We start from the raw sequence: 56,965 nt of genomic DNA on the forward strand, positions 1-56,965 counted from the left end.
GCAAGGACGGCCGCCTGACCAAGGAGGACGTGCTGCGCCACCTGGAAAGCCGTCCGACCGAGATGCCGGCGGCGCCGGCCCCGGCACCGGCCGCGAAGCCCGCTCCGGCGGCCAAGCCCAGCGTTCCGGCCGGCCCGCGCGCCCGTTCGGCGCAGGAGGAGCGCGTCCGCATGACGCGGCTGCGCCAGCGGATCGCCGAGCGCCTGAAGGAGGCCCAGGACACGGCGGCCATGCTGACCACCTTCAACGAGGTGGACATGACGAACCTGCTGGCCGTCCGCAACTCGTACAAGGACGTGTTCGAGAAGAAGCACGGCGTCAAGCTGGGCTTCATGTCCTTCTTCGTGAAGGCGGCCATCGCGGCGCTCAAGGAGATCCCGGCGGTCAACGCCGAGATCGAGGGCACCGACCTGATCTACAAGAACTACTATGACATCGGCGTCGCCGTCGGCACGCCCACGGGTCTGGTGGTTCCGGTGGTGCGCGACGCCGACAAGCTGGGCTTCGCCGGGGTCGAGAAGGCGATCGGCGCGCTGGGCAAGAAGGCCCGCGACGGCAAGCTCTCCATGGAGGACCTGTCCGGCGGCACCTTCACGATCTCCAACGGCGGCGTCTACGGCTCGCTGCTGTCCACCCCGATCCTGAACCCGCCGCAGTCGGCCATCCTGGGCATGCACAAGACCCAGGAGCGTCCGGTCGTGGTCAACGGCAAGATCGAGGCCCGCCCGATGATGTATCTGGCGCTCAGCTACGATCACCGCATCATCGACGGCAAGGAGGCGGTCACCTTCCTCGTCCGTCTCAAGGAAGGGATCGAGGACCCGCAGCGTCTCCTGCTGGATCTCTGATCCACCTCGTCACGTCGATCAAGACAGCGCCCCGGTCACTCCAGTGGCCGGGGCGCTGTCTTGATCGACATTTGGTTCATCGATATCCAGCGGGGCGGGAGGCGGCATGAACGCTCTGGAGCACGGCATCACCGAGGAGGCGGTCACCGCCTTCATCGACGAGGCGCTGGCGTCGTTCCCCGAACCGCCGTCACCGGTGCTGAGCCGCACGGATACCAGGGTGGTCGTGGCGCGGATCGGTTTGTCGGGAGCCTGGAACGGCATGCTGGTCTTTCGGGTGCCGGCACCGCTGGCGGCCTGCCTGGCATCGACCCTGTTCGGGGTTCCCGCCGCCGAGACGACATCGGCCGAGCGGACCGACGTGGTGGCCGAGCTGTGCAACACGGTCGGCGGCAACATCAAGGGGTTGATCCGGGGCGCCGCCGCACTGTCCTTGCCGATCGTCACCGAGCGCCACGCCGAGGTGGTGGGTCAACAAACCGCGACCCCAAGCGGCACCGTCGCGGTCAATCTGGTCCACTCATTCCTGGGACGGTTCATCTTGGTGCAAGTCATCGAAAACGCCGACGGTGCGCCATGAAGCTGCCCGCCAAGGTCTCCGTCCTGCTGGCCGATGATTCCAGGGCCATGCGGGCGCTCATCAAGAACAACATCGTCTGGCCGGGCACCAGCTTCCAGTTCACCGAGGTCGACAACGGCACCGACGCGGTCGCGGCCTATCGCGCCAAGCGCTTCGATCTGGTGCTGCTCGACATCCACATGCCGGGTCTGGACGGGTTGCGGGTGTTGCGGTCGATCCGTGCCTACGATCCGACGGCGCTGGCCTTCATGATCTCGTCGGATACCAGCGGGGACGCCGCCGCCTCCGCCCGCGAAAATGGCGCGATGGGCTTCGTGACCAAGCCGCTCAGCGCCGGGGCCTTGTGCCAGATCATGACCGACCTGGAGGCCGTGCGCCGTGCCTTCTCGGTGCTGACCGTCGACGACAGCCGCACCGGCCAAGCGCTGTTGAAGCGCGGGCTCGACCTGCTCGGCATCGACAGCGTGGTGACAGGGGCGGAGAATGGCCGGATGGCCGTCGAAGCCTGCGGGCGCGAGTATTTCGATATCGTCTTCCTGGACGTCCACATGCCGGACATGACCGGAATCGAGGCTTTGAAGGTGATCAAGGCGCAGCGCCGCGACACCTATGCGGTGATGGTGACGTCGGACGCCTCCATGGAGACGGTGCGGGACGCGCGGTCGCACGGGGCGGAAGATTACCTGCTCAAGCCGGTCCAGCAGCCGAACCTGAAGAAGGTGTGGTCGCGTTTCCGGGTGATGGCGCCGCAGTCCCTGGGGCATGCGGCGACCATCTTCTGATTGGAAACGCTTGGGGGCCCGTCCCTCAGGCGACCGCGCTGAGCAGGGGAAGCGTCAGGTTCTCCTCGTCCGCCTCCAACAATTCGATGCGGAAGGGCGCGCGGACGCCGCCGTTCAGCAGTTCGGCGCACTCCAACGCGCGGCGCACCCGCTGTTCGGCCGGCTGGCCGGATGTGCAGGCGAGCGAACCCAGGGCATAGTCGGCGCCGCAGCCGATCGCGTGGAAGCCCCGCGTCGTCTCGCAGACCTGATAGTCGCTCTGGATCGAGAACAGCCGGCCGTGATACGCCACCAGGAAGCTGCCCCCCTGCTCGGCGTCGTTGTTGCGCTGGGCGTAGCCGCCTTCCTTCAGGCAGTCGCGGACCGCGTCGACGAAGTCGGTGACCATGAAGCGGAACACGTCCATACCCTCGGGCCGCTTCGGCGGGGTCAGCCGGAACGCCAGCAACTGGCCCATCCGGAACGAACTGGTGAAGCCGATCAGGAAATCGCCGTTGCGGAAGACCTTGGGGTCGGCGCGCACGGTGATGTCCAAGCCGGAAACCCCAGCGCTGTCGCCACCCATCCACACGCGGCGGCCGTCGATCAATCCAACGATGCAGGTCATGTTTTCCCCGAACTGACAAATTAACCAGTTCAAGAATGACCGGGGCGTGGTTAATAAAAACTTACTGAAAATCGCCGGAAGTTTACGGGCATTAACCAGCGCCGGGATCACCGTCGACGGTTCGACTGCATTCCCTTGGTGCGCCCCTGGCGGGCGATCATGTCCTTCTTGAACTGCTCGAAGGCGAAGAAGATGCTGGAGATGCCGTCCGCCGTACCGTCACCGTAGTAGACGTCCATCTTGATCCGCCCCTCCGGCGTCTGGATCAGCTGTTCGTAGCGGGTGAAGATCGCGTCGAACACCGTGCAGAAATCCTCGTCGGTGAACTTGTAGGCGTTCGCCTCGATGCTGCCGACGATCGCGGCGGTGAAGCTCTGGCGCTGATGGTTGAACTGCCTGAAGCGCAGCAGCATGCGGATGAAGATCTTGTCCGCCAGCATGCTCATGGTCTCGTCCGCCCGGATCAGCGGCCACATCTGGGTGTCGTCGTCGGTCCCGATGGTCGCGAAGATCGCCTGCGCCTGGCTGTTCAGCATCTCGTACTCGGCGTTGCTGAACAGGGTGGTGACATTGCGCTGGATGCCGCGGACGATGACCTGGGGGAAGTGCTTGCCGCTGACCGGGTCCATCCGGGACGGTATCGTCGTGATCAGCAGCGAGAAGACGAAGCGGGTCAGGAAGTCCTTGCGCCGGGCGTCCGGATTGTACGCCCGGGCGCCGTTCTTATCCAGGCACAGGCGGCAGTTCGCCTTGAAGGCGGGGAGGGTCTTCGGCCAAAACCCCTCGATCAGGTGGAAGGCGCGGTCCAACTCGTCCCGCGTGATGTGATCCTTGCGCTCGAACTGGACGGACAGGGCCTCGTAGAAGGTGCGGATCAGCGTCCGCGCCAAGTCGTGCTGGGTTTGGTGAAACGTCTCGTCGGCCATGTTCTTGCTTCTGTCGATGCCGGAAAGCGACGCGTGAACCGCTCCGTCAAACTGCCGCCCATGATTCGCGTCGTCTCGGTTAAGGAAGAATTACACCGATGCCAGACCCCCGACGCGAAGTCTGCGACCCTTCGCCGCGCGCCCGTGCCGCGTGCCGCGCAACCCTGCCAACACGGGGGTTTTCCGGGCATTCCAGGGGTTTGGCATGGTCACGGCGATTGCCACGGGCGGCCCAAAGGGCCATAAATCGCATCCGCAAAGCACGGCCACGATCGCGAGCCGCTCACGGAGGCGAAGAAGAAAAATGCCTGAGAAAACTTACGACGTTGTCGTCATCGGCGGCGGTCCCGGTGGATATGTCGCCGCCATCCGCGCGGCTCAGCTGGGGCTGAAAACGGCGTGCGTCGAGATGCGCAAGACGCTTGGCGGCACCTGCCTCAATGTCGGCTGCATCCCGTCGAAGGCGCTGCTGACCAGTTCCGAGAAGTTCGAGGAGGCCAAGCACAGCTTCGCCGGCCACGGCATCAAGCTCGGCTCGATCGAACTGGACCTCCCGGCCATGATGGCCAACAAGAACAAGGTCGTCGACGACAACACCAAGGGCATCGAGTTCCTGTTCAAGAAGAACAAGGTCGACTGGCTCAAGGGACGTGGCCGCATCTCCGGCAAGAACGAGGTGACGATCGAGGGCGACGGCGGTTCCGAGACCGTTGGCGCCAAGAGCATCATCATCGCCACCGGTTCGGAGTCGATGCCGGTGGCCGGCGTCGAGGTCGACGAGCGGCGGATCGTGTCCTCGACCGGCGCGCTGGAACTGACGGAGGTGCCCAAGCGCTTCGCGGTGATCGGCGGCGGCGTGATCGGTCTGGAGATGGCCTCCGTCTGGGGCCGTTTGGGCGCCGAGGTCACCGTGATCGAGTTCCTCGACCGCATCCTGCCCGGCATGGATGGCGAGGTCTCCAAGCAGATGCAACGCATCCTGACCAAGCAGGGCATGACCTTCAAGCTCAACACCAAGGTGACGGCGGCTGCCATCGGCAATTCCGGCGTCACGCTGACGGTCGAGCCGTCCAAGGGTGGCGAGGCCCAGACGGTCGAGGCGGACGTCGTGCTGGTCGCGATCGGCCGACGGCCCTACACGGCCGGCCTCGGCCTGGAGGAGGCGGGCGTCGAGGTCAACCAGAGGGGCCGGATCGCCACCAGCGCCCATTGGGAGACCAACATTCCCGGCATCTACGCCATCGGCGATGTGATCGAGGGCCAGATGCTGGCCCACAAGGCGGAGGACGAGGGCGTCGCGGTGGCGGAGTTCATCGCCGGCCAGTCGGCCCACATCAACTACGACGCCATCCCCGGGGTGGTCTACACCTGGCCGGAAGCCTCGACCGTCGGCAAGACGGAGGAGCAGCTGAAGGAGGCCGGCGTCAAGTACAAGGTCGGCAAGTTCCCGTTCACCGCCAACGGCCGCGCCCGCGCGCTGGGCATGACCGACGGCTTCGTCAAGATGCTGGCGGACGCCACCACCGACCGCGTGCTGGGCGTCCACATCGTCGGCGCCAGCGCCGGCGACCTGATCGCCGAGGTGGCCCTGGCGATGGAGTTCGGCGCGTCGGCCGAGGACATCGCCCGGACCTGCCACGCCCACCCGACCCTGAACGAGGCCGTCAAGGAAGCGGCGCTGGCGGTGGATGGCCGAGCCCTCCACATCTGACCCCCCGGCCGGCGGAGCCGGCGACCTGAAAGTCACCACTGGAACCAGCGCCGGCCGGCTGGCGCTGGTGCTCTGCCTCGCCGAGGTTCTCGGCATGGCGGGCACCATGACCTTCCCGGCCCTCCTGCCCACCTTCTTCGCGGAGTGGGGGCTGGGAAACGTCGAGGCCGGCTGGATCAATGGCGTGTTCCACGGCGGCTACGTCGCCGCCGTGCCCGTCCTGGTGACCCTGACCGACCGGGTCGATCCCCGGCGCATCTACCTGTTCTCGACGGCGCTGACCGTTCTGGCGCTGCTCGGGTTCGCCTTCCTCGCGACCGGGTTCTGGAGCGCCACGCTGTTCCGGGCGTTGGGCGGCGTCGGGCTGGCCGGCACCTACATGCCCGGCCTGCGCATCCTGTCGGACAACACCGCCGGGCCGGGGCAGGGCCGCTACCTCTCGTTCTACACCGCCTGCTACGCGCTCGGCTCCAGCGCCTCGGTGCTGCTTTCCGGACTGGTCGGCGCCGAACTGGGCTGGCGGGCCGCGTTCGTCGCGACCGCCGCCGCGACCGCCGCGGCGTTGGCGCTTTCCTGGTGGGGCATTCCGGGAAACCCGCCCAAGACCACGGCCGACCGCGCCAAGACGGCCGAGACTGCCTTGCTGGATTTCCGGCCCGTCCTGCGCCATCGGGCGGCCATGGGCTACATCCTGGCCTATTCGGCGCATTGCTACGAGTTGTTCGGCATGAGGTCGTGGCTGGTGGCCTTCCTCGCCTTCGCCCTGGCGACCAGCGCCGGCACCACTCCGGAAGGCGCCGCTCCCGCGATGGTCACGACGATCGGCACCCTCATCCTGCTGCTGGGACTGCCGGCGAGCATCCTGGGCAACGAGGCCGCCACCCGCTACGGCCGCCGCCGGGTGCTGATGGTGATCATGACGGGGTCGGCGGCGCTGGCCTGCGGGGTCGGCTTCTCGGCCAGCCTGCCGTTCTGGCTGACCGTCTGCGTCGTGGCGCTCTATGGCGTCACGGTGACCGCCGACAGCGCGTCACTCACCGTCGGCGCCGTGACCAACGCCGCGGCGGGCCGGCGGGGCGCCACCATGGCCGTCCACTCCTTCCTGGGCTTCGGAGCGGCCTTCGTCGGGTCGGTGATGTTCGGCGTCGTCCTGGACCTCGCGGGCGGCGGCGCCAGTCCGCTCGCCTGGGGCCTGGCCTTCGCCTCGCAAGGGCTGGTGGTGGCGCTCGGACCCGTGGCGCTCGTCCTGTTGGGCGACATGGGCGACGGGAAGCCCGGCTAGTCCACCGGCTTCTTGACGCGCGCGCGGGGATGGGCGTTCTCGTACACGCCCATCATCTGCTCGGTGTCGACCTCGGTATAGCGCTGGGTGCTCGACAGCGAGGCGTGACCCAGCAGGTCCTGGATCGCGCGCAGGTCGCTGCCGTCGGCCAGCAGATGGGTGGCGAAGCTGTGGCGCAGCGCGTGGGGCGTCGCGGTGTCCGGCAGCCCCATCACCGCCCGCACCTCGCGCATCCGCTTCTGCGCGATCGCGGCTTGGAGCCGCCCGCCACGCACGCCGACGAACAGCGGCCCGTCCTGGGGCAGGCCGAACGGGCAGGCCGCGACATAGGTCTCCAGCGCCTCGCGGACCACGGGAAGCACCGGGATCATGCGTTCCTTGCGGCCCTTGCCGGTCACCACCAGCGTGTCCTCCGCCGGCATGTCGCGCCGGTTCAGGCTCAACGCCTCGTCGATTCGCAGGCCGCAGCCATAGAGCAGGGTGAACAGGGCGCGGTCGCGCTTGCCGACCCAGGGTTCGTCGGCCCAGGCCTCCGATGTCGGCAGCAGCGCTTTGGCGTCGGCGATCGTCAGGGGCTTGGGCAGGCGGAGCGGCAGCTTGGGCGCCTGGATCAAAGCGACCGAGGCGTTGTGCATGCGCCCACTCCGGTCGAGCCAGCGGAAGAAATTGCGGATGCCGGAGAGTTTCCGCGCCCGGCTGGCGCGTCCCAGGCCATCCGCCGCCTGCCGCGCCAGCCAAGCCCGGAAATCGACCAGCCGCGCGGCGCTCAGGTCGTTCAATCCAGGGGGCTTGCCATGATAGGCGGTCATGAATTCCAGGAAGCCGGCCAGATCGGCGGTATAGGCCGACAGCGTGTGGCGCGACACGTTCCTTTCGATCTCCAGCCAGCGGCGCCACACGGCTATGGCCGCCGTGACGTCGTCGGCGCAGGAGAACCCGATCACGCCGGCAGTTCGAGCCATGCCCTGATGCTTCGCTCGATCACCCGCGCCAGGAAGCAGACCAGCTCCGTCCCTTGACCCGAGTGGAACATGTCGGGGTCGCGGCTGCCGAACGCCAGCAGGCCGGCGGGCGTGTCCTCGCTGACCTGGATGCGGATCAGGGCCTGGGAGCGGACCAAGCCGGCGGCCGATCCGAAGATCGCCGGATCGCCCCTCGTGTCGGAATACAGCATCACGTCGCGTTTGCCGAGCCAGCCATCGACGGTACCCGGCTCGACCACGCGTACACCGGAGGCATGTACGTGCGGCCGGTCCTCGGCGTTGGCCTCGACCACCAGTCCGGCGGTGTCCAGATCCAGCAGGACCGCCAGATCGGTGGTGATGGTCTGGATCAGCTGCTCGAACGTACGGGCGTCCAGCAGGAACAGGACGGCCGCGTGGATGCGGTTCTGGTTGTTGATGTTGGCGCGGGTGGTGGTGATCAGTTCCCGCTGCTGGTCCTTCAGCCGCCCGACCTCGCCGCGCAGCCGCTCGACCATGAAGTACTGGAAATCCACCACCCCATTGCCGCGCTCCAATGCCGGAGGCGTCAGGTGCCGAACGACATCGGCGTTCTGCGTCAGGAAATCGGGATGCTCGCGCAGATAAGCCGCGACATCCTCCGCGGTCAGCGCGTCCATCGTCCTTTGGCTATGTCCGGTCTCCCGAGCCATCAGCGTCGACCCTCTCCCGTTGTCGAAATCGGTTACCGGCGAGCCCGCGCCGTTCCGGTCGCGAACCCACCGGCAACCATAACCCACGCCACCCTAGTCCACATGGGTTAACGTTGTGATCCTACTCCGCCGCCTTGTCCAGGGCCGCCTTTTCCAGAATCGTCTGTCCAGTGCCCGCCCAGTCGGCGACGAACTGGTCCAGGCCCTTTTCGGTCAAGGGGTGCTTGAACAGCTGGCGCAGCACCGACGGTGGCATGGTCGCGACATGGGCGCCCATCTTGGCGCTCTCGGTGATGTGGATCGGGTGACGGATCGAGGCGACCAGGACCTCGGTCGTGATGCCGGGATACTGGTCGTAGATCTGCACGATGTCCGAGATCAGCGACAGCCCGTCCTGTCCGATGTCGTCCAGCCGGCCGACGAAGGGCGAGACGAAGGTGGCGCCGGCCTTGGCCGCCAGCAGCGCCTGCGCCGCCGAGAAGCACAGCGTGACATTGACCATCGTGCCGCCGGACGACAGGATGTTGCAAACCTTGAGGCCGGCGGGGGTCAGCGGGACCTTGACCGCGATGTTCGGCGCCAGGGTCGCCAGGTACTTGCCTTCGGCCAGCATGGTGTCGAAGTCGATGGCGGCCACTTCGGCGCTGACCGGTCCGGGAACGATCTGGCAGATCTCCTTGACCAGCTCGATGAAGTTGCGGCCGGACTTGGCGACGAGACTCGGATTGGTGGTCACACCATCCAGGAGGCCGGTTTCGGCGAGGTCCCGGATTTCGGCGAGATCGGCGGTATCGATGAAGAACTTCATCAGGAAAATGTCCTTGTTAGATCTGAGAGGGTTCGATTTGAGCGGCGTCAGCGCCCAGCGCCCGTCGGGCGGGCGGCCCGGAATTCCGGGGATACTCTAACCCATGGCAGGTCAGGGTTCCAGTTCCACCCCCGGATTCGATTTCGGCCCCGATTCCGATTTTGACGACGCGCCATCGAGTCGGGACTTGGACCTACGCGCGCCGCCGCGCCGAGTCGCCGTACTGCTGCCACTGCCCTTGCCGGAGGCCTATGACTACAAGGTTCCGGCCAGCCTCGACATCGGCCCCGGCGACTATGTGGAGGTTCCGCTCGGCCCGCGCCATCTCCTGGGCGTCGTCTGGGGACCGGGGGCCGGTGGGGTCGCCGACGGCAAGCTGAGGCCGATCGGCCAGCGGTTCGACGTTCCGCCCATGCCGGAGATCCACCGGCGCTTCATCGACTGGGTCGCGGCCTACACCATGGCACCACCCGGCGCCGTGCTGCGCATGGCGCTGAGCGCGATCGGGGGCATGGAGCCGCCCAAGCCGACGACGGCCTATCAACTGGGTGACCCCGCACGGCTGGCCGAACTGCGTCTGACCCCGGCGCGCCGTCGTGTGCTAGACCTGCTGGCCGATGGCCCGCCACGTCCGCCGGCCGAACTGGCGCTGGACGCCGGCTGCGGTGTCGGCGTGGTGCGCGGCCTGGCCGACGCGGGCGTGCTGGAGCCGGTCCTGCTCTATCCTTCCCGTGACCTCCCCAAGCCGGACTGGACGCTTCCCGGCCCCAACCTGTCGGGTGAGCAGGCCAGCGGAGCCGCCACGTTGCGGGCGCGCGTCGCGGACGCCGTCTTCAGCGCCACCTTGCTGGACGGCGTCACCGGATCGGGCAAGACCGAGGTCTATTTCGAGGGCATCGCCGCGGCGCTGGAGGCGGGCGGGCAGGTGCTCGTGCTGCTGCCCGAGATCGCCCTGTCGGCGCAGTGGCTGGAACGGTTCGCCGCCCGCTTCGGATCGGCGCCGCACCAGTGGCATAGCGATCTGTCGGGCGCCCAGCGCCGGGCCACGTGGCGCGATGTCGCGACGGGGGCCGCCCGCGTGGTCGTCGGCGCCCGCTCCGCCCTGTTCCTGCCCTATCCCGACCTGAGACTGATCCTGATCGACGAGGAGCACGACCCCTCCTTCAAGCAGGAGGACGGCGTGATCTACAACGCGCGCGACATGGCGGTCGCGCGCGCCCATCTGGGAGGCATTCCGATCGTGCTGGTCTCGGCGACGCCCTCGCTCGAATCGGCGATCAACGCCGAGGCCCACCGCTATGGCAAGATCGACCTGCCGGCCCGGCATGGCGGCGCCACCATGCCGGAGATGAAACTGATCGACCTCAGGGTCGACCGGCCGCCGCGAAACCGCTGGCTGGCGCCGACGCTGGTCACGGCGCTGACCGAGACCTTCGCGGAGGGGGAGCAGGCGATGCTCTTCCTCAACCGGCGGGGTTACGCGCCGCTGACCCTGTGCCGCAACTGCGGCCACCGGCTGCAATGTCCCAACTGCACCGCTTGGCTGGTCGAGCATCGGCTGGCAGGCAAGCTGCAATGCCACCACTGCGATTTCACGGTCAGATTGCTGGACGTCTGCCCATCCTGCGGCGCCGAGGGCTCGCTGACCGCCTGCGGTCCCGGCGTGGAGAGGATCGCGGAGGAGGTCGCGCACCTTTTCCCCGACCAGCGCACGGCGCTGATGACCAGCGACAGCCTGATCGGTCCCCACGCCATCCGCGAGATGGTCCGCCGGGTGCAGGACCACGAGATCGACCTGCTGATCGGCACCCAGGTGATGGCCAAGGGCCACCATTTCCCGATGCTGACGCTGGTCGGCGTGGTCGATTCCGATCTTGGGCTGGGCGGCGGCGACCTGCGCGCGGCCGAGCGCACCTATCAGCTTCTCCAGCAGGTCGCGGGCCGGGCGGGTCGGGCCGAGCGGGCGGGGCGCGTCTTCCTCCAGACCTACATGCCGGAGCATCCGGTCCTGCAAGCCCTGGTTTCCGGCGACCGCGACAGTTTCTACGAACGGGAGGCGGAGGAGCGCCACCACCACGCCATGCCGCCGTTCGGTCGGCTGGCGGCCTTGATCGTCTCTGGCGAGGAGGAGGGAACCGTCGATGCCGTGGCCCGCGCGCTCGGTCGATCGGCACCGCGTTCCGAAACCGTCCAGATCCTGGGTCCGGCGCCAGCGCCCTACGCGCTGCTGCGCGGTCGCCACCGCCGCCGGCTGCTGCTCAAGGCCCCGCGCGCCGTGTCGGTGCAGCCGCTGATCGCCGACTGGTTGTCGCGGGTGGAAGTGCCGGGTTCCGTCAGGGTGCAGGTCGACATCGATCCCTACAGCTTTCTATAGGGGTATATCATACTTGTATTCATTACATTGAAAAAGCAATCTATGAGGCTTGCATGATTGAACGTTTGTAGCTACGATGTAGTTACATTAAGGGGCTTATGGAATTCGAGTGGTCGGAAGAAATGCGACTCAGCACGCTTGAAGTGCGTGGGATCGACTTCGTGGATATGCAGGATCTCTTCGACGGTCGTCTGGTCCTCACCTACGACTCCCCACGAGGTGCCGAGCAGCGTTGGATCACCATCGGCAAGATCGACGGCAAGTTCTACGCCGTGGTGTGGACCGTTCGCATCGACCGTATCAGGATTATCTCAGCGAGGAGGGCGAGGCATGGGGAAGAAGGACGATACCGTATGCTATACGACTGAGGAAATCGAGGCCATGCAAGCGGCAGGTTTAGGCCGCACGAATTGGTCGCGTGACGATACCTATGAGGAAATCGAGGCGCAGATCGCGGCGGATCCGGATTTGGCCGTCCCAGCCAACTGGGAAGAGACGGTGCGGCCCGGTTTCCCCTTTCCCCTGCCGTCGCGGGAGAACAAGCGTCAGGTAACCGTGCGCTATGACGCCGAGGTGGTCGACTTCTTCAAGAACCAGGGCCGGGGCTGGCAGAGCCGCATGAACGCGGTGTTGCGGGCATTCGTGGAGAGCCAGCGGGGCAACGGCGGACCACGGTAGACTTAAGGCTCCGTTGGCGTATCGGGTGGCGGCCATTTGATGATCGGGCCAGCCACCTTCACGATCATACCGTCATCGACAGCGCCCCCCGTGGCGCTTCCCCGGTCGTCCAGTCCCCGATCTCAAGCCTCTCGCAGCGCCGGGGCCGGGACGCGGGCCGGGCGGGTGCGCCAGATCGACAGGCATTCGGTCGAACTGGAACCTGTGCCGATGCCATGCCAGCCTTGGCGGTCGTGGAACCACAGGGTATAGGTGCCGCGACGGTCGCGCTCGAACCGGAAGACGGGACGGTCGAGGTGCGGGAAGGTCACCAGCAGGCGGTCGCCTTCGGCGCTGGTCTGCCGTGACACGCCGGCCCACAGTCCGCGCTCCATGCGCGGCCGCGCGATCTCGTAGAATTCGGTAAGGTCGGCCGGGGTGAAGCGGGCCAGGCTGAAGGCGACGACGGTCATGTTCTGGTGATCCGGAGGCGTGATCAGAAGGGAATTCCGAGTGAGGCACCACCGGCGATGCCAGTTGCCTCGCCGCCACCCGGCGGCACCACCAATGATGCGCATCTAAAGTTAATTTGGGCTTAAACGCGATCCTCGCGTACGCCTCGCGGCTCAATCGCCGCTGCCTTAGTGTCGCAGGTACGAGCATGGTCCCCGCCGAACCTGGAAATACGGCGGTGCTCGGCCGCCAAGTGCCCGGTTTCGCTGGCTTTGAGTCGGTTGCGCGCCGGTGCTCGCTGTGTTATGTGACCGCTCGCCGTCAGGGGAGGGGGCCTGCCCGACGCATGTCTTCTCCTCCAAGGCCCTAAAAATCAACAAGGTCTCATGGACCGAACCGAGGTACCGCGTGGCATCCGAAGGTACAGGAGTATCCGGGCTGGCAGGGCGATACGCGACTGCCCTGTTTGAGCTTGCGGACGAGAACAAGGCGCTGGACCAAGTCGCCCAGGACTTGGCCGCCATCAAGCAGATGCTCGTCGAAAGTCCCGATCTGAACCGCTTGGTGCGCAGCCCCGTGCTGTCGCGCGGCGATCAGAGCCGGGCGATGGGCGCCCTGCTCAAGCAGGCCGGCGTTTCCGAGCTGACCCAGCGGTTCGTCGGGCTGGTCGCCCAGAACCGTCGGCTGTTCGCGTTGCGCGGCATGATCGACGGCTACTTGGCCGAGCTGGCGCGCCGCCGCGGTCAGATGACCGCCGACGTGACCTCGGCCTACCGGCTGTCCGACCCTCAGGTCCAAGCCCTCACAGATGTCCTCCGGGCCCAGATGGGTTCCAAGATCGAGGTCCGGGTCACCGTCGACCCCACCTTGATCGGTGGCATGATCGTCAAAGTCGGGTCGCGCATGATCGATAGTTCCGTGCGCACCAAGCTGAACAAGCTGCAAATCGCCATGAAAGGGGTTGGCTGATGGAAATCCGCGCCGCGGAGATTTCCGCGATCCTCAAGCAACAGATCGCGAATTTCGGGAATGAGGCGGATGTCGCCGAAGTCGGCCAGGTCCTCTCGGTCGGCGACGGTGTCGCCCGCGTCCACGGGCTGGACAACGTCCAGGCCGGCGAGATGGTGGAGTTCCCCAACGGTCTCAAGGGGATGGCGCTGAACCTCGAGACCGACAACGTCGGTATCGTGATCTTCGGCGACGACCGGGACATCAAGGAAGGCGACATCGTCAAGCGGACGGGCGCCATCGTCGAGGTTCCGATCGGTCGCGGCCTGCTGGGCCGGGTCGTCGATGGCCTGGGCAATCCGATCGATGGCAAGGGTCCCCTGACCGACGTCGTGATGAGTCGCGTCGAGGTCAAGGCGCCCGGCATCATCCCGCGGAAGTCGGTGCACGAGCCGATGCAGACCGGCCTCAAGGCGATCGACGCGCTGGTTCCGATCGGGCGCGGTCAGCGCGAGCTGATCATCGGCGACCGTCAGACCGGCAAGAGCGCCGTCGCCATCGACGCCTTCCTGAACCAGAAGGGCATCAACCAGTCTGGCGACGACAGCAAGAAGCTGTACTGCATCTATGTCGCCGTCGGCCAGAAGCGCTCGACCGTCGCCCAGATCGTCAAGACCCTGGAAGACGCCGGCGCCATGGAATACTCGATCGTGGTCGCCGCGACCGCGTCCGAGCCGGCCCCGCTGCAGTTCCTGGCGCCCTACACGGGCTGCGCCATGGGCGAGTTCTTCCGTGACAACGCGGCGCACGCCCTGATCGTGTACGACGACCTGTCCAAGCAGGCCGTGGCGTACCGTCAGATGTCGCTGCTGCTGCGCCGTCCGCCGGGCCGCGAAGCCTATCCCGGCGACGTGTTCTACCTGCACTCCCGCCTGCTGGAGCGCGCCGCCAAGATGAACGACAGCAAGGGCGCCGGTTCGCTGACCGCCCTGCCGATCATCGAGACCCAGGCCGGCGACGTGTCGGCCTACATCCCGACCAACGTCATCTCGATCACCGACGGCCAGATCTTCCTGGAAACCGGCCTGTTCTATCGCGGCATCCGCCCGGCCATCAACGTCGGCCTGTCGGTCAGCCGCGTCGGTTCCGCCGCCCAGATCAAGGCGATGAAGCAGGTCGCCGGCACCATCAAGCTGGAATTGGCCCAGTACCGCGAGATGGCCGCCTTCGCCCAGTTCGCGTCGGACCTGGACGCCTCGACCCAGCGCCTGCTGAACCGCGGCGCCCGCCTGACCGAACTGCTGAAGCAGGGCCAGTTCTCGCCGATGCCGGTCGAGGAACAGGTCATCTCGATCTTCGCCGGCGTGCGTGGCTACCTCGACAAGGTCAAGGTCGAGGACGTCAACCGGTACGAGGCGAAGCTGCTGGAGGAGGTCCGCTCCAAGGGCGCCAACATCCTCGACGCCATCCGCACCGAGAAGGCGCTGTCCAAGGAGACCGAGGAGAAGCTCAAGGGCTTCCTCGAAAACTTCTCCAAGGTGTTCGTCTAAGCTCGAACCCAGCCACGGCCGGCGGCCCCCTGGAGCTTTCCAGGGGGCCGCCGTTCGGGATCGGGAAGGCAGGGCTCCAACCTCCGGTGTGATGAAGGCCTCGAATGCCAAGCCTTAAGGACCTCAAGAACCGTATCGCCAGCGTCAAGTCGACGCAGAAGATCACGGCCGCCATGAAGATGGTCGCCGCCTCGAAACTGCGCCGGGCGCAGGAGCAGGCGGAGGCCGGGCGCCCCTATGCCGAGCGCATGGGCCGGATGCTCGCGTCGCTCGCCGCCAACGTGTCGAGCGACGGTGAGGGTCCGAAGCTGATGACGGGCACCGGCAAGCAGGACACGCACCTGCTGGTCGTCATCTCGTCGGATCGCGGCCTGTGCGGCGGCTTCAACGGCACCATCGTTCGCGAGGCGCGGCGCCAGATCGCCCGTCTCGAGCGCGAGGGCAAGACCGTCAAGGTGCTGACCGTGGGCCGCAAGGGCCGCGACCAGCTGCGCCGCACCAACCCCAAGAACGTCGTCCACTCCTACGAGGACATCGGGCGCAAGCGCCTGTCCTTCGCCGAGGCGGACATGATCACCGCCAAGGTGCTCGAGATGTTCGAGGCGGGCGAGTACGACGTGGCCTCGATCGTCTACAACAAGTTCAAGTCGGCGATGACGCAGGTCGTCACGTTCCAGCAGGTCATCCCGTTCGCGCTGTCGCAGTCCGACGCCGCCGAGGCGCAGGCCGACGAAGGCCAGGCCGAGGCGAAGGCGCTGTACGAGTTCGAGCCGGAGGAGGACCAGATCCTCGCCGAACTGCTGCCGAAGAACCTGTCGATCCAGGTTTACCGGTCGCTGCTCGAAAGCGCCGCCAGCGAGCAGGGCGCCCGCATGACCGCGATGGACAGCGCCACCCGCAACGCGGGCGACATGATCAACAAGCTGACGCTGACCTACAACAGAACCCGTCAGGCCGTCATCACCAAGGAGCTGATCGAGATCATCTCCGGTGCCGAGGCGATCTGAGGCACCGTTGAGCGTCGATCAAGCGTCCGATACTGAATATCTGGTTCCGAGGGAGCGAACCCACATGACTGCCGCAATCCAGTCCAGCACCACGCCGGTCGCCACGCCGGGCAACGCCGTCGGCAAGATCACCCAGATCACGGGCGCTGTCGTCGACGTCCAGTTCGAGGCCGAGCTGCCGGCGATCCTGAACGCCCTGCACACCAAGAACGAGGGCAAGACGCTGGTGCTCGAAGTCGCCCAGCATCTCGGCGAGAGCACCGTGCGCGCCATCGCGATGGACACGACCGACGGCTTGGTCCGCGGCCAGACCGTCACGGATACCGGCAGCCCGATCTCGGTCCCGGTCGGCCCCGCCACCTTGGGGCGAATCCTGAACGTGATCGGCGAGCCGATCGACGAGCGTGGCGATGTCGGCCACACCCAGACCCTGCCGATCCACCGTTCCGCCCCGGACTTCGTCGACCAGTCGACCGAGGCCCAGGTGCTGGTGACGGGCATCAAGGTCATCGACCTGCTGGCGCCCTACGCCAAGGGCGGCAAGATCGGCCTGTTCGGCGGCGCCGGCGTCGGCAAGACCGTCACGATCATGGAGCTGATCAACAACGTCGCCAAGGCGCACGGCGGCGTGTCGGTGTTCGCCGGCGTGGGCGAGCGGACCCGCGAGGGCAACGACCTCTACCACGAGATGATCGAAGGCGGCGTCATCAAGACCGACGGTCCCGGCTCCAAGGTGGCCCTGGTCTATGGCCAGATGAACGAGCCGCCGGGTGCCCGCGCGCGCGTCGGCCTGACCGGCCTGACGCTGGCCGAGTATTTCCGCGACGAGGAGGGCCAGGACGTCCTGTTCTTCGTGGACAACATCTTCCGCTTCACCCAGGCGGGCTCCGAAGTGTCCGCGCTGCTCGGCCGCATCCCCTCCGCCGTGGGATATCAGCCGACGCTGGCGACCGACATGGGCGCCCTGCAGGAGCGGATCACCTCGACCAAGAAGGGCTCGATCACCTCGGTGCAGGCCATCTACGTGCCGGCCGACGACTTGACCGACCCCGCGCCGGCCACGTCGTTCGCCCACTTGGATGCCACCACCGTGCTGTCGCGCTCGATCGCCGAAATGGCGATCTTCCCGGCCGTGGACCCGCTGGACAGCACCAGCCGAATCCTCGACCCGCGCGTCGTCGGTGACGAGCACTACCAGGTCGCCCGTTCGGTCCAGAAGGTCCTGCAGACCTACAAGTCGCTGCAGGACATCATCGCCATCCTGGGCATGGACGAGCTGTCCGAGGACGACAAGCTGGTCGTTTCCCGCGCCCGCAAGATCCAGCGCTTCCTGTCGCAGCCGTTCCACGTCGCCGAGGTGTTCACGGGCACCCCGGGCGTGCTGGTCAGTCTGGAAGACACGATCAAGGGCTTCAAGGGCATCGTCGCCGGCGAGTACGACCACCTTCCCGAAGCCGCCTTCTACATGGTCGGCAAGATCGAGGAAGCCGTCGAGAAGGCCCGCAAGATGGCCGCCGAGGCCGCGTAAGCACGATGGGCTCGGGGAGGGCCGCGTCGTGCTGCCCTCCCACCCCATAGTCGAAGTCATTTCAGGAACGAGGGCTATCCATGGCCGACAAAGTCGAGTTCGAGCTGGTTTCGCCGGAAAAGCTGCTGGTTTCCCAGCCGGTCGACATGGTCGTGGTGCCGGGCGGCGAAGGTAACTTCGGTGTCCTGGCCGGACACGCGCCGATGATCACCACCGTGCGTCCTGGCGTCATCGATATCTTCGAGGGTGACCGGATCGTGGACCGGATCTTCGTCGCCGGCGGTTTCGCCGAGGTGACCGAGACCCGCTGCACCGTGCTGGCCGAGCAGGCGACCAACCTCTCCGAACTTGACCGCGCCGCCGTCGAGCAGGAGGTCAAGGACACCGGAGAGGACGTCGACGACGCCAAGACCGACGGCGACCGCGCCCTGGCCGAAGGCCGTCTGGCTATCGCCCGCGCCAAGCTCGAGGCAATCACCGGCGCCACCGCCCATTGATCCCGCTATGCCGTTGTAATTTCGGCATATCGAGCTAATCTGCGACTCTGGGATTGATGGCCTGGCCGGTAACCGGCCAGGCCATCCGTTTTTTTGGGCAAACAAGCTGCGGCACAGGACGAATGGCCTACAAACACTGGACGCTGGACGATCTCCCCTGGGACCAGATCGACCGATCCAAGGCGGACGCGGAAATCCTGAAGATCATCAAGGCCGCGGCGCTGGTCGAGTACAACGGCAGGGACTACGCCACATATCTGTGCAACGTCTTCAACGACGATCCGGAATTCCAGCAAGTCGCGCGCGACTGGGCGGACGAGGAGGTGCAGCATGGCGCGGCACTCGGCCGATGGGCCGAGATCATCGATCCCGAGTTCTCACTCGAGGCGGCGTTCAAGCGGTTCACCGACGGCTACAAGATCCAGTTGGAGGTTTCCCAATCCGTCCGGGGCTCCCGCAGCGGCGAGTTGATCGCCCGATGCATGGTCGAGACCGGCACCAGCTCCTACTACACCGCCCTTGGCGACGCCACCGACGAGCCCGTGCTCAAGGAGATCTGCCGGCGCATCGCGACCGACGAACTTCGGCACTACAAGCTGTTCTATCAATATCTGAAACGCTACATGGAGCGGGAGGATCTGGGGCGGCTGTCCCGGCTGCGCATCGCATTGGGTCGCATCAACGAGTCCGAGGATGACGAGTTGGCCTATGCCTACTACGCCGCCAATCCGACCGGCGCACCCTATGACCGCGAAACCTGCACCCGCGCCTACATGCGCCGCGCCTACGCATATTACCGGCCAAGCCACGTTGATCGCGGCGTCGCCATGATCTTCAAGGCGGTCGGCCTCAAGCCGCACACCCATCTGTATAAAGCGGCCACGCGCATGGCGTGGTGGTATCTGGATAGCAGATTGAAGAAGCTGACGAAGGAAGCCGCCTGACCTTCCGGCGGGCGGCTTCCTCCGTGAGGCGGGGTCAGAGTTCCAGCAGCAGGTCGCTCGACAGTTCCACCCGGCGCATCATCGATTCCTTCAGCTTGAGCATCGCGCGGTGCTCGAGCTGGCGGACCCGCTCCTTGCTGACGCCAAGCTCGCGACCCAACTCCTCCAGGGTGGCGCCGTCATCGCGCAGACGGCGTTGGGCGATGATGGTCCGTTCGCGGGCGCTCAACTCGCCCAGGGCTTCGGCCAGCCACTTCGAACGGGTGTCGCTGTCGCGCATGCCGATCACGACATCCTCGGGACTCGGCCGCTGGTCGGCCAGGAAGTCCTGCCAGTCGTCCTCGCCGCTGTCGCTGATGGGGGCGTTGAGCGATTGGTCGGCACCGCTCAGACGCATCTCCATCGCCTCGACCTCGTGAACCTCGACCTTCAGCTCGGTCGCGATCTTGACGCGGCCCGCCTGGGTCAAGGCGCCGTTGTTCGAGGCGTCGTCGATCTTGGCTCGCAGCCGGCGCAGGTTGAAGAACAAGCTCTTTTGGGCGGCGGTGGTTCCGGTGCGGACGATCGACCAGTTGCGCAGGATGTAGTCCTGCATCGCCGACCTGATCCACCACGCCGCGTAGGTGGAGAACCGCACCTCGCGATCGGGCTCGAAGCGCGCGGCGGCCTGCATCAGGCCGACATTGCCTTCCTGGACCAGATCGCCCATGGGCAGACCGTAGTTGCGGAAGCGGGACGCAGTCGAGACGACCAGCCGGGTATAGGCGCGGACGAGTTCATGAAGGGCTGGCTCGTCGCCGTCCTCGCGCCAGCTGCGCGCCAGATCGAATTCATGGTCGCGGGAAAGGAGCGGTTCCCGCATGGAGGCTTTGATGAAGGTGAGGTTGGCCCGCTGGGTTTCCGGGTCATCGATATGCGCCATCGTCGTGTGCCCTTCCCCTGATGGACGAGCGACCGAGACGATGGCCCTATCCTTCAGGCAGGGTGAACAGCGTCTGGTGTCGTCTGTTGCATGATCTACGACGCCTCGAAGGCTTTGGATCACTCGGGGGAAGAAGATTTTTTGACCGGCCGAACCGATAACCTCGGATCGCTCAAACCTCGATCAGTTCCAGGATCTCGCCCGACGCGGTCAGGCAACCGCAGACCAAGGGGCCGCCGAAGCCGCAGCCGCCGTCGAGCGTGGCGGTGAAGTCACCAGCGTTGATACCACCGCGTCCGGGGTCATAACCGCGGACGATGCGGCGGAACTGGTCATAGGGACGGTCGATACGCGCGAAGCCGTTGCCGCCCCACCAGAACGTGTCGCCTTGCGCGCCCAGCGGCCTAGATGTCTCGATCCCCGACGCGACCAGCAGCACACCGGCCGGGACGCGCTCCGGCGGGTTTTCACCCGGCAGGCTGGTATAGGCGGCGCGCCTGAGGGCGCTCATCACGTTTTCGTGACCAGGGGCCGAGCGCATGCCGCCCCGCAGGCTGTTGGTCCACCGCGTCAGTGCCACGGCTCCATCCCGGGCGGCGGCCAATCCATAGTCGGGATTGCCGCCATAGGCCCGCAAGGTGGCATCCGCTCCCTGGCGCAGCATCCACCGGAGGACGACGGCGGGGTCGGGAGCGAATTGCAGCTGAAGCAGCTTCTGCCACATCTCCTCTTGCGCGCCGCGCAGGTAAACCACGTCCTCGGCCAGCATGCCCGGCATGGCGATCAGCGCCCTGCGGAACGCCAGCAGTTCATCCATGGTCTCGCGCACCGCTTCGCCGCGGCCGATCATGTTGCCGGTGTAGACGAGACGGTCACCCGGCGTGAAGCGGCGGGCGATGTCGGAATGCAGTGCCGCCAAGCGGTCCACGTCGCCATGGATGGCACCGACGGCCCAGATCCGTTTCGGCTGGCCGATATCTGCGAATTTCTGATTGTCTTGCATCAGGACGCGTAAACGCTACTCCGGTCCGGCGTGGACTGTGGCCGGAGTTTAGGCGTACGGAGAGGCGAGCAAAAGCGGAGAAAAGGGAGTGGCCGGGGATTGTTCGTTGCATCCCCGGCGTTTGTCCCGGATTCCGGCCCGGCTTTCGACAGCCGTATCGCGTTTCGGATCAGGCGGCGGTCTTGGTCAGCACGGCCTCGAGCCGCTCGGTCGCCTTGTTCTCGTCGATCTTCTCGACGGCGGCCAGCTCGCGGGCCAGCCGCTCCAGCGCGGCCTGATAGATCTGGCGTTCGCTATAGGACTGGTCGGGCTGGTCGCTGCCGCGATAGAGGTCACGGACAACCTCGGCGATCGAGACAGGATCGCCGGAGTTGATCTTGGCCTCGTATTCCTGGGCGCGGCGGCTCCACATGGCGCGGCGGGCGCGGGAACGTCCCTGAAGGGTGTCGAGAGCCACCTTGATCCGATCCTTGGAACTGAGGCGGCGGAGACCTGAGTCCTTGGCCTTACCCACCGGCACCTTCAGCGTCATGCGCTCCTTCTCGAAGGTGATGGCGTAAAGCGTCACGGTTTGGCCGGCGATATGGTGCGTCTCGATTCCCTCGACGCGACCGACCCCGTGGGCCGGGTATACGACGAAATCACCGGCCGTGAACTCAAGCTTGTTCATCATTCCTATTGGCTCTCACTTCACGCTCGCTGGCATCCGGCTGTCCCGGCCGGATGTCTCGGGACAACGAAAGGCTGAAAAACCGTTATCCGTCCCCTACTTTAGGTTGGGGCCGACAAAATCGGCAATTCAAGCCTGGAGCATCGCAAAGCCCGGCACGCGCGAAAAAACAGCCGGGCTCAGGGCCGCCATTATATAGGAAGTGAGCAGGACGTTACAAAGATATAACGTGTTGGTCATAGACAGTCGTCCGCCGCCCGCCCGATGGCGGCCCTGCGTAAATCGCATGGCGGAATGGATGGGCGCGACCTCCGGTCCGGGACCGGGGTCGCCAGCCCCTACCTTCAGTTACCGGTGCCGGGCTCCGGCTTGAAGAACTTCTCGAACTTGTCCGCGGCGCCCTTGAACTCCTCGGCTTCCGGCAGCGCGTCCTTCTTGCGCGTCAGGTTCGGCCATTGCAGGGAGTATTCGCGGTTCAGCTCCAGCCACTTCTCGGCATCGGTCTCGGTATCCGGAATGATCGCCTCGGCCGGGCATTCCGGCTCGCACACGCCGCAGTCGATGCATTCGTCCGGGTGGATGACAAGCATGTTGTCACCCTCGTAGAAGCAATCGACGGGGCACACCTCGACGCAGTCGGTATATTTGCACTTGATGCATTGCTCGGTGACGACGTAGGGCATGCTCGCTTTCCCTTTTTCCTCTTCAGGCGCCCGGATCGGCCATCCAGCCGGGCACCGTGCCATCTCATGTGTTTCGGTCGCGGCCGGAGGTCCCTAGATCGAGGTGTCCCCGGTCGGCGCCTCGATGGTCGAATCGGAGATGCCCAGCCGGTCGAGGACACGCATCCGAGCCGCTCCACGGTCGCGGTCGGAGACGTAGAGCAGTCCACCCACCCTGCGCAAGAGGCTCGCCTCCAGATCATGAAGTTCGCCATCGGCGTAGACCACTTCCCAGAGCATTTCAATCATCTGGATGCGCTCCTCGTCGGAAAAGCGGTCCTTCAGGGTCGAGGTGAAGCGATGCCACTGCGCGGGGCCGTCCGAAACCGTCTCGGCCGCCTCCAGCAGGTCCACCGCCTCAGTTTCCGTCAGCGAGAAGCGTCCCTCCAGCAGGGACAGGATGCGCTTCCGCTCGGGGCCGCCGATCTCATCATCCATCCGGGCCGCCTCGACCAGCAGGGTGGCGGCGGCCAGTTGCACCTCGTCGCGCGATCGGCGGCCGGCCCGCTGGCCCGCATCGCCGTCGTCCATCAAAAGTGCCTTCAATCGAGCGAACATTCCCAGGATCCAGTCGTTGCCGTCACTACGGAGAGTTAAAGTCCCTTATCCCGTAGATGGTTGCCGAACACCTCGCCGACGACCCCTTCCTGACGCTTGCCCTGCGGCCCCCGACGCACTAGCCTGCCGCCCATGATGACCGCAGCCGGCCCAGATCCACGCCGTTACGCCCCGGCGACCCAGCGCAACCGGGATCCCATCCTGGCTGTGCTGCGCGAGGTGCTTCCCGCCACCGGCACCGTGCTGGAGATCGCCAGTGGCAGTGGCGAGCACGCCGTCTTCCTGGCCGGCTCCCTGCCCGAGCTGATTTGGCACCCGACCGATCCCGATCCGGACAACCGGGCCAGCATCCGCGCCTGGATCGCCGAGAGCGGCGTCACCAACGTCACGGCGCCGGCCAACCTCGACGCGGCCGCGCGGGCGTGGCCGGTCACCCATGCCGACGCGATCGTCTGCGTCAACATGATCCACATCTCGCCCTGGGCCGCGACGCTGGGCCTGATGGCCGGTGCGGGGCGCACCCTGCCGACGGGAGCGCCGCTCTACCTCTACGGCCCCTACAAGCGCGACGGACGCCATACCGCCGCCAGCAACGAGGACTTCGACCAGTCGCTGCGCGCCCAGAACCCCGACTGGGGTGTGCGCGAGTTGGAGGATGTGCGCGTCGCCGCGGCCGAGGCCGGGCTGACGCTGGACGAGGTCATCGAGATGCCGGCCAACAACCTGTCGGTCGTGTTCAGGCGGGGCTGACGGTCCGGCTTGAAGCGTCAGGACTCGGTCCGCAGGCGCTCGGTCGCCCGGCGGTCCGCCTTGGTCGGCCGGCCGGAACCGGGTGCCCGCTCGGCGGAGCGCGGCATCGCCGTCTCGGGCGCCGGCGGCGACAGGTCCTCGTAGAGCGCCCGCGCCTCGGGGGCCGGCCCGCGCCGCGCCGCCAGGGCCAGCACCTTGATGATCCGGATGTGGCGTCCCTGGGCGAAGGTCAGGACATCGCCGGGCTTGACCGCGTGGTGCGCCTTGGTGACCGGCGTTCCCCCGATCCGGACGGCGCCGGCGGCGCACAGCTTGGCGGCGAGACTGCGGGTCTTGAAGAAGCGGGCATACCAAAGCCATTTGTCCAGCCTCAGCCGGCCCGAAGCCAGCTCCAGCGCCGTCTCGGTGGCGGCGGCGTCATCCTCGTCCTCAGCCATGGCCCTCTTCGTCCGTCGTCATCGGATGAACTCGATCTGTCTCAGCTTCGCGAAGGGCGAATCGGTGGAGCCCTCGGCGCGCGGCTTGGCCGGGGCGCCCCGGCGCGGCCCTTTCCGGTTCCGTCCCGGCCCGGCTGGACGGCCGCGCCGCCACGTGACGGCGCCATCCTCGCCCTCGTGCCGGCGATAGCCCATCGCGGCCAGCACGCCCTCCAGGTCCTGGGGCGTGCTGCCGATCATCTGGGCGAGATCGGGCGCCGAGGTCAACGGCCCTTCGCCGCTCCGCTTGTGAAGCTCGCGCTCGAACCGCTCCAGGATGTCGGCGCGGACCGCGCGCGGCCCCTTGGGCGGATAGCCCACCGCCTCCCAGAAGTCCGGCGGCACCGCGTCGGTCGCGACCGAGACCCGGCCGGCGGGCGGGGTCGGCGGCGGCAGCGGCATCGCCATGGGGCCGCCATGCGAAACCGCCCACAGCAAGCCACGCAGATCGACCGCGCGCGGCTTGATCAGCGCCGGCATGAAGACTTGGCTGGTCGCCAGCCGGACGCCCAGCTTGTTCAGCGCCTGCCGGTCGGCCTTGCCGAGCCCGGCGATCAGCGGCTCCAGGCCGGGCCGGGCGAGGCCGCCCAGCGATTCGGCCAGTTGGAAGGCCAGCCCGCGCGCCGTGCCGGACAGGTCCGCCCCGCGCAGGGCGAACAGCGGCGCCAGCCGGTCCTTGATGAACTGGTCGAGCCAGCGGCCCAGCCGCGCCCGCACCTTGTCGCGTTGTCCCGACTCGAACAGCTCGTCGTGCAGGGGGGTCACCGCCGGGGTCAGCACCGAGGTGCCCGGCCCCAGCCGCGCCACGGGATGGCCGTCCCAGCACAGCACGCCGTCGGGCCGCAGTTCGATCTTGTCGTCGCCCGCCTGTTCCAGCAGCCGGACCCGGCGGCCGATCTCGTCGCGGAGCGCCCGCCGCGTGGCGCTCATGAAGGCGCGGACGTCGTCCTCCCGCACCTCGGGGTCGAGCGTGAAGTGGAAGCCCTCCAGCCGGCCGACATGGTGGCCCTCGACCAGCACCTCGCCGGCGGCGGTGACGGCGGCCAGCAACTCGCCGCCGCCGGCCAGCGTGCGGGCCAGCACGGCGGAGCGGCGGTCGACGAACCGCTGGGTCAGCCGCTCGTGCAGGGCGTCGGACAGCTTGTCCTCGATCTCCCGCGACCGCTCCTGCCAATGCTTGGGGTCGGTCAGCCAGTCCGGCCGGTTGGAGATGTAGGTCCAGGTCCGGATGTGGGAGATGCGCGAGACCAGCGTGTCGATGTCGCCCTCGGTCTTGTCCATCCGCGCCACCTGCTTGGCGACCCAGTCCTCCGGCAGGCGCGCCTCCGGAGTCATCAGGTGCCTGTAGATCTGGGACAGCAGGCGGGTGTGGGCGTCGGACAGCACCTTGCGGAAGTCTGGGATCTGGCAGACCTCCCACAGCAGCCGGACCGCCGCCCGGTTGGTCGCCTTGGCCGCGATCTCCGGGTCGCGCGACAGGGCCAGCAGCGACAGGTGGTCGTCGGCGTCGCGCACCCGCATCAGCTCCGGCCGGGCCGGGCGTTCCTCCAGGCTCTTGATCAGGACGGTCGGGTTCTCGAAGCGCAGCGCGGTGTTGCGCCACATGATGGCCTTCAGCGACTCGAACTTGTGGTTCTCGACCGCGTCGATCGTCTCCGCGTCCAGGCCGTTGAGGTCGGCGGTGGTGCCGAAAGTGCCGTCGGTCATGTGGCGGCCGGCCCGCCCGGCGATCTGGGCGATCTCGTTCGGGCGCAGGCGGCGCGGCGCGTGGCCGTCGAACTTGGTCAGCCGGGCGAAGGCGACATGGTCGACATCCATGTTCAGCCCCATGCCGATCGCGTCGGTCGCGACCAGGTAATCGACCTCGCCGGCCTGATAGAGCGCCACTTGAGCGTTCCGGGTGCGCGGACTGAGGGCTCCCAGCACCACGGCGGTGCCGCCACGCTGGCGCCGGATCAGCTCGGCCATGGTGTAGACGTCGGTGGCGGAGAAGGCGACCACGGCCGAGCGGGGCGGCAGCCGCGTCAGCTTCTTGTGCCCGGCATAGGTCAGCGACGAGAAGCGCGGCCGGCTGATGAACTCGACGCGCGGCACCAGCTTCTGGATCAGCGGCCGGATCGTGTCGGCGCCCAGGAACATGGTCTCATCCATGCCCCGCGCGTGCAGCAGCCGTTCCGTGAAGATGTGGCCGCGCTCGGGATCGGCGCAGAGCTGGATCTCGTCCACCGCCAGGAAGGCGACCGGCCGGTCCAGCGGCATCGATTCCACGGTGCAGACGAAATACGTCGCGCGCGGCGGGATGATCTTCTCCTCGCCGGTGACCAGCGCCACCGCGTGGCGGCCCTTGGCCTTGACGATCTTCTCGTAGTTCTCACGCGCGAGGAGGCGCAGGGGGAACCCGATCATGCCGGAGCGGTAGCCCAGCATCCGCTCGATCGCGAGAAAGGTCTTCCCGGTGTTGGTCGGCCCAAGAACGGCGGTCACCCGCCCCTGGTACTGGGAGGCCCCGCCAGAAGATGCTGCGCTCATGGGGGAGAGCATTGGCCCTGACGTGCCGCATTGCAAGAGGCGTGATCGCGGGTGCCGGAGGAACCGGACCGGGCCCGGGAATGGGACAAGGCGCCGCACTCCCCTCGATCGCCCTGATTCTAATCGTCGACGCCGACCCGAATAGGGTTGCAGGTGTTCGCGGCCTTTCACATATCTGGCGCATATTCGCACCAAACCTACTTCCGAAGGTGATACCAAAATGTCCGAGGAACGGCTCAGTTTTCAGGCCGAGGTCAGCCGCCTGCTCGACATGGTCGCGCACTCCCTCTACAGCGAGAAGGAGGTGTTCCTGCGCGAGCTGATCTCGAACGCCTCCGACGCCTGCGACCGTCTGCGCTATGCCGCCCTGACCCAGCCCGAGCTTTCGGCTGACGATCCCGACCTCAAGATCCGCCTGGTGACCGACGCCGACGCCAAGACCCTGACGGTGGCCGACAACGGTGTCGGCATGAACCGCGAGGATCTGATCGAGAATCTCGGCACCATCGCGCGGTCGGGCACCGCCGCCTTCATGAACAAGCTGACCGGCGACGACAAGAAGGACGTCGGCCTGATCGGCCAGTTCGGCGTCGGCTTCTATTCCGCCTTCATGGTGTCGACCCGGGTCGAGGTCCTCAGCCGCAAGGCCGGCGAGAGCCAGGGCTGGCGCTGGGTGTCCGACGGCCGCGGCGAGTTCACCGTCAGCGAGGCCGACGACGTCGCGCGCGGCACCCGCGTCGTGCTGCACCTCAAGGACGACGAGGGCGAGTTCCTGGACGAGCAGCGGCTGCGCCGGATCGTCCAGAAGTACAGCGACCACATCGCCTTGCCGATCCTGCTCGGCACCGGCGACGACGCCCAGGCGCTCAACAAGGCGTCGGCGCTGTGGACCCGCTCGCGGAACGAGATCACGCCCGACGAGTACAAGGAGTTCTACCACCACGTCGGCCACGCCTTCGACGACCCCTGGCTGACGCTGCACTGGCGGGCCGAGGGCAAGATCGAATACACCAGCCTGCTGTTCGTGCCGTCGGCCAAGCCGTTCGACCTGTTCAACCCCGACCGGCGCCATCGGGTGAAGCTGTACGTCAAGCGCGTCTTCATCACCGACGAGGCCGAGGGTCTGGTGCCGCCGTACCTGCGCTTCCTGCGCGGCGTGGTCGACAGCGAGGATCTCCCGCTCAACATCAGCCGCGAGATGCTCCAGCACAATCCCATGCTGGCCAAGATCCGCGCCGGCATCGTGCGCCGGGTCCTGGGCGACCTGACCAAGAAGGCGGAGGATCCCGAGCAGGCCGACAGCTACGCCGAGTTCTGGGAGAACTTCGGCGCGGTGCTGAAGGAAGGCCTGTACGAGGACTACGAGCACCGCGAGCAGTTGACCAAGCTGATGCGCTTCCGCTCGACCGGCGCCGAGGGATTGGTGTCGCTGGACGACTACATCGGTCGGATGAAGGAGGGGCAGGACGCGATCTTCCACATCACCGGCGACGACATCGAGTCGCTGCGCCGCAGCCCGCAGATCGAGGGCTTCAAGGCGCGGGGCGTCGAGGTTCTGCTGCTGACCGACCCGGTCGACGAGTTCTGGATCCCCTCGGTCGCCGAGTACCAGGGCAAGAAGTTCAAGTCGGTCACCCGCGGCGGCGCCGACCTGTCCCGCATCAAGGCCGAGAGCGAGCCCGAGAAGGACCAGGAGAAGCCGGCCGAGAACGACCTGGGCAGCCTGGTCGCCGCGATCAAGCTGACCCTGGCCGAGGCGGTCAAGGACGTTCGGATCTCCGAGCGGCTGACCGACAGCCCCGTCTGTCTGGTGGCGGACGAGGGTGACATGGACATGCACCTGGAGCGCCTGCTGAAGCAGCACCGCCAGCTCGATGGTGGCGCCAAGCGGATCCTGGAAGTCAACCCAACCCATCCGCTGATCCGCCGGCTGACCGATCTGGCCGCGAAGGAGGGTGCCGCCGCCGGCATCTCCGACATCGCGTGGCTGCTGCTCGATCAGGCGCGCATCGTCGAGGGTGAGCCGATCCCCGATCCCGCCGCGTTCTCGCGCCGTCTGGCGATCGTGATGGAGAAGGGGCTGGGTCTGGCGGCCTGATCCCGCTGACTCGAACAAGGACGGCCACCGGGGTGATCACCCATCCCGGTGGCCGTTTTCGTTGGGCTCAGACCTCCAGCCGGAAGACGTCCAGCTGTCCGCTGCGGCCGCGCAGGCTCTTGGCCCCGATCGGTGCCAGGGTCACGCAGCCGCCGCTCTCGGCGGCCGTGGTGGATCCCACGAGGACGATGATCTCGGCGTCGCCCTGCAAGCCGGCGCCCAATTCCTCGATTCGCGCCGCCGTGTTCACGCTGTCGCCGACGATCGTGTAGTTGATCCGGCTGGCCGAGCCGATATTGCCGACCACGACCGGCCCGCTGTGCAGGCCGACGCGGACCCGCACCGCCGGCAGTCCGACGGCGCGGCGCTTGACGTTGTCGGCCCGCAGCGCGATGGCGATGGCGTGGGCCGCGCGGAGCGCCCGGGCAGCGTGGTCGTGCTGGATCTCGGGAGCGCCCCAGAACGCCATCACGGCGTCGCCGATGAACTTGTCGACGGTGCCGCCCTCCGCCTCGATGCAGGACGCCAGCAGCGTGAAGTGGCTGTTCAGCAGGGCGGCGGTCTCGGCGGCGCCCAGATCCTCCGCCAGATTGCTGAAGCCCCGGATATCGGTGAACATCACCGTCACCTGCCGTTCCTCCGAGGCGAGCCCGCTGGCGTCGCCTCCCCGCGAGCCACGCCGGATCAGGCGCAGCACCAGCCCCTTCGGAACATAGGTCTCGAACCAGCGCAGCCCCGCGACCATGGCGTTGAAGGCGTCCGCCGCGTTCGCCAGCTCGCGGAACCGGCTGTCGGGCAGGGTGGGGGCGCCCCGGAAGTCCAGCGCGCTGACGCTGGCGGCGGCGGCGGCCAGCCTGCCGATCTGGTGGCTGATCGCGCGGCCGATCCACAGGGCGGTGCCGACCGACACCAGCAGGATGCCGAAGCCGACCAATCCCGTCATCCACAGGCGCTCGATCTCGACGCCGACCTCATCCAGCCGATAGTTGATGCCGACGGTCAGGGGCTGGGCGCCGTAGCCTTCCAGGGGGCGCAGCAGGAACAGGTGGCTGTCGTCGCCGATCTCGACCACCTGCGCGTTGGCCGAATTGCGTCCTGGAATCGCGAAGGCGTCGGCGGGCCGGCCGTTCCGCCACAGGCTGGCGAGCACCGGATCGTCGACCTGATCGATCCGCGGCAGCGGCAGTCCCGCCGGCTTGGAGAAATCGAACTCCTTGTAGCGCAGCGCCTGATGGGCCAGCACGTGCTCGCGATCGTACAGGACGAACGCGCTCAATCCCTCGTCGACGTATAGTTCCGACAGGAAGCGCGACAGGTCCCCGACCGATACCGCGACGATCAGCATGCCGATGAAGCGGTCGTCGCGCCGCACCGCCATGCGCAGCGTCAACAGGGTCGTCTTCGCCTCGGGCGACCAGACCGGCTCGGCCCAATAGGGACCCTGCCGCTCCCTGGCCTCGGCCATGAACGCGGTCATCTCGGCCGAGGTTGAAAGGTCGAGCGTCGACTCGATCATCTCGCCGTTGATTCTGCCGGCTCGGATGATTACCTGATTGAGAGGCGAAAATCCCACACCCGTGACCTGGGGGGTTGCCGCCAAAGCGCCCCTCAACGTGTCCCGCATCGCCTTCTGGTCGTTCGGGTCGAGTTTTCCGCTTTCGATCAGCGCGCTCAGATACGTGATCTGGTCGCGCGCCGGATCGAGTTGATGGCGTACCCGCACCACGACGCTGTCGATCGCGAGATCGGCCTTGTCGTTCAGGAGGGCAAAGGTGTTGCGCCCGGCGCTGCTCAGTCCCAGGATGAGGACGCTCGCCACGGCGGCCAGCATCAAGGTCCCGAAACCCGCCACCAGCACGGCGGCGATCGGCAGGCGCAGCCGACGGCGGCGCCCGGTCGAGTGTCCAAGGATCGAGTTGGCGGGGGAGACGACCAAAGGTGTCGCCGCGTCGGTGGCCGCTTCGGTCATGGACCGGAACTTACTCGGATGGGGCTGGGACGGCAATCGCGATCATACCAAGTAGAATCATCCCAAGTAGACTGGCCGTTCAACGCCCGGGAAGGAATTGAATGATGGCGCGTTCCGATAGCCGTGGTAACGTGTCCTGCGTGTCATGGCACACCGTTCCGCGTACACGAGCGTTGTGTCCTATGTCATGCGTCGTGTTGACGCTGGCGTGAAAGGTGTGCAGGACTGGTATGATCGTGCAGTGCTGCAACAGGCTGGGACCTTCCACTCAGAAAATCCACCTCGGAACTGTTAACTGTTGGGGATGCACCATACATTGTGGATAGACGCGGATAATCCACACCGCTTCGCCGCATCGAGTCGTGATGCAGTTCCGGTTGCTCGCAGGGACCAAGGTACAGCCCGGATATGACGAAAGAACACTCGAACCAGACCCTCTACTGCTCCTTCTGCGGCAAAAGCCAGCATGAAGTGGTCAAGCTGATCGCCGGCCCCGCCGTGTTCATCTGCAACGAATGTGTCGATCTGTGCATCGACATCATTCGCGAGGAGAACAAGGAGCGGGACACCAAGTCGGTCGGCACACCGGCGCCGAGGGAGATCGCGGCGACGCTCGACAGCTATGTCATCGGACAGGCGCAAGCGAAGAAGGTGTTGGCCGTAGCGGTGCACAACCACTACAAGCGCCTCGCCAACGGAGCCGGCGCCGGACGGGGCGATGTCGAAATCGCCAAGTCCAACGTCCTGCTGCTGGGCCCGACCGGCTCGGGCAAGACGTTGCTCGCCCAGACGCTGGCCCGCATCATCGACGTGCCCTTCGCCGTCGCCGACGCGACCACGCTGACCGAGGCCGGCTATGTCGGTGAGGATGTCGAGAACATCGTCCTCAAGCTGCTCCAGGCCGCCGACTACAATGTCGAGCGGGCGCAGCGCGGCATCGTCTACATCGACGAGATCGACAAGATCTCCCGGAAGGGCGAGAACACCTCGATCACCCGCGACGTGTCGGGCGAGGGTGTCCAGCAAGCCCTTCTGAAGATCGTCGAGGGCACCGTCTGCTCGGTTCCGCCCCAGGGCGGCCGCAAGCATCCCGGCCAGGAGTTCATCCAGGTCGACACCTCGAACATCCTGTTCATCTGCGGCGGCGCCTTCGCCGGGCTGGATCGGGTCATAGCACAGCGCAACCGCGGCACCGTCATGGGCTTCGGCGCGGATGTGAAGGGACCGGACGAGCGTGGCATCGGCGAGTTGCTGCGCGAGGTCGAGCCCGAGGACCTGCTCAAGTTTGGCATGATCCCGGAGTTCGTCGGCCGCCTTCCGGTGGTCGCGACCCTGGAGGACTTGGACGAGTCGGCCCTGATCAAGGTGCTGACCGAGCCGAAGAACGCCCTGGTCAAGCAGTACCAGCGGCTGTTCGAGCTGGAGCAGGTCAGCCTCGAATTCACCGAGGACGCCCTGGCCGCAATCGCCCGCAAGGCGATGATGCGCAAGACCGGCGCCCGCGGTCTCCGCTCCATCATGGAGGCGGTGCTGCTGGACATCATGTTCGAACTGCCCGGCATGACCGGAGTCGACAGCGTCGTGATCAACCGCGAGGCCGTCGAAGGCAAGTCCAAGCCACTCCGCCTGCTGTCCCAGCGCCGCACGGCCTGAACGACACGGCCTAATCGAGATGGGCGACCCGAAAAACCCCTCCGCCACAAGGCGGAGGGGTTTTTCGTGTTCTGATCACTGTGATTTGTCAGGGGTCGTAGGTCGGGTGCTGGTCATAAAGTTAAACCCAAAATCGCACTCATCCTCACTCCAGCAGCTCGACTTGTTCCGGATGCGTGACGTCCATCGCCGGACCATTGCGGTCATAAAGCCAGCCGCGCAGGCGGACGCGCTTGCCATTAAGCGCCGCCGGATCCAGGCCGCTTGACGTGAAGACCCGGACATCGCGGGGTGAGATCGTCGCGGTGAAGTCCTTGCGGTAATCCGTGCCGAAATTCAGGAAGACCCGGCCCCGTACGTTGGCCACCTTGGTGACCGTACCTTCGACCAGCTGGTACGTGTCGGGCGGGCCGACTTTCCCGTCCGCGTCCTGGACCTTGTAATAGCCCAGCGCCCAGATGCCGAACTTGGCCTTGCGGGCCGACGCCTCGCGGTCGAGCAATTCGTCTGCGGCCGCCCGGTTGTCGGGAAAGGTGTAGACGCGGGCCAAGCCCCGGCCCAGCATCTCGCCTTGCGCCCAGGTGCCGTCATCGGTCTTCAGATGGGCCAGCGTACGTCCATGCCGATCACCCCGCGCGCCGCCGTACCACAGGGTGACGCGCTGGCCCAGCACCAGCTTCTCCAACTCCTCCTTGGCTTCGCGGGCCAGTGGCCATTCCTTGAAGTTGGGACGGTTGAGCGGCAGCTTCGGTGCCTGGATGCCGACCAGCCGAACCTCCACGCCGCTATCGAGCGTCACCGTATCGCCGTCGATCACCTCGACGACCTTGGCGGTTTCGCCCTTGACCAGACCTGTACCCACTCCGGCCTTGCCGGTGTCGCGGGATGATTGGGCCATGGCCGGCGTGATCCAGGCCAGCAACAGCAGCGCCATCAGGGTGGCCAAGCCAGCCTTGACCAATCCTTTTTCGATTGCCCCGGCATCGCGGCTTTGCCACGGTGTCCGGCGTCCCATAGACTTCATTCCGCTCCACATCATACGGCCCCTCATTCATGCCCCGCACCGAGCTGTTCCCGTCGATCGATCCCTATCAGACCGGTCTCCTTCAGGTCGATGCGGTCCACACCCTCTATTGGGAACAGTCCGGCAACCCACGCGGGGTGCCGGTGGTCTTCCTCCATGGCGGTCCCGGAGCGGGCGCCTCGCCGACCCATCGGCGCTTCTTCGATCCATCGCACTACCGAATCATCATCCTGGATCAGCGCGGCGCCGGCCGCTCGACCCCGCTGGGCGAGATCCGGGACAACACCACCGATCATCTCGTCGCCGATCTGGAACACCTCAGGACCGAGCTTGGCGTCGCCAAGTGGCACGTGTTCGGCGGTTCCTGGGGCAGCACGCTGGGGCTGGCCTACGCGCAGTCCCATCCGGAGAGGTGCCTGGGCCTGATGCTGCGGGGCATTTTCCTGATGCGCCGGTCGGAGATCCAGTGGTTCCTCTATCACATGCGGACGATCTTTCCCGAGGCGTGGACCAACTTCAGCGACTTCCTCCCGGAGGACGAGCGCGGCGACCTGCTGGAATCCTATTACCAGCGGCTGACCGGCGCGGACCATGGCATGCGGATGGCGGCGGCGCGAGTCTGGAGTATGTACGAGGGCGCCTGTTCGACGCTGCTGCCCAGCCCGGAACTGTTGTCGGCTTCGGGCGAGGACACCCACGCGCTCGGCCTCGCGCGGATCGAGGCGCATTACTTCCGGAACAACATCCTCACCCCCGAGAACCGTCTCCTGATCGGTGTCGAACGGATCCGCCACATTCCGGCGGTGATCGTCCAGGGCCGCTACGACATCGTCTGCCCGATCGCCACCGCCGACGAGTTGCGGCGGGCTTGGCCGGAGGCGGAATACGTGGTGGTGTCAGACGCCGGCCATTCGGCGATGGAGCCGGGTATTCGGGCCGCTCTCGTCGCTGCCACCGAGAGGTTCAAAAATGTGACCTGATGGTGGGTGTTTCGCATCGCCGCATGCACCATTTACTAAATGTTACATTTCAACCTATATGCTGGCTTCCGTGTTTGATCCGGCGGTTGGCGCCGGTGTTGCTTGGGCGGTTTTCGAGGATGGGGACCTTGGTGATCCAGATGCGTCGCTTGATGGTGATCGCGGTGGCACTTGGATTCTGCCTGGGTGCGGGAGAGGCCGCCGCGCAAGGCAAGGCAACCAGCGCCAAGCCGGAATACATCACCGGCGGCGTTGGCTATTTCGACCTCAAGCCGACCGAGCCGTCGTCCAATGTCCAGCTCGAATGGGGACTGGGCCTCAAATATTGGCTGTTCGTGCCCGAGTCGTCGGGAGCCGCGCTGGCGGCCAGCGATAGGACGATGGTGACCGCCGGCGGCACCCACGGCGGTGTCGGGCTGGAATTGTCCTTGGGTGAGAGCTTCATCTTCACGCCGAGCATCGCCGCCGGAGTCGCGGAACGGAACGAGATCCGCGACCCGACCGATCCGGCCAGTGGGCAGATCGAGATCCGCACCGGTGTCGCCGCCGCCTACGAGTTCTCCAACGACTGGCGGCTGGGTGCCACATACTTCCACGTGACCAATCCCAGCCAGGACGGTACCTCGCTGGGCACCAGCGGCGACGTGCTGAACTTCACCTTGGCGGTTCCCTTCGGGGCGAAGTGATCAGGCGGCCTCGGTATAGGCGACGCCATATCCATTCCATACTGCTCTAATTTTAGACATATACGCCTCCGTCCGGACTACCCACGTAGCGCTCCAGGGCTAAAATACGGTCACCAATCGAGCACTGGAGGCTGGCGGCCATGGGCACCCGTTTGATCAGACAATTCTTCACGAACCCTTCCAGGGCGCCGGATGAGCCCTGCGGGTGTCGTCCCGATCCGATGATCCCGGAATTGCGCGGCGTAGAGTTCGCCAAGCCGATGCGCGATTACGGCGCGGATGTCGGGATACCGCCGATTGACCGGATCACCAACGCCTTGCTGCAGGCGATTTTCTAAGGCTCGGCGCCAAATAAGATAAAAGTCTTATATTTTAGGTTAAAAACTTGACTTTTGGGGTGCACGTGGGAATTTAAGCGGAGCCCGCAATCCTCCGCCGAGAGTCCGTCATGACCGATATCCCCGCCTCCCCAGTAGGATCCGCCTCTTCACCTCTGGCGATCCGCCAGGAGCTGTTCTGCCAAGATATGGCGGCGGGAGCCTCCGCGGCGGAGGCGGCGCGGCGTGCGGGCTATTCTCCCAAGGGCGCCAAGCAGCGCGGCCACTTCCTGATGAGCCGGCCGGAAGTCCGCGCCCACATCGATCAGCTTCGCCAGCTCCACCGTGCCTTCCACAAGGCCGAACTGGACAACGCCGCCGAGATCATGGAGATCGCCATCGGCGACGCCTTGGACGCCAAGAAACCGATGCAGGTGATGCGCGCGGTCGAATTCCGGCTGAAGCTGATCGGTGTCATCCAGGATCGCCGCATCACCCTCCACCATCACGACGACCGCCAGTCCCCCGACGCCGTTGTCGAGGACATGGCGCCCGATCCGGATGAATGGCTGGACGGTCTTCCCGACGAACCCGCGGAGGCCGAAGCTCCGGTCGTGACCAAGCCAGCCGTGACCAAGCCGGAAGTGACCAATAGTGACCTTCCACCACTTTCCGCGAATGACCCCCGCTCGCCGGCGAGTCTGATCAAGTCCCTGAAATCCGCGCTGCCGCCCGATTTCCTCGACGATCTCCCCGCCAGCCTGCTGGATGACCTCGCAAGCGGCTTGCCCGGCCTCTCACCAGCCCACCTCCCGGCCCATCCCAAGGATGTCGCGTCCGAACTGATGGGATGACGGGCCACTGTCCGGCCGGGGAAACGCCGCACAGTGGAAAGAATGATGTTTCCACCGTAGGTCGGCTACAGCGAAGCGACAGCCGACAATCAGGCGCGTTGGGAGTGGTGTCGTCTGTCGCTTCGCTGTAGCCGACCTACAAAATGCAAGCTTCGACAAATCCACCCAGCAGCCCATTCCATATGTCCATGCCCGGCACTGCGGATCATGGACATGGCATGAGCCGAGATCACGCAGGCATGCCGATCCAACCGCACGGGTGCCTTGCTTTCGCTTCGGCGCGGCACTATAACCCACGGCTCATTCGGGCGGCGAGGCCGGGTCTTGGACCCCATAGGGCATGCCCAACCGCTCTGAACGTAACTCCAGGTTCGAGGAGCAGAAATGCCCAAGTTGAAGACACACAGCGGTTCGAAGAAGCGCTTCAAGGTTACGGCCTCCGGCCGGGTCAAGGCCCAGGCCGCCGGCAAGCGCCACGGCATGGTCAAGCGTACCCAGAAGATGAAGCGCAACGCGCGCGGCACGATGGTGCTCGCCGCTCAGGATGGCGTGACCATCGTGAAGAACTTCCTGCGCAACGCCTGATCGGGAGAGCTGAACCATGGCACGTGTAAAGCGGGGCGTAACCACTCACGCCCGTCACCGTAAGATCCTCAAGCTGGCCAAGGGTTACCGCGGCCGGTCCAGCAAGTGCTTCCGGATCGCGATCCAGAAGGTCGAGAAGGCGCTTCGTTACGCCTATCGGGACCGCCGCAACAAGAAGCGCGAGTTCCGGTCGCTCTGGATCCAGCGCATCAACGCCGGCGTCCGCCAGTATGGCCTGACCTACTCGCGTTTCATGAACGGCATGAAGCGGGCCGGGGTTGACGTCGACCGTAAGGTCCTCGCCTCCCTCGCCGCGCACGAGCCGGATGCGTTCAAGGTCCTGGTCGACAAGGCCCAGGCCGCTCTCGCCCAGGCCGCTTGATTTCCTGACGCGTCCGCCCCGGCGGACGCCAATGGCATCGACGGCGAATGACAAGGGGGCCGCCCGGCTGGGCTGGCCCCCTTTTCGTGCTTGCCGCCCCGGATCGCGGCGGCGTCATTTCTTGACCCCGATGGCGGTGCCATCCCTTGACCCTGATGGCGGTGCCATCCCTTGACCCTGATGGCCGTGCCATCCCTTGACCCTGATGGCCGTGCCATCCCTTGAAGAGCAACCTTGACGAGGAACCATGTCCGCTGAACCCAAGTCCGCTCTCGAAGCGCTGAAGACGGAATTGCTGACGGCGGTGGGAGAGGCCACCGATCTGGCGGCACTGGAGGAGGTCCGCGTCTCGGCGCTCGGCAAGAAGGGCCGGATCACGGGGCTGATGGCCGACATGCGCTCCCTGTCGCCGGAGGAGCGCAAGGAACGCGGCCAGTCGATGAACGCCCTCAAGGACGAGGTCGGCGCCGCCCTGGATGCCCGCAAGGCCGACCTGCACAAGGCGGCGCTGGCGGCGCGGCTGGAGGCCGAGCGGATCGACGTCACGCTGCCGGTGCGCCCCGAGCGGGAGGGCCGCGTCCACCCGATCACCCAGACCATCGACGAGTTGACCGCGATCTTCGCCGACATGGGGTTCTCGGTGGCCGAGGGGCCGGACATCGAGGATGACTTCCATAACTTCACCGCGCTGAACTTCCCGCCCGGCCATCCGGCGCGCGACATGCACGACACCTTCTACCTGCCGGACCGCCCGAGCGACGGCAGCCGCATGCTGTTGCGCACCCATACCTCACCGGTCCAAGTCCGGTCGCTGCTGGCCGACAAGGCGCCGATCCGCGTCATCATCCCCGGCCGGACATATCGTTCCGACTACGACATGACCCACACGCCGATGTTCCATCAGGTCGAGGGGCTGGTGGTGGACGAGAAGACCAGCATGGCGAACCTGCGGGGCTGCCTGATCGAGTTCTGTCGCGCGTTCTTCGACGTGGACGACCTGCCGCTGCGCTTCCGGCCGAGCTTCTTCCCCTTCACCGAGCCGTCGGCCGAGGTCGACATCGGCTGCCTGCGGCGGGGCGGCGAGTTGAAGATCGGCAACTTCGGCGATTGGCTGGAGATCCTGGGCTGCGGCATGGTCCATCCCAACGTGCTGGAGAACTGCGGCATCGACAGCACCAAATACCAGGGCTTCGCCTTCGGCATGGGGATCGAGCGGATCGCCATGCTGAAATACGGCATTCCCGATCTGCGCACCTTCTTCGAGGCCGACCTGCGCTGGCTGAAGCATTACGGCTTCGTGCCCCTCGACGTGCCTTCCCTGGCCCAGGGCCTGAACCGCTAAGGACAGCCGACGATGAAGCTCACCCTTTCCTGGCTGAAGGCCCACCTGGAGACAGGGGCCGATGTCGACACCATCGCCGAGAAGCTGACCGCGCTCGGCCTCGAGGTCGAGGAGATAGTGGACCGCTCCAAGGGCCTCGAGGCCTTCAAGGTGGCCCATGTGATCTCGGCCGAAAAACACCCCGACGCCGACAAGCTGCGCGTCTGCATGGTCGATACCGGCACCGAAACGGTCCAGGTCGTCTGCGGCGCGCCCAACGCCCGCACGGGCATGAAAGGTGTCTTCGCGCCGACCGGCTCGGTCATCCCGGCGACCGGGGTGGAGCTGAAAAAGGGTGTCATCCGCGGCGTCGAATCGAATGGGATGCTCTGTTCCGAGCGCGAGATGGGTCTGTCGGACGCCCATGAGGGCATCATCGACCTGCCCGCCGACGCCGCTGTCGGAACTCCCTTCGCGGCGCTGATGGGCCTGGACGATCCCCTGATCGACATCTCGCTGACCCCGGATCGGGCGGACTGCGCCGGTGTCCGCGGTGTCGCGCGCGATCTGGCCGCCACTGGCCTCGGCCAATTGAGGCCGCTGGAGACCACGCCGGTGCCGGGCGGCTTCGCCAGCCCGATCGGCGTGACGCTCGACTTCCCCGAGGACGCGGCGGCGGCTTGCCCGCTGTTCGTCGGCCGGCTGATCCGGGGCGTCAGCAACGGTCCCAGCCCGCGCTGGCTCCAGGATCGCTTGATGTCGATCGGGTTGCGGCCGATCTCGGCGCTGGTCGACATCACCAACCTGCTGACCTTCGACATCGCCCGGCCGCTGCACGTGTTCGACGCCGCCCGCCTGTCGGGCGGGCTGACCGTCCGTTTCGCCCGCGCCGGCGAGACCTTGCGGGCGCTGAACGACAAGGAATACACGCTCGACGAGACCATGACGGTCATCGCCGACGACAAGGGCGTCGTCAGCCTGGGCGGCGTGATGGGCGGCGAGGGCACCGGCGTGACCGGGGAGACCACCGACGTCTTCCTCGAGGCGGCGCTGTTCGATCCCGTCCGTACCGCCCGGACCGGACGCAAGCTGTCGATCGACAGCGACGCGCGCTACCGCTTCGAGCGGGGCGTCGATCCCGCCTTCGTGGTTCCCGGCGCCGAGATCGCGACCCGTCTGATCCTGGAGATCTGCGGCGGCGAGGCGAGCGAGCTGGTCATCGCCGGCGCCGAGCCGGCGTGGCGGCGCGAGCTGACCCTGCGACCGGGCCGCGTCCTGGAATTGGGTGGCGTCGACGTTCCGGTGACGGAACAGGTCCGCATCCTGGAGGCGCTTGGCTTTGGGGTCACCACGCCCAGCGACGGGGGCGGGACGGCGGCCATGACCGTGCTGCCGCCGAGTTGGCGCGCGGACATCCATGGCGAGGCCGATCTGGTCGAGGAGGTCCTGCGCGTCCACGGCTATGACCATATACCGGCGATCCCGATGGTGCGGACGGCGACGATCACACGTCCCGCACTCAGCCCCAAGCAGAAGCGTGTGGCGCTGTCGCGGCGGGTCCTGGCGGCGCGCGGCCTGTCCGAAGCCGTGACGTGGTCGTTCATGTCGTCGGCCCATATCGAGCTGTTCGGCGGCGTGCCGGACGAGTTGCGCCTGCTCAACCCGATCAGCGCCGATCTGGACGTGATGCGCCCCTCGATCCTGCCCAACCTGATCCAGGCGGTCGGCCGCAACAGCGACCGGGGCTATCCGGATGTGGCGCTGTTCGAGGTCGGACCGATCTTCCGCGACCCGTCGCCGCGGGGTCAGGACACCGTCGCGACCGGCGTCAGGGCGGGAACCATGGTACCCCGTCAGTGGGCGGCCAGCCCGCGCGGGGTCGACGCCTTCGACGTCAAGGCCGACGCCATCGCCCTGCTCGAGTCGGTCGGGGCTCCGACCGGCAACCTCCAGGTCACGACCGACGCGCCGTCCTGGTACCATCCCGGCCGTTCCGGCGTGCTGCGGCTGGGGCCGACGGTGCTGGCCCGCTTTGGCGAGGTCCACCCTGGGGTGCTCGACCAACTGGGCGTCAAGGGGCCGGTCGTGGCGTTCGAGGTGATGCTGGACGCCGTGCCGGTGCCGAAGAAGAAGTCCGGGACCGCCCGGCCGCTGCTGCGCCTGTCGCTGTTCCAGCCGATCCAGCGCGACTTCGCGTTCCTGGTGGATGCCAAGGTCGAGGCTGAGAAACTGGTGCGGGCCGCCAAGGGTGCCGACAAGCAGTTGATCACCGATGTCTCGGTGTTCGACGTCTATCAGGGCCAGGGCATCGAGCCCGGTTTCAAGTCGCTCGCCATCGCGGTGACCATCCAGCCTTCCGGCCAGCCCCTGACCGAACCGGAAATCGACGCGATCGGCGGCAAGATCGTCGCGGCGGTCACCAAGGCGACCGGCGGCGTTTTGCGCGGTTGACAACCAACCGGCGCTTTCGTGGTTTATATAAGGGACTAGAGCGGTTTCCCGAACCTTGAAGGCGCCGGCATGGGCTCCCACCGACACGACGATCACGATCATCACGAAGCGCATGGCCATGGGCATGGACACGGCCATTCGCACGGCCACGGCCATGTCCATGCCCACGTCCAGAACGAGCGCCGCCTGCTGCTGGCGCTGGTGCTGACCGGCGGCTTCATGGTGGTCGAGGCGGTCGGCGGGTTCATGGCCGGATCGCTGGCGCTGCTGGCCGACGCCGGGCACATGCTGACCGACACGGCGGCGCTCGCCTTGTCCTGGTACGCCTTCCGGGTCAGCCGGCGGCCCGCGACGTTCAACCGCTCCTACGGCCAGCACCGTTTCCAGGTGCTGGCGGCGTTCATCAACGGGGCGACCCTGCTCGTCCTGGCGATCTGGATCATCTTCGAAGCGGTTGGCCGGCTGATGGAACCGATGCCGGTGATGGGAACCCCCATGCTCGTCATCGCGGTCATCGGGCTGCTGGTCAACATCGCGGGTGTCGTGATCCTGCACGGTGGCGACCAGGAAAACCTCAACATGCGCGGGGCCGCCCTCCACGTCATGGGGGACCTGCTGGGATCGCTCGCCGCCATCGTGGCGGCCGGCGTGATCCTATGGACGGGTTGGACGCCGATCGACCCGCTCCTGTCGGTGCTTGTGGCGCTGCTGATCCTGCGCGGCGCCTGGGCGCTGGTCGGGCGTTCCTGGCACGTGCTGATGGAGGGGACGCCGGAAGGGCTCGACATCGACCGGCTGAGCCGCGAACTGACCGACGCCGTGCCGGGTGTCGCCGATGTCCACCATGTCCACGCGTGGTCGCTGACCCCCGACCGGCCGCTGATCACCTTCCACGCCAGCTTGGCCGCCGACGCCGATCATGACGAGGTGCTGCGCCGGCTGCGGCAGGAGCTGGCGCATCGCTTCGACATCGAACATTCGACGATCCAGCTCGAACGGGACCCGTGCCCGGTCGAACCCTGTCATGGCAAAACTTTCGCCTGAAAATATTCGGGTGTTCCCAAGGGACAGTGAACCACTTCACAGCGCGCCGGACGTTCCGGGGGCACTCTCGCCCCAGCTCCAACCCCTTTGATTTCCATCGGAAGTCGGAGGCTGCCGGAAAGTCAGGATCGCCGCCATGACCGTCATCCAGTTCCCCTCATGCCGCTTCACGCCTGCCGATCTGGTCGCCTTCTACCGGATCGCCCTGCCCAAATGCGCGCGGGGCGCCTGGGCCAGCGTCGCCCGACAGACCGGCAGGCACCACGACCGGCTGCTGATCTCGCTGCCGGGGTTGAAGGACGCCGTGTTCATCTTCGAGCGCGACCAGGGCGGCCGGTACCGGTTGTGGTTCAAGGAGAACGGGACCCGCTGCATCGGCTCCGCCGCGACCGCCGAGGAATGCCTCGCCGTCTGGCGGACGGCCGCGATGCGCAGGGCATCGTCCGGAGCGGCGCCGGGGCGCTGAGCCGCGAAGCCGGTTCGATGTTCATCCAGCACGATGGTCGCGGCTCGGACCTCATTCCGGGCCCGAAGCGACCTGTCCGCCCGGCGCCCGCGGCGCGGGGCGAACCCATCCGCCGCCGCGCGCCCTCGACCGCCAAGGCCCAGCGCGCCTCCGCCAACCCGATAGCCTCGCGGCCGGTCCCCGCTGCCATGACCCTTCCGTCCCTGATTGGCGTGATCGCGGCCGCTGTGGCCGCCGCCATCGCCGCCACCGCCGCTTACGATGGCGCGGTGCCCCATCACGCGCTGGGTCTGGGCATGGCCCTGGCCCTCATCGGCGCGGTGGCGGCCGTCCTGCATTCCAAGCGTTCGCTTCGCCCGGTCGCGGCGCTCAACCAGGCGTTGGAGCACAGCCGCCGGGAACGCGAGCAGGCCGAACTGACCGCCAGCCGCATGGCCGCCATCCTGGAAGGCGCCTGCGATGGCGTCTGCGAGGTCGATATCGATGGTTTCATCACCTACGCCAACCAGCAGTGCCGGACCCTTCTGGTCGGTGGTGGCGAACTGGTTGGCTTGGCGCTGCCGCAGGCGTTGCCCGTCGGCAGCGCCGCCGCCTTCGCCGCCGCCTGCGCCCGGTCCCGTGTCGAGGGGGAACCGGTCTGTTTCGACGAACACCTGATGCCGATGGCCCGCTGGGTTTCCGTGCGGGTGATGCCGTCCCGCGACGGACTGGTGATCTCCTTCCGCGACATCACGACCCGCAGGGAAGCCGATCAGCGGATCGAGCGGGCCGAGGCCGCGAGGGCCGAGGCCGAACGGAAGCTGCTGGACAGGTCCCGGCTGATCGCCACCGCCAGCCATGATCTCCGCCAGCCGGTCCAGTCCCTGCTGTTCCTGGGCACGGCGTTGGCGGAGGGGCTTCGGGACCATCCGATGGCGCCGCTCGCCACGGGCGTCAATCAGGCGGCGGAGGCCCTGAAGCTGCTGTTCGACGGGATGCTCGATCTCTCGAAGCTGGATACCGGCGCGGTCAAGCCCGAACCGGCCGACATCCCGCTGGGTGCCTTGCTCGACCGGCTCGGCGCCGAATACGGCCATCGGGCGGAGATGTGCGGGCTTCGGCTGACGGTGGTCGGTTCCTCCGCCTGGGTCCGGAGCGACGCGGTGCCGCTGGAGCGCATCCTCCGCAACCTGATCGAGAACGCGCTCCGCTATACCGTCGAAGGCGGCATCCTGATCGGGTGCCGCCGGATCGGGCGGGACAGGATCCGCGTCGACGTCCTGGATACCGGCACCGGCTTCCCCGCCGATCAGGCCGAGATCATCTTCGAGGCGTTCCACCGTGGGATGGGCCAAGTGGATGGCGGGGACGGCAGCCATGGATTGGGCTTGGCGATCGTGCGCCGGCTGGCCGAGGCGCTGGGACACGGGGTCTCGGTCGACTCGGTTCCGGGACGCGGCTCGCGCTTCTCGGTCGAGCTGCCGCTGGCCGCCACCGTAACCCCGGACCGCGGCGCCCGCGCCTGAGCCTCAGACGCCGACCTCGACCGCCGCGTTGACGATGTAGATCATCTCGTTGGCGTCGCCCTTGTCCGCCAGGAAGATGCCGCTGGGTGCCAGCATGCCGCCGGGACCAACGACGATGGTCACCTGACCATAGGGGAAGACGGCGCGCACGGCGTCGTGGTCCAGCTTCTCGGCGTCGGCGGGCACGGCGAGGTTGACGCGGACTTGCATGCGGCTGGTGTCGCCGTCGACCAGCCCGCGCATGCCCGGCATCGAATTGCGCTCGATCGCGTTCCGCACCGCGCGCACCGCCGCCTTGGTGACATCCTGCCCATGCAGGTCGGCGCCCATGCCGAGCTCGACGAACATCACCTGCCTCATGACGCGCTTCCTCCCTCTTTGCTCACCGGTTCATTTGGTGTCGGCGGCCATCTTGACGGCTTCCGCCGGAGCGCCGCCGCCCAGCACCTTGTACAGTGTCACCAGGTTGCTCAGCTGGGACAAGCGCGCGTTGATCAGGTCCTGCTGCGCCGAATAGAGCGACCGTTGGCTGTCCAGCGCGTTGAGGAAGCTGTCCAAGCCGCGGTTGTAGCGGAGGATCGACAGGTCGTAGCTCGACCGGGTCGCGTCGACCAGCGCGGTCTGGGCGTCGAGCTGGTCGTCCAGGGTGCCCTGGGCCGCGAGCGCGTCGGAGACTTCCCGGAAGGCCGTCTGGATCGACCGCTCGTACTGGGCGACGCCGATCTCCCGCTGGATCTTGGCGCTTTCCAGGTTGGCCTCGCGCCGGCCGAAGTCGAAGATCGGCAGGCTGATCTGCGGCACGAAGCTCCAGGCGCCGCTGCCGCCGTCGAACAGGCCGGACAGCGCGGCGCTGGCGGTGCCGGCCGAGGCGGTCAGGCCGATGGTCGGGAAGAAGGCGGCCCGGGCGGCGCCGATATTGGCGTTGGCCGACCGCAGATCGTATTCCGCCTGGATGATGTCGGGCCGGCGCTGGAGCAGGTCCGACGGCAGTCCCACCGGCAGGTCGGTGATGAAGTCGCCGGTGCCGAGCGACGCCGCCGCGTCCAGCACGGACTCGCTGACCGGGCCGCCCACCAGCAGCGTCAGGGCGTTCTTGTCCTGGGCGATCTGGCGGACATAGGCGGCGCGGTTGGCCCGCGCCGTCTCCACGGCGGTGCGCGCCTGGGCGACGTCGAGCTGGGTCCCGACGCCGCGGTCGAAGCTGCGCCGGGTCAGGTCGAAGGACTGCCGCTGGGTGCGCAGCGTGTCGTCCGTCAGCTTCAGCAGCTCCTTGTCGGCCAGAAGAGTCAGGTAGGCGTTGGCGACCTCGGCGATCAGCGCGATCCGGGTCGCCACCTGCGCCTGCTCGGTCGCGAAGTAGCTCTCCAGGGCCGACTGTTCCAGGCTGCGGATACGGCCGAACAGATCCAGCTCGAACGAGGTGGTGCCGACCGTGGCCTCCCACTGGCTACCGACGGCGGAGCGTCCGGTCCGCGACAGGTCGGCCGGCGTGCGCTGCCGGGTCAGGCTGCCGCCGGCGTCCAGGGTCGGCAGCAGGTCCGACCGCTGGATGCGGTACTGCGCGCGAGCCTGCTCGACGTTGAGCGCCGCGACCCGAAGGTCGCGGTTGTTCTCCAGCGCGGTCTGGATCAGGCCGCGCAGTTGGGGCGACTGGAAGAAGTCCTCCCAGCCGAGATCGGCCAGCACCGGCCCGCCGTTGCCCGGCCGCGCCGCCGAGGACGTGGTGTAGGCGGCCCCGACCGGCCACGCCTCGGGAACGGGCGAGGCGGGACGGACGTAGTCGGGGATGAACGAGCAGCCACCCAGCAGCAGCAGGGCCAGAGAGGCGGTTATCGGGAGACGCGCGAGACGCGGTTTGGTCATGGTCTTTTCCGTCATGTGGCGTCTCAATCGGCCTGCGCCGGTTCGGGGGCGGGGTGGTGTCCCTTGGGGGCCCATCGGGCGACCAGCTTCAGCACCGCCACGAAGAAGACGGGGACGAAGAAGATCGCCAGGATAGTGGCCGAGATCATGCCGCCCATCACGCCGACGCCGATGGCGTTCTGGCTGCCCGATCCGGCGCCGGTGCTGATCGCCAGCGGCAGCACGCCCAGGATGAAGGCGAAGGACGTCATCAGGATCGGACGCAGGCGCTGGCGGCAGGCCTCGATGGTCGCCTCCACCAGGTCCATGCCCTCGTCGTGCATGTCCTTGGCGAACTCCACGATCAGGATGGCGTTCTTCGCCGACAGGCCGATGGTCGTCAGCAGGCCGACCTGGAAGTACACGTCGTTCGGCAAGCCCCGGAGATGGGCCGCGATGACGGCGCCCAACACGCCCAGGGGCACGACCAGGATGACGGAGGCGGGGATCGACCAGCTCTCGTACAGGGCGGCCAGGCACAGGAACACCACCAGGATCGAGATGGCGTACAGGGCGGGTGCCTGCGCTCCCGACAGCCGCTCCTCGTAGGTCAGTCCCTGCCACTCGAAGCTGATGCCCTGCGGCAGCTGGCGCGCCAGGTCCTCCATGATCGTGATGGCCTCGCCCGAGCTGACGCCGGGTGCGGCCTGACCCTGGATGTTGATCGACGAGACGCCGTTGAACCGCTCCAACCGGGGCGAACCATAGTCCCAGTGGGTGCTGGAGAAGGTCGAGAACGGCACCATCTCGCCGGCGGAGTTCCGCATGTACCAGCGATCCAGGTCGGACGGCAGCATGCGGTACGGCGCGTCGGCCTGCAGGTAGACCCGCTTGACCCGGCCGTTCTCGATGAAGTCGTTGACGTAGGCGGAGCCCCAGGTGGCGGACAGCGTCGTGTTGATGTCGGCCAGCGACAGGCCCAGCGCGCTCGCCTTCTCGCGGTCGATGTCGATCCGGAGCTGCGGATTGTCGTCCAGTCCGTTGGGCCGCACGCCGACCAGCGCGGGGTTCTGGGACGCCAGCCCCAGCAGCTGGCCGCGGGCCTTCATCAAAGCCTCGTGGCCCAGCCCGCCGCGGTCGACCAGCTGCATGTCGAAGCCGGTGGCGTTGCCCAGCTCGATGATGGCCGGCGGCGTGAATGCGAAGATCATCGCGTCGCGCACCTTCGACAGGGCGCCCATGGCGCGGCCGGCGATGGCGCTGACGGCACCCTCCTCGGATCCTCGCACCGACCAATCCCTCAGGCTGGAGAAGACGATCGCGGTGTTCTGGCCGCGGCCGCTGAAGCTGAAGCCAGCGACGGCGAAGGCGCCCTGGACGTAGTCCTTCTCGTCCTCGAGATAGTGCTTCTCGACCGCCTCGACCGTCTCCAGCGTGCGCTCCAGCGTGGCGCCCGGCGGCAGCGAGATCTGGGTGAACAGCACGCCCTGGTCCTCGTTGGGCAGGAAGGCCGAGGGCAGGCGCAGGAACAGGACCGCCAAGCCACCGACGATCAGCAGGTAGACCAGCATGTAGCGGCCGCGCCGGTGGACCATGTGGCCGACGCCCCGCTGGTACTTGGCGTTGCCGCGGTCGAAGGTGCGGTTGAACCAGCCGAAGAAGCCCTTGCGGGGCTGGCCATGGCCCTTGACCGGCTTCAGCATGGTGGCGCACAATGCGGGCGTCAGCACCAGGGCCACGACCACCGACAGCACCATCGCCGACACCACGGTCAGCGAGAACTGCCGATAGATGGCGCCGGTCGAGCCGCTGAAGAAGGCCATCGGCACGAACACGGCCGACAGCACCAGCGCGATGCCGATCAGCGCGCCGGTGATCTGGCCCATCGATTTCCGGGTCGCCTCCTTGGGCGACAACCCTTCCTCCGCCATGACGCGCTCGACATTCTCGACCACGACGATGGCGTCGTCGACCAGCAGGCCGATCGCCAGCACCATGGCGAACATGGTCAGCGTGTTGATGGTGAAGCCCGCCGCCGCCAGCACGCCGAAGGTTCCCAGCAGCACCACCGGCACCGCGATGGTCGGGATCAGCGTCGCCCGGAAGTTCTGCAGGAACAGGTACATGATGGCGAAGACGAGGACGATCGCCTCCAGCAGCGTGTGGACGACGCCCTCGATCGACAGCTTGACGAACGGTGTCGTGTCGTAGGGATAGACCACCTCGACGCCGGCCGGGAAGAACGGCTTCAGTTCCTCGATCCGCGCCCGCACCAGCTCGGCCGTGTCCAGCGCGTTGGCGCCGGTCGCGAGGCTGACGCCCATGCCGGCGGCGGGCTTGCCGTTGTAGCGGGCGATGGTGTTGAAGTTCTCGGCGCCGACGTCGATCCGCGCCACGTCGGACAGACGGACCTGCGAGCCGTCCTGGTTGACCCTGACCAGGATGCGGCCGAATTCCTCCGGCGTCTCCAGTCGGGTCTGCGCGATGATGGTCGCGTTGAGCTGCTGGCCGGGGATCGCCGGCGAGCCGCCGAGCTGGCCGGCCGAGACCTCGGCGTTCTGGGCGGTGATCGCGCCAACCACGTCGGTGGTGGTCAGGCCGTAGCTGATCAGCTTGTTCGGGTCGAGCCAAACGCGCATGGCGTGCTGGGCGCCGAACAGCGTGAGGGTGCCGACGCCGCTGACGCGGCTGATGGGGTCCTGGATGTTGGAGGCGACGAAGTCGGCGATGTCGTTCTGGCCCTTGGAGCCGTCGCTCGACACGAAGCCCATCACCATCAGGAAGGTGTTGTTGCCCTTGGAGACCTGGACGCCCTGCTGCTGGACCTCCTGCGGCAATCGGGGCATGGCGAGCTGCAGCTTGTTCTGCACCTGCACCTGCGCGATGTCGGGATCGGCCTCGGGGTTGAAGGTCAGGGTGATCTGCGCCGTGCCCGAGCTGTCGCTGTTGGACGAGATGTAGCGCAGATGGTCGAGACCGTTCATCTGCTGCTCGATGACCTGGGTCACCGTGCCTTCGACCGTCTGCGCGGACGCGCCCGGATACGTCGCGTTGATGCGGACGGATGGCGGCGCGATCGAGGGGTACTGCTCGATCGGCAGCCCCAGGATGCTCAGGCCGCCCGCCAGCATGATCACGATCGCGATCACCCAGGCGAAGACCGGCCTGTCGATGAAATATTTGGACATGATGGTTCCGTGACCTTCTTCGCCCTTACTGGGCCTTGGGGGCGCCGTCGGCCTGGGCCACCGCTCCGGGTTTCTCGGCGTCCAGCGCCACCGCCGTCACCGGGGCGCCGGGAGCGACCTTCTGGATGCCCTCGACCACGACGCGGTCGCCATCGGCGACACCCTCGGTGACCAGCCACTTGTCGCCGATCGCGCGTTCCGTCTTGACGGTCTTCTGCGAGGCTTTGCCGTCCTGGCCGACGGCCCAGACGAAGGCGCTGCCGTCGGGACGGCGCACCACGGCCGGCTGCGGGATCATGAAGACTCCCTCGGCGTTGCCCCAGTTGACCTTGGCCCGGACGAAGAGGCCGGGCAGCAACTCTTGGTTAGGGTTCGGAAAGACGGCGCGCAACCGGACGGAGCCGGTCGACTCGTCGACGCTGACCTCCGAGAACTGAAGCTCACCCTGCTGGCCATAGGGGGCGTCCTCCGATCCGCCGATGAACAGCGTCACCGGCGCCTTGCCCTCGACGCTCTGGATGGCGCCGTGGTTGACCGCCCGACGCAGCTTGAACATTTCGGCGCTGGATTGGGTGACGTCCACGAAGATCGGGTCGAGCTGGGTGACCGTCGCCAGGGTCTGGGTCTGGTTGGCGGTGACCAAGGCGCCCTCGGTCACGGTCGAACGGCCGATCCGGCCCCTGATCGGTGACGACACCTTGGTGTAGTCCAGGTTGATCTGGGCGGTGCGGATCGACGCCTTGGCCGATGCCACCTGGGCCTCGCTCTCCAGCAGGGTCGCGGCGATGTCGTCGTAGTCCTGCTGGCTGACCGCGCGGGACTTCACCAGATCTCGATACCGCGCCGCCCTGGTCCGCGCCGAATTGGCCGTCGCATCGGCCCGCGCCAGTTCCGCCTTGGCGGTGTCGAGTGCCGCCTGATAGGGGGCGGGATCGATCTGGTAGAGTTGCTGCCCGGCCTTGACCTCGGCGCCCTCCACGAACAGCCGCTTCAGGATGATGCCGTTGACCTGCGGCCTGACCTCGGCCAAGCGCGCCGCCGTCGTCCGGCCGGGCAATTCCGTGGTGACTTCGACCGACTGAGGCCGCAGCGTGACGACACCGACCTCCGCTGGCGGCTTGGCCGGGCCACCCTGCTGAGCCAGCGCATCGGCACCACCACAACCCGCCGCGAGAACGAACATCGCAGCGGCAACCGAAGAGTTTCTGACTGGCCAGAAATTCATCATCGCAGCCTCATGACCTATCTGTATGTCTTAAAAGAGTGGTCCGGCCCGCTGGGTTTCGCATACCCGCATTGAACGGATGGACTCTGTACTGTATGATACAGTACATGTTGCATGTGCAAAGAACAAGTCTGTCTGATCGTAGGATGCCGAATGGGAGGGGGGAACATGGGAGCCATGCGGGCCGGGGGAACCCGGCGATGACACTCGAGGGATGTTTCAAGCTGTGCGGGTCGCGGGGCGACGCCCGCCGCCAAGCCATCCTGGACGCCGCCTGGTCGCTGTTTCTGGAGAAGGGGTTCGAGCGTACCACCCTGGCGGACATAATCTCCCGGTCGGGTGGGTCAAGATCCACGGTGTATGAACATTTTGGGGACAAGGACGGCCTGTTCGAAACCGTCATCACCTTGAAGTGCGACGAGTTCGTCGAGCGCTTTCGCCATATCCCGTTCAACGACAGCGATCCGGAGCGGGCGCTGACCGAGTTCGGCGTCAACTTCGCCCATGGCCTGCTAACGCCAGAGTGTCCCAAGATCATGCGGCTGCTGATCGCCAACGCCGATCACCTGCCCAAGGTGATCGACGTCTTCTTCAAGGGTGGCCCCACCGTGCTGCGGGGCATCCTGTCCGATTATCTGCGCTCGGCGACCGAGCGTGGCGAATTGCGCGTGGAGGATCCGGACCATGCCGCCGTCACCTTCATGGGGCTGCTGCATGGCGATCAGTATTTGAAGATGCTGCTCCGTCCGACCGATCTCGCCACGCCGGAGCAGATGACGCGGCATGTCGAGGGCGTGGTCAGGATCTTCCTGGACGGCGTGCGCGGCGACGTCACGCCACCGGACCGGAATCCCGGCTCTTCGCCAGGGTGAAGTGGAACGTGCTGCCGCGGCCGGGCTCCGACGTGACCCAGATCCGGCCGCCATGGTGCTCGACGATCTTGCGGCAGATCGCCAGCCCGATGCCGGTGCCGTCATACTCGCCCCGGCCATGCAGGCGCTGGAACACCATGAAGATCCGTTCGAAATGTTCAGGGGCGATGCCCAGTCCGGTATCCCCGACACCGAACCGCCAGAAGCCCGGCTCGTCGGTCCAGTCGATCGCGATCTCCGGGGTGACATCGGGCGCGCAGTATTTGATGGCGTTGCCGATCAGGTTCTGGAAAAGCCGCGTCAGTTCGGTGTCGTCCCCCAGGACCACCGGCAAGTCGGCCGCCAGCGTGAGCACGGCGCCGCGCTCGGCGAACGCGACCTCCAGATTGCGGCGCGCCGTGTCGATGACCTCGGCCATCGAAATAGGCCCCGGCGGCCCGCCTCGCCGCCCGACGCGCGAGTATTCCAGGAGATCCAGGATCAACCGGTCCATCCGCTTGCCCCCATCGCGGGCGAAATCGATGAAGTCGTGGGCGTCCTTGTCCAGCTTGTCACCGTAGCGGCGCTCCAGCAGCGACAGGTAGCTGTTGACCATGCGCAAAGGTTCCCGCAGGTCGTGGGACGCGACATAGGCGAATTGTTCCAGCTCGGCGTTCGACCGTTTCAGATCCTCCGCCTGCCGCGCCATCTGGTCGCGAGCCGCCGCGATCTCCAGTTCGTGCCAGTTGCGGTCGGTGGTGTCGGTCATGACACCCACCAACCCGCCGACCGACCCATCGAACTGGCGGTACAGCGCTTTGGAGAACAGGATGTCGTGGCGCGAGCCGTCGGCGAGATCGATCTGCGTCTCGTAGACCTGAAAGGGATCCTCGAGCATCATCAGGCAAAGGTCGGTGTTGTCGTCGAGACCCGCCATGCCCGGTTCCATCAGGTCGCCGGCGCGCTGGCCGACCACCTGATCCACCGTGCGGCCGTGGATCGCGGCGAAGGCGCTGTTGCAGCCGAGATACCGGCCCGAGCGGTCCTTGTAGTAGATCGGGCTGGGGATGGTGTCGAGCAGGGTGGACAGGAAGGCGACTTGGTCGCGCAACGCCCTTTCGGCCCGCTTCCGTTCGGTGTCCTCCAGCGTGACGCTGATCACGAAGGCGCCGGATCCTCCATTGGGCGGAAAATGAGCCGAGCGGTAGATGATCACGTCCCGCGCCGCCCCGGACTGGTCGGGCAACGCCATCTCCAGCCGAAGCGTGCCGGGATGGCCCAGCGCCCGCTCGAAATCCTGATCGAGTAGACGGCCGGCGGCGGCGCCGAAGACATCGGCGGACATCAGGCCGATCACATCCCGCGACGAACGGCCGGTCAGTTCGAGGAAGGCCGTGTTGCAATGGGTGAAGACGCCGTTCCCGTCCCGGATCGAAAGCGGCAGCGGGATGTGGTCCATCAACTTTTGGCGTCGTTCCAGCTCTTCGGAGAGTTCCCGCTCGCGGCTCGCCATCTGGTCGATCCGTCGCAGGAGAGGCCGCTGGATAGCCGCCACCGCCACCAGCGCCGTGACGGTGGCCAGCGCCGCGGCGACCCGCCAGATGGGATCCTGGGCGCCTGACAGCGCCACCGCGACGATGAGGCCGAAGGCGGTGCCCAGGATCGGTATCCCGGCATGCGGGATGGGGTGGGGCTTGGGTGTTTCGCTGGTGATGATCGACACCGCTTGACCTGTCATGGATCGCGACGTGGCCGTTCTCGCATAGGGTACCGGCACGCGCATTTCTTAAGGCGGGACCATCGCGCGTTCCATGTGATGCGAGGTAGCAAGGACAATTGGTCGCGCCTTCCGTGACTTTGCACCCGCTATGGTTATGGGCTAAACCGCTTTGTCGTGATCGAGGGTGCTTGTCGCGCTTGATTGTTCCCGGCGGGCCGGAACGTCGCGCGGTCGGGCCGCGCACTTGGAAGGTTCATCGGAATGGAAGATCGGTCAGGGCTTGAGCCGATCGCGCGCGGCTGGTCCGCTCCATGAGACGCCGCCCGTCGGATGGCCTGCTGCCGTTGATCGCGGCGGGCTTGGTGATTTCCATGGTCCTTGGTGGCCTTTTGCTGATCGACGGCGTGGAGGGTGGACGCTACCGCGAGCAGAGCTTCGCCGTGACGACCCAACAGGCGGCGGCGGTCCGCGCCCGCGTCGAGCAATCGCTGAACGCCCGGCTGTTCCTGGTCCGCAGCCTCGTCGCGATGGTTCGCGGCAACCCGGAATTGACGCAGGGCGAGTTCGAGGAAGTGGCGGCCGCCGCCGCCGAGGGAATCTCCGGCGTGCGCGGTCTGGCGCTCGCCCGCAACGCCATCGCGACCCATTTCTTCCCGCTGGCCGGCAACGAGCAGGCGATCGGGCATGACCTGCTGGCCGATCCGAATCGGCGCGGCGCCATCCTGGAGGTGATCGACAGGCGCCGGTTCCTGCTCCAGGGGCCCTTGCCTCTGCTCCAGGGCGGCGAGGCCGTGATCGGCCGGCTGCCCGTCGTCCTGCCCGATCCCGGGACGCCGGTGGTGGCGCGCGAGGCGACGTCCGGTTCATCCGCCGGAAGCGGAAGGGTGTGGGGGCTGGCCGTCATCATCATCGATGTCGAAACCATCCTGCGCGAGGCCGGCGTGGTGGGTGGCGGGGATGGCGCGGTGGAATTCGCGCTGCGCGGGCGCGATGGCCTGGGCGCCTCCGGCGATGTCTTCCTGGGCAGGGCGGGGCTGTTCGGCGAGGCTCCCGTGCTGGCCGACATCACGCTGCCCAACGGCTCCTGGCAATTGGGCGCGCTGCCCCAGGGTGGCTGGTCCCGCCAGTCACCCCACGCCACCACCCTACGCCTCCTGGGGGTGGCGTTGGCGGCGGCCTGCGGCTTCGCCGCGTGGCGGCTGGTCCGCGACCCCATCTGTCTGCGCCGTGACGTGGCCGCCGCGCGCGAGAGCGTGCTGGTCAGCGAACGCCGCCAGTCGATGCTGGTCGAGAGCGTCGAGGACTACGCCATCTACATGCTCGGCGCCAATGGCGCGGTGGCGAGTTGGAACAACGGCGCGTTCCGGATCATGGGACATTCGACCGAGGAGGTGATGGGGCGGTCCCACGCGCTGTTCTATCCGCCCGACGCGGCGCAGGCCGGCTTGCCCGAATCGGAACTCGCCGCCGCCCGTCGGCGGGGACGCCACTCGGTGGAGCGCTGGCACCTGCGGAAGGACGGAACCCGGTTCCTGGGCGTCACGACGATCGCGGCGATCCGGCCCGGCGAGGGGGCCGGTGGAGGAGCCGGGGAGGGGAGCGGCGACGCTCAGCCGCTGGGTTTCTCGGTCGTGACCCACGACCTGACGCAGCGCATCCAGATCGAGAGCAGCCTGCGGGAGAGCAACCGGCGTTTCCATGACATCGTCGGCGTCGCCGGCGAATTCATCTGGGAGAGCGACGCCAAGGGGCGCTACACCTTCGTCAGCGAGCGTGTCCTGGACGTCCTGGGACATAGTCCCGCCGAACTGCTGCACTGCGCCATGGTCGACCTGATGGTGCCGGAGGATGGCGTCCGCGTCGCGGCGCTGCTGCGCGACCACGCAAGCACCGGACGGCCGTTCCGCCACGAGGAGTTCCGCTGCCTGGGCAAGGACGGCGGGATGGTCTGGCTGTGGGGCAGCGGCATACCCGTTTCGCGCGCCGACGGTGAGGTCATCGGCTTCCGCGGGGTGGCGCAGGATATTTCGGACCAGAAGCTGATCGAGAACCGGCTGCGCCGGACCGTGGAGAAGCTGGAGCGGTCGAACGTCGAGCTGACGCGCTTCGCCGAGGTCGCCGCCCATGACCTCCAGGAGCCCCTGCGGATCATGGTCAGCTACGCCGATCTGCTGTCACGCCGCTACGCCGGGCGAATGGACAAGGACGCCGACGATTTCCTGGGCTTCATCGTCGACAGCAGCGTCCGGATGAAGAGTCTGATCCAGGATCTGCTGCGCTATTCGCTGATCGAGCGGAGCGATCCGCCCGCGTCCCTGGCCGATATCGGCGCCTGCATCCGCGAGGCGGCGGCCGAGTTCAAGGACATCGTCCACGCGATCGGCGCGCGGCTGGAGCTTCCGGACTGGGCCCCACAGGTGCCGGGCGACGTCCGGCAGTTCACCGAGGTCTTCCGGAACCTGCTGGCGAACGCCATCGAGTACCGCTCGCCCGACCGCGATCTGGTCATCACGGTCGCGGTCAAGCCGATCGGGGCGGCCTGGGAACTATCGGTCACCGACAATGGCATCGGGATCGAGCACCAATACTACCACCGCATCTTCGTCGTGTTCGAACGCCTCCACACCCAGCGCACCCATCCCGGGACGGGCATTGGTCTGGCGATCTGCAAGAAGATCGTCGAGCGCCATGGTGGAACCATGTCCGTGACGTCCGATCCCGGCATCGGCTCGACCTTCTTCCTGACGCTTCCCGCCGCCGCGGCGGATGAGCACGGGGCGCCGGTGGCGCTTGCCGAGTGATCGGCGATCGCATAAGGGCTTACCTCTTTTTCTCGAACGGATGGATGTTCCCAGCGTGCGCGACCTTTCCCAGGGCTTGAACATCCTTCTGGTCGAAGACAACCCCGCCGACGCGCGGCTGGTCGCGGAGGTCATGAAGGAGGGCAGGTTCCACGCCGTCCTCCACCACGTCGAGGACGGCGTGGAGGCCATGGCGTTCCTGCGCCAAGAACCTCCGTTCGAGAACAAGCCGCGGCCCGATCTGCTGCTGCTGGATCTCAACATGCCGCGGAAGGACGGTTGGGAGGTGCTGGAGGAAATCCGCGCCGATGATGCCCTGGCGACGCTGCCCGTGATCATCCTGACCACCTCCGACGTGCATTCCGACGTGCGGCGGGCCTATAGCCGGCATGCCAACTGCTTCCTGACCAAACCGGTCGAGCTGGATGAGTTCATCAAGATGATCACCCTGCTGAAGGACTTCTGGCTCACCGCCGTCCGCTTGCCCGGCGCTTGAGGTTTCCGGGACGCGGCATGTCCGAACCCCCGCCCATACGGGTCCTCCTGGTCGAGGACAATCCCGGCGACGCCCGGCTCGTGCGCGAACTGTTGCGCGACGAGGATGCCGGCAGGTTCGTCATCGACCATGTGGACTCCTTGAGGGCCGCCGGGGAGCGGCTCGCCGAAGGCACCTGCGACGTGGTCTTACTCGACCTTTCGTTGCCGGACAGCCGAGGGTTCGGCACCATCAGCAGCATCCGCGCCCAGGCGCCCCGGCTGCCCCTGATCGTCCTGACCGGATTGGACGACGTCGATTTCGCGGTGGCCGCCGTGGAGGCCGGTGCCCAGGACTTTCTGGTCAAGGGCCAGTTCGAGGGCGGCACGATCCGCCGCGCGATCCTCTACGCGATCACTCGGCTGGCCTTGGAGGAGCGCGTCCGCCTGTCGGAGGAGCGTTTGAAAGGGATCATCGAGCTGGCGCATGATGGGATCGTCGTGATCGACGGCGATCACCGGATCTCGATGTTCAATCCCGCCGCCGAACGCCTGTTCGGCTACCGGGCGGACGAGATCCTGGGCCAGCCGATCGACCTGCTGCTGCCGACCGCGGCGCGCCCCCACCACGGCCGACAAATGGAAGCCTTCGCGGCGGCGCGGGACAGTTCCCGCCCGATGACCGAACGTCCGACCGTGACGGGGCTGCGCCGCGATGGAACCGAGTTCGCGGCCGAGGTTTC

The 56,965-nt window shown here is 66.8% G+C and carries 52 protein-coding genes (1 of these 52 cut by a window edge); 32 read left to right on the forward strand and 20 right to left on the reverse strand.

The window, feature by feature from the left end; genetic code table 11:
* From odhB to N825_RS27310, 3 genes are all read left to right on the forward strand, one after another.
* Positions 1-848, forward strand: an 848-nt coding sequence (gene odhB / locus N825_RS27300) for a 2-oxoglutarate dehydrogenase complex dihydrolipoyllysine-residue succinyltransferase (protein ID WP_037459009.1), incomplete at its 5' end; no start/stop codon positions are given.
* Between the two features lie 106 nt (positions 849-954).
* The gene (locus N825_RS27305) at positions 955-1,428 is read left to right on the forward strand and encodes a chemotaxis protein CheX (RefSeq protein WP_037459012.1); all 474 of its coding nucleotides are present in this window, start codon (positions 955-957) and stop codon (positions 1,426-1,428) included.
* Positions 1,425-2,210: a response regulator gene (locus N825_RS27310; protein ID WP_037459014.1), complete on the forward strand. Its 786-nt coding sequence runs from the start codon at positions 1,425-1,427 to the stop codon at positions 2,208-2,210. The genes N825_RS27305 and N825_RS27310 overlap by 4 nt, the downstream gene beginning before the upstream one ends.
* Positions 2,211-2,235: 25 nt before the next feature.
* Here the strand turns inward: N825_RS27310 and N825_RS27315 are convergent, their stop codons facing one another.
* Together N825_RS27315 and N825_RS27320 are read right to left on the reverse strand one after the other, a co-directional pair.
* Positions 2,236-2,817 carry a hypothetical protein gene (locus N825_RS27315; RefSeq protein ID WP_037459016.1) on the reverse strand — a complete coding sequence of 194 codons (582 nt, stop codon included), beginning with the start codon at positions 2,815-2,817 and terminating at the stop codon, positions 2,236-2,238.
* 107 nt (positions 2,818-2,924) lie between these two features.
* On the reverse strand, positions 2,925-3,743 hold the full coding sequence (locus tag N825_RS27320) for a hypothetical protein (protein WP_037459018.1): 819 nt from the start codon (positions 3,741-3,743) through the stop codon (positions 2,925-2,927).
* Positions 3,744-4,047: 304 nt separating this feature from the next.
* On the opposite strand from N825_RS27320, the gene lpdA reads away from it, so the two are divergent.
* Complete coding sequence (gene lpdA / locus N825_RS27325) at positions 4,048-5,454, forward strand: dihydrolipoyl dehydrogenase (RefSeq protein WP_037459019.1); 1,407 nt, start codon at positions 4,048-4,050, stop codon at positions 5,452-5,454.
* Complete coding sequence (locus tag N825_RS27330) at positions 5,432-6,736, forward strand: MFS transporter (protein ID WP_157619575.1); 1,305 nt, start codon at positions 5,432-5,434, stop codon at positions 6,734-6,736. Before lpdA ends, N825_RS27330 begins: the two co-directional genes overlap by 23 nt.
* On the opposite strand, the gene N825_RS27335 is transcribed toward N825_RS27330, so the two are convergent.
* From N825_RS27335 to fsa, 3 genes are all read right to left on the reverse strand, one after another.
* The gene (locus N825_RS27335; protein WP_037459020.1) at positions 6,733-7,698 is read right to left on the reverse strand and encodes a tyrosine recombinase XerC; all 966 of its coding nucleotides are present in this window, start codon (positions 7,696-7,698) and stop codon (positions 6,733-6,735) included. The two genes, N825_RS27330 and N825_RS27335, sit on opposite strands and share 4 nt — an antisense overlap.
* A complete protein-coding gene (locus N825_RS27340) occupies positions 7,677-8,390 on the reverse strand; it encodes a DUF484 family protein (protein ID WP_037459021.1) in 714 nt (237 codons plus the stop codon). The genes N825_RS27335 and N825_RS27340 overlap by 22 nt, the downstream gene beginning before the upstream one ends.
* A gap of 121 nt (positions 8,391-8,511) precedes the next feature.
* A complete protein-coding gene (fsa, locus tag N825_RS27345) occupies positions 8,512-9,198 on the reverse strand; it encodes a fructose-6-phosphate aldolase (protein WP_037459022.1) in 687 nt (228 codons plus the stop codon).
* 187 nt (positions 9,199-9,385) lie between these two features.
* On the opposite strand from fsa, the gene N825_RS27350 reads away from it, so the two are divergent.
* The 3 genes from N825_RS27350 (at position 9,386) to N825_RS27360 (ending at position 12,250) form a co-directional block, all read left to right on the forward strand.
* Complete coding sequence (locus N825_RS27350; protein WP_051513271.1) at positions 9,386-11,572, forward strand: primosomal protein N'; 2,187 nt, start codon at positions 9,386-9,388, stop codon at positions 11,570-11,572.
* A gap of 98 nt (positions 11,573-11,670) precedes the next feature.
* A complete protein-coding gene (locus N825_RS27355; protein ID WP_037459024.1) occupies positions 11,671-11,940 on the forward strand; it encodes a BrnT family toxin in 270 nt (89 codons plus the stop codon).
* Positions 11,903-12,250: a BrnA antitoxin family protein gene (locus N825_RS27360; RefSeq protein WP_037459025.1), complete on the forward strand. Its 348-nt coding sequence runs from the start codon at positions 11,903-11,905 to the stop codon at positions 12,248-12,250. The genes N825_RS27355 and N825_RS27360 overlap by 38 nt, the downstream gene beginning before the upstream one ends.
* Before the next feature lie 122 nt (positions 12,251-12,372).
* On the opposite strand, the gene N825_RS27365 is transcribed toward N825_RS27360, so the two are convergent.
* Positions 12,373-12,702: a hypothetical protein gene (locus N825_RS27365; protein WP_051513276.1), complete on the reverse strand. Its 330-nt coding sequence runs from the start codon at positions 12,700-12,702 to the stop codon at positions 12,373-12,375.
* A 388-nt stretch (positions 12,703-13,090) separates the two neighbouring features.
* Here N825_RS27365 and N825_RS27370 point away from each other — a divergent pair, with 388 nt between their 5' ends.
* From N825_RS27370 to N825_RS27395, 6 genes are all read left to right on the forward strand, one after another.
* Positions 13,091-13,651: a F0F1 ATP synthase subunit delta gene (locus N825_RS27370; RefSeq protein WP_037459027.1), complete on the forward strand. Its 561-nt coding sequence runs from the start codon at positions 13,091-13,093 to the stop codon at positions 13,649-13,651.
* Positions 13,651-15,180 carry a F0F1 ATP synthase subunit alpha gene (gene atpA, locus N825_RS27375; RefSeq protein WP_037459028.1) on the forward strand — a complete coding sequence of 510 codons (1,530 nt, stop codon included), beginning with the start codon at positions 13,651-13,653 and terminating at the stop codon, positions 15,178-15,180. The genes N825_RS27370 and atpA overlap by 1 nt, the downstream gene beginning before the upstream one ends.
* A 104-nt stretch (positions 15,181-15,284) precedes the next feature.
* Positions 15,285-16,187, forward strand: coding sequence for a F0F1 ATP synthase subunit gamma (locus N825_RS27380; RefSeq protein ID WP_037459030.1), 903 nt, complete (start codon positions 15,285-15,287; stop codon positions 16,185-16,187).
* Positions 16,188-16,251: 64 nt separating this feature from the next.
* Positions 16,252-17,715, forward strand: coding sequence for a F0F1 ATP synthase subunit beta (gene atpD / locus N825_RS27385; RefSeq protein ID WP_051513278.1), 1,464 nt, complete (start codon positions 16,252-16,254; stop codon positions 17,713-17,715).
* 80 nt (positions 17,716-17,795) lie between these two features.
* Positions 17,796-18,212, forward strand: a complete 417-nt coding sequence (locus N825_RS27390) for a F0F1 ATP synthase subunit epsilon (RefSeq protein WP_037459031.1) — start codon at positions 17,796-17,798, stop codon at positions 18,210-18,212.
* 122 nt (positions 18,213-18,334) lie between these two features.
* Entirely contained in the window at positions 18,335-19,156 is an 822-nt protein-coding gene (locus N825_RS27395) for an acyl-ACP desaturase (protein WP_037459033.1), read from the forward strand.
* Between the two features lie 34 nt (positions 19,157-19,190).
* On the opposite strand, the gene N825_RS27400 is transcribed toward N825_RS27395, so the two are convergent.
* From N825_RS27400 to N825_RS27420, 5 genes are all read right to left on the reverse strand, one after another.
* Positions 19,191-20,078 carry an RNA polymerase factor sigma-32 gene (locus N825_RS27400; protein ID WP_037459035.1) on the reverse strand — a complete coding sequence of 296 codons (888 nt, stop codon included), beginning with the start codon at positions 20,076-20,078 and terminating at the stop codon, positions 19,191-19,193.
* Positions 20,079-20,250: 172 nt separating this feature from the next.
* Positions 20,251-21,081: a metallophosphoesterase family protein gene (locus N825_RS27405; protein ID WP_037459036.1), complete on the reverse strand. Its 831-nt coding sequence runs from the start codon at positions 21,079-21,081 to the stop codon at positions 20,251-20,253.
* A 169-nt stretch (positions 21,082-21,250) separates the two neighbouring features.
* Positions 21,251-21,754, reverse strand: a complete 504-nt coding sequence (locus N825_RS27410; RefSeq protein ID WP_037459037.1) for a CarD family transcriptional regulator — start codon at positions 21,752-21,754, stop codon at positions 21,251-21,253.
* A gap of 341 nt (positions 21,755-22,095) precedes the next feature.
* Complete coding sequence (fdxA, locus tag N825_RS27415) at positions 22,096-22,434, reverse strand: ferredoxin FdxA (RefSeq protein WP_037459038.1); 339 nt, start codon at positions 22,432-22,434, stop codon at positions 22,096-22,098.
* Positions 22,435-22,527: 93 nt separating this feature from the next.
* Positions 22,528-23,004 (reverse strand): tellurite resistance TerB family protein, encoded by a 477-nt coding sequence (locus N825_RS27420; protein ID WP_245613249.1) that lies wholly within the window; start codon positions 23,002-23,004, stop codon positions 22,528-22,530.
* A 159-nt stretch (positions 23,005-23,163) separates the two neighbouring features.
* On the opposite strand from N825_RS27420, the gene N825_RS27425 reads away from it, so the two are divergent.
* Positions 23,164-23,781, forward strand: a complete 618-nt coding sequence (locus N825_RS27425) for a DUF938 domain-containing protein (protein ID WP_342666052.1) — start codon at positions 23,164-23,166, stop codon at positions 23,779-23,781.
* A 17-nt stretch (positions 23,782-23,798) separates the two neighbouring features.
* On the opposite strand, the gene N825_RS27430 is transcribed toward N825_RS27425, so the two are convergent.
* Both N825_RS27430 and N825_RS27435 read right to left on the reverse strand, forming a co-directional pair.
* A complete protein-coding gene (locus N825_RS27430) occupies positions 23,799-24,218 on the reverse strand; it encodes an RNA-binding S4 domain-containing protein (protein ID WP_051513279.1) in 420 nt (139 codons plus the stop codon).
* 18 nt (positions 24,219-24,236) lie between these two features.
* Entirely contained in the window at positions 24,237-26,786 is a 2,550-nt protein-coding gene (locus tag N825_RS27435) for a helicase-related protein (RefSeq protein ID WP_051513281.1), read from the reverse strand.
* A gap of 220 nt (positions 26,787-27,006) precedes the next feature.
* On the opposite strand from N825_RS27435, the gene htpG reads away from it, so the two are divergent.
* Positions 27,007-28,884 carry a molecular chaperone HtpG gene (htpG, locus tag N825_RS27440; RefSeq protein ID WP_037459041.1) on the forward strand — a complete coding sequence of 626 codons (1,878 nt, stop codon included), beginning with the start codon at positions 27,007-27,009 and terminating at the stop codon, positions 28,882-28,884.
* 67 nt (positions 28,885-28,951) lie between these two features.
* On the opposite strand, the gene N825_RS27445 is transcribed toward htpG, so the two are convergent.
* Entirely contained in the window at positions 28,952-30,853 is a 1,902-nt protein-coding gene (locus N825_RS27445; protein ID WP_051513283.1) for an adenylate/guanylate cyclase domain-containing protein, read from the reverse strand.
* Between the two features lie 408 nt (positions 30,854-31,261).
* Between N825_RS27445 and clpX the strand changes: the two genes are divergently transcribed.
* Positions 31,262-32,506 (forward strand): ATP-dependent Clp protease ATP-binding subunit ClpX, encoded by a 1,245-nt coding sequence (gene clpX, locus N825_RS27450; protein ID WP_037459042.1) that lies wholly within the window; start codon positions 31,262-31,264, stop codon positions 32,504-32,506.
* 145 nt (positions 32,507-32,651) lie between these two features.
* Here clpX and N825_RS27455 read toward each other — a convergent pair whose 3' ends face one another.
* Positions 32,652-33,530, reverse strand: coding sequence for a thermonuclease family protein (locus tag N825_RS27455; RefSeq protein WP_198038918.1), 879 nt, complete (start codon positions 33,528-33,530; stop codon positions 32,652-32,654).
* A gap of 29 nt (positions 33,531-33,559) precedes the next feature.
* On the opposite strand from N825_RS27455, the gene pip reads away from it, so the two are divergent.
* The 11 genes from pip (at position 33,560) to N825_RS27505 (ending at position 44,121) form a co-directional block, all read left to right on the forward strand.
* Positions 33,560-34,510, forward strand: coding sequence for a prolyl aminopeptidase (pip, locus tag N825_RS27460; RefSeq protein ID WP_037459044.1), 951 nt, complete (start codon positions 33,560-33,562; stop codon positions 34,508-34,510).
* A gap of 140 nt (positions 34,511-34,650) precedes the next feature.
* Positions 34,651-35,196 carry a hypothetical protein gene (locus tag N825_RS27465; RefSeq protein ID WP_157619576.1) on the forward strand — a complete coding sequence of 182 codons (546 nt, stop codon included), beginning with the start codon at positions 34,651-34,653 and terminating at the stop codon, positions 35,194-35,196.
* A gap of 140 nt (positions 35,197-35,336) precedes the next feature.
* Positions 35,337-35,534 (forward strand): hypothetical protein, encoded by a 198-nt coding sequence (locus tag N825_RS39205; protein WP_157619577.1) that lies wholly within the window; start codon positions 35,337-35,339, stop codon positions 35,532-35,534.
* Positions 35,535-35,644: 110 nt separating this feature from the next.
* Positions 35,645-36,367 carry a terminase small subunit gene (locus tag N825_RS27470; RefSeq protein WP_084165114.1) on the forward strand — a complete coding sequence of 241 codons (723 nt, stop codon included), beginning with the start codon at positions 35,645-35,647 and terminating at the stop codon, positions 36,365-36,367.
* Between the two features lie 384 nt (positions 36,368-36,751).
* Positions 36,752-36,952: a 50S ribosomal protein L35 gene (gene rpmI, locus N825_RS27475; RefSeq protein WP_037459049.1), complete on the forward strand. Its 201-nt coding sequence runs from the start codon at positions 36,752-36,754 to the stop codon at positions 36,950-36,952.
* Positions 36,953-36,968: 16 nt separating this feature from the next.
* Positions 36,969-37,334 carry a 50S ribosomal protein L20 gene (rplT, locus tag N825_RS27480; protein WP_037459051.1) on the forward strand — a complete coding sequence of 122 codons (366 nt, stop codon included), beginning with the start codon at positions 36,969-36,971 and terminating at the stop codon, positions 37,332-37,334.
* 247 nt (positions 37,335-37,581) lie between these two features.
* Positions 37,582-38,676: a phenylalanine--tRNA ligase subunit alpha gene (gene pheS / locus N825_RS27485; protein WP_037459053.1), complete on the forward strand. Its 1,095-nt coding sequence runs from the start codon at positions 37,582-37,584 to the stop codon at positions 38,674-38,676.
* 12 nt (positions 38,677-38,688) lie between these two features.
* Positions 38,689-41,106, forward strand: a complete 2,418-nt coding sequence (pheT, locus tag N825_RS27490) for a phenylalanine--tRNA ligase subunit beta (RefSeq protein WP_037459055.1) — start codon at positions 38,689-38,691, stop codon at positions 41,104-41,106.
* A 69-nt stretch (positions 41,107-41,175) separates the two neighbouring features.
* Positions 41,176-42,150, forward strand: coding sequence for a cation diffusion facilitator family transporter (locus N825_RS27495; protein WP_037459057.1), 975 nt, complete (start codon positions 41,176-41,178; stop codon positions 42,148-42,150).
* 136 nt (positions 42,151-42,286) lie between these two features.
* Positions 42,287-42,616, forward strand: a complete 330-nt coding sequence (locus tag N825_RS27500) for a hypothetical protein (RefSeq protein ID WP_051513285.1) — start codon at positions 42,287-42,289, stop codon at positions 42,614-42,616.
* Positions 42,550-44,121, forward strand: coding sequence for a PAS domain-containing sensor histidine kinase (locus N825_RS27505; protein ID WP_051513288.1), 1,572 nt, complete (start codon positions 42,550-42,552; stop codon positions 44,119-44,121). Before N825_RS27500 ends, N825_RS27505 begins: the two co-directional genes overlap by 67 nt.
* A gap of 3 nt (positions 44,122-44,124) precedes the next feature.
* On the opposite strand, the gene N825_RS27510 is transcribed toward N825_RS27505, so the two are convergent.
* The 4 genes from N825_RS27510 to N825_RS27525 are packed head-to-tail and all read right to left on the reverse strand — an operon-like array spanning position 44,125 to position 50,334.
* A complete protein-coding gene (locus N825_RS27510) occupies positions 44,125-44,481 on the reverse strand; it encodes a Lin0512 family protein (RefSeq protein WP_037459059.1) in 357 nt (118 codons plus the stop codon).
* 30 nt (positions 44,482-44,511) lie between these two features.
* Entirely contained in the window at positions 44,512-45,984 is a 1,473-nt protein-coding gene (locus N825_RS27515) for an efflux transporter outer membrane subunit (RefSeq protein ID WP_037459127.1), read from the reverse strand.
* 23 nt (positions 45,985-46,007) lie between these two features.
* On the reverse strand, positions 46,008-49,151 hold the full coding sequence (locus N825_RS27520; protein WP_037459060.1) for an efflux RND transporter permease subunit: 3,144 nt from the start codon (positions 49,149-49,151) through the stop codon (positions 46,008-46,010).
* A gap of 25 nt (positions 49,152-49,176) precedes the next feature.
* A complete protein-coding gene (locus N825_RS27525) occupies positions 49,177-50,334 on the reverse strand; it encodes an efflux RND transporter periplasmic adaptor subunit (RefSeq protein ID WP_281174384.1) in 1,158 nt (385 codons plus the stop codon).
* Between the two features lie 242 nt (positions 50,335-50,576).
* Between N825_RS27525 and N825_RS27530 the strand changes: the two genes are divergently transcribed.
* Positions 50,577-51,248 (forward strand): TetR/AcrR family transcriptional regulator, encoded by a 672-nt coding sequence (locus N825_RS27530; protein WP_051513292.1) that lies wholly within the window; start codon positions 50,577-50,579, stop codon positions 51,246-51,248.
* Here the strand turns inward: N825_RS27530 and N825_RS37020 are convergent.
* On the reverse strand, positions 51,208-52,965 hold the full coding sequence (locus N825_RS37020; RefSeq protein WP_198038919.1) for an ATP-binding protein: 1,758 nt from the start codon (positions 52,963-52,965) through the stop codon (positions 51,208-51,210). The genes N825_RS27530 and N825_RS37020 overlap by 41 nt on opposite strands.
* Before the next feature lie 293 nt (positions 52,966-53,258).
* On the opposite strand from N825_RS37020, the gene N825_RS37025 reads away from it, so the two are divergent.
* The 3 genes in view from N825_RS37025 to N825_RS27550 are tightly spaced (at most 55 nt apart) and all read left to right on the forward strand, a layout consistent with a single transcriptional unit that may run on beyond the window.
* Positions 53,259-55,748, forward strand: coding sequence for a PAS domain S-box protein (locus N825_RS37025; protein WP_051513296.1), 2,490 nt, complete (start codon positions 53,259-53,261; stop codon positions 55,746-55,748).
* A gap of 55 nt (positions 55,749-55,803) precedes the next feature.
* Complete coding sequence (locus tag N825_RS27545; protein WP_281174385.1) at positions 55,804-56,244, forward strand: response regulator; 441 nt, start codon at positions 55,804-55,806, stop codon at positions 56,242-56,244.
* Between the two features lie 17 nt (positions 56,245-56,261).
* Positions 56,262-56,965, forward strand: partial view of a GGDEF domain-containing response regulator gene (locus N825_RS27550; RefSeq protein WP_051513298.1) — the 5' portion only. The gene runs 589 nt beyond the window's last position; the window shows 704 of its 1,293 coding nt (coding positions 1-704); the start codon lies at positions 56,262-56,264; its stop codon lies off the right edge, out of view.

Source organism: Skermanella stibiiresistens SB22, from assembly GCF_000576635.1.
Classification (GTDB): domain Bacteria; phylum Pseudomonadota; class Alphaproteobacteria; order Azospirillales; family Azospirillaceae; genus Skermanella; species Skermanella stibiiresistens.

Coding starts and splice junctions, on each gene's coding strand:
- N825_RS27305 (WP_037459012.1), top strand. CDS start 955: ATGAACGCTCTGGAGCACGGCATCACCGAGGAGGCGGTCACCGCCTTC.
- N825_RS27310 (WP_037459014.1), top strand. CDS start 1,425: ATGAAGCTGCCCGCCAAGGTCTCCGTCCTGCTGGCCGATGATTCCAGG.
- N825_RS27315 (WP_037459016.1), bottom strand. CDS start 2,817: ATGACCTGCATCGTTGGATTGATCGACGGCCGCCGCGTGTGGATGGGT.
- N825_RS27320 (WP_037459018.1), bottom strand. CDS start 3,743: ATGGCCGACGAGACGTTTCACCAAACCCAGCACGACTTGGCGCGGACG.
- lpdA (WP_037459019.1), top strand. CDS start 4,048: ATGCCTGAGAAAACTTACGACGTTGTCGTCATCGGCGGCGGTCCCGGT.
- N825_RS27330 (WP_157619575.1), top strand. CDS start 5,432: ATGGCCGAGCCCTCCACATCTGACCCCCCGGCCGGCGGAGCCGGCGAC.
- N825_RS27335 (WP_037459020.1), bottom strand. CDS start 7,698: ATGGCTCGAACTGCCGGCGTGATCGGGTTCTCCTGCGCCGACGACGTC.
- N825_RS27340 (WP_037459021.1), bottom strand. CDS start 8,390: ATGGCTCGGGAGACCGGACATAGCCAAAGGACGATGGACGCGCTGACC.
- fsa (WP_037459022.1), bottom strand. CDS start 9,198: ATGAAGTTCTTCATCGATACCGCCGATCTCGCCGAAATCCGGGACCTC.
- N825_RS27355 (WP_037459024.1), top strand. CDS start 11,671: ATGGAATTCGAGTGGTCGGAAGAAATGCGACTCAGCACGCTTGAAGTG.
- N825_RS27360 (WP_037459025.1), top strand. CDS start 11,903: ATGGGGAAGAAGGACGATACCGTATGCTATACGACTGAGGAAATCGAG.
- N825_RS27365 (WP_051513276.1), bottom strand. CDS start 12,702: ATGACCGTCGTCGCCTTCAGCCTGGCCCGCTTCACCCCGGCCGACCTT.
- atpA (WP_037459028.1), top strand. CDS start 13,651: ATGGAAATCCGCGCCGCGGAGATTTCCGCGATCCTCAAGCAACAGATC.
- N825_RS27380 (WP_037459030.1), top strand. CDS start 15,285: ATGCCAAGCCTTAAGGACCTCAAGAACCGTATCGCCAGCGTCAAGTCG.
- atpD (WP_051513278.1), top strand. CDS start 16,252: ATGACTGCCGCAATCCAGTCCAGCACCACGCCGGTCGCCACGCCGGGC.
- N825_RS27390 (WP_037459031.1), top strand. CDS start 17,796: ATGGCCGACAAAGTCGAGTTCGAGCTGGTTTCGCCGGAAAAGCTGCTG.
- N825_RS27395 (WP_037459033.1), top strand. CDS start 18,335: ATGGCCTACAAACACTGGACGCTGGACGATCTCCCCTGGGACCAGATC.
- N825_RS27400 (WP_037459035.1), bottom strand. CDS start 20,078: ATGGCGCATATCGATGACCCGGAAACCCAGCGGGCCAACCTCACCTTC.
- N825_RS27405 (WP_037459036.1), bottom strand. CDS start 21,081: ATGCAAGACAATCAGAAATTCGCAGATATCGGCCAGCCGAAACGGATC.
- N825_RS27410 (WP_037459037.1), bottom strand. CDS start 21,754: ATGATGAACAAGCTTGAGTTCACGGCCGGTGATTTCGTCGTATACCCG.
- fdxA (WP_037459038.1), bottom strand. CDS start 22,434: ATGCCCTACGTCGTCACCGAGCAATGCATCAAGTGCAAATATACCGAC.
- N825_RS27420 (WP_245613249.1), bottom strand. CDS start 23,004: ATGGACGACGGCGATGCGGGCCAGCGGGCCGGCCGCCGATCGCGCGAC.
- N825_RS27425 (WP_342666052.1), top strand. CDS start 23,164: ATGATGACCGCAGCCGGCCCAGATCCACGCCGTTACGCCCCGGCGACC.
- N825_RS27430 (WP_051513279.1), bottom strand. CDS start 24,218: ATGGCTGAGGACGAGGATGACGCCGCCGCCACCGAGACGGCGCTGGAG.
- N825_RS27435 (WP_051513281.1), bottom strand. CDS start 26,786: ATGAGCGCAGCATCTTCTGGCGGGGCCTCCCAGTACCAGGGGCGGGTG.
- htpG (WP_037459041.1), top strand. CDS start 27,007: ATGTCCGAGGAACGGCTCAGTTTTCAGGCCGAGGTCAGCCGCCTGCTC.
- N825_RS27445 (WP_051513283.1), bottom strand. CDS start 30,853: ATGACCGAAGCGGCCACCGACGCGGCGACACCTTTGGTCGTCTCCCCC.
- clpX (WP_037459042.1), top strand. CDS start 31,262: ATGACGAAAGAACACTCGAACCAGACCCTCTACTGCTCCTTCTGCGGC.
- N825_RS27455 (WP_198038918.1), bottom strand. CDS start 33,530: ATGAAGTCTATGGGACGCCGGACACCGTGGCAAAGCCGCGATGCCGGG.
- pip (WP_037459044.1), top strand. CDS start 33,560: ATGCCCCGCACCGAGCTGTTCCCGTCGATCGATCCCTATCAGACCGGT.
- N825_RS27465 (WP_157619576.1), top strand. CDS start 34,651: ATGCGTCGCTTGATGGTGATCGCGGTGGCACTTGGATTCTGCCTGGGT.
- N825_RS39205 (WP_157619577.1), top strand. CDS start 35,337: ATGGGCACCCGTTTGATCAGACAATTCTTCACGAACCCTTCCAGGGCG.
- N825_RS27470 (WP_084165114.1), top strand. CDS start 35,645: ATGACCGATATCCCCGCCTCCCCAGTAGGATCCGCCTCTTCACCTCTG.
- rpmI (WP_037459049.1), top strand. CDS start 36,752: ATGCCCAAGTTGAAGACACACAGCGGTTCGAAGAAGCGCTTCAAGGTT.
- rplT (WP_037459051.1), top strand. CDS start 36,969: ATGGCACGTGTAAAGCGGGGCGTAACCACTCACGCCCGTCACCGTAAG.
- pheS (WP_037459053.1), top strand. CDS start 37,582: ATGTCCGCTGAACCCAAGTCCGCTCTCGAAGCGCTGAAGACGGAATTG.
- pheT (WP_037459055.1), top strand. CDS start 38,689: ATGAAGCTCACCCTTTCCTGGCTGAAGGCCCACCTGGAGACAGGGGCC.
- N825_RS27495 (WP_037459057.1), top strand. CDS start 41,176: ATGGGCTCCCACCGACACGACGATCACGATCATCACGAAGCGCATGGC.
- N825_RS27500 (WP_051513285.1), top strand. CDS start 42,287: ATGACCGTCATCCAGTTCCCCTCATGCCGCTTCACGCCTGCCGATCTG.
- N825_RS27505 (WP_051513288.1), top strand. CDS start 42,550: ATGCCTCGCCGTCTGGCGGACGGCCGCGATGCGCAGGGCATCGTCCGG.
- N825_RS27510 (WP_037459059.1), bottom strand. CDS start 44,481: ATGAGGCAGGTGATGTTCGTCGAGCTCGGCATGGGCGCCGACCTGCAT.
- N825_RS27515 (WP_037459127.1), bottom strand. CDS start 45,984: ATGACCAAACCGCGTCTCGCGCGTCTCCCGATAACCGCCTCTCTGGCC.
- N825_RS27520 (WP_037459060.1), bottom strand. CDS start 49,151: ATGTCCAAATATTTCATCGACAGGCCGGTCTTCGCCTGGGTGATCGCG.
- N825_RS27525 (WP_281174384.1), bottom strand. CDS start 50,334: ATGTTCGTTCTCGCGGCGGGTTGTGGTGGTGCCGATGCGCTGGCTCAG.
- N825_RS27530 (WP_051513292.1), top strand. CDS start 50,577: ATGACACTCGAGGGATGTTTCAAGCTGTGCGGGTCGCGGGGCGACGCC.
- N825_RS37020 (WP_198038919.1), bottom strand. CDS start 52,965: ATGACAGGTCAAGCGGTGTCGATCATCACCAGCGAAACACCCAAGCCC.
- N825_RS37025 (WP_051513296.1), top strand. CDS start 53,259: ATGAGACGCCGCCCGTCGGATGGCCTGCTGCCGTTGATCGCGGCGGGC.